Here is a 56,010-nt window from a genome sequence, read left to right on the forward strand (position 1 = left end):
TTGGTATAACCGGACTCGACTGCATTCGACGCTGGACTATGTCAGCCCGGTGCAGTTCGAGCAGAACTGGCTTGCGAATCAGCCCAAGCAAGCCAACTCATGAGCTCGGTTATGGGATACGGATTCCAGGGGCAAGGTCAGGTATCCCGTTGTGTATTCGTAAAGGGATGCACCAAAAACGTCGCACGAGGTCCTCCCTTTGGGGACGCCAGCGTGTGCTCGACGGCGATATCAGTTAACAGCATGTTGTTTTCCTTGTGATTCGATAACCCCCAGGTGGTCCTGCCACATGGGCCTCCATCACCCCCCGAAGTTCCCTACTCCGCCCCGTGCATCTGCCCGTCAATGTAGAACCAACGCCCGTCCTGCCGCACAAAGCGGCTGGTTTCGTGCATGCGCTGGGCTTTACCGCCGTCGCGGCAGCGGGCTACGAATTCGACGATGCCGGCATCGCCCGCCTCTACCGCGCTGCGCACTTCCAGGCCCAGCCATTTCACCGGCGGTAGCTCCAGGTCGCCCGGCGCGGTGGACGGGTGCCAGGTGAACAGCAGGTAGTCCAGCAGGCCCAGCACGTAGCCGCTGTAGCGCGAGCGCATCAGGGCTTCGGGCGTGGGGGCGTAGATGCCTGCATCCATACCCTTGTGCCACGGGCCGCAGCAGTCGGCGTAAGTCTGGCCGCTGTCACAGGGGCACGGGGCGTGGGCGGGGTGCAGGTTTTTCTTCATGCTCTGACTACTTGCTTATTTCTTTCGGGCAGCGATGGATTTTTCAGCGGTGGCGACCAGATCTGCACCAATCGTCTTCTTCCACTTTTCAAACACCGGGCGGGTGGCGGTGACGAACGCCGCGCGCTCTTCGGGCGTGAGCTTGGTGACGGTGGTGCCCAGGGCGGCCAGGTCTTTGAGCAGGGGCTGGTCGGCCTCGACCAGGCCTTTGCGGGAGATGGCGATTTGCTCGCGGGCGGCATCCAGGGCAGCCTGTTGGACGATGGCGCGGTCGGCCACGGTCCAGCTGGCCCAGATGTCTTTGTTGACCACAAACACCAGCGGGTCGGCCACGTAGCCCCACAGGGTGATGTGCTTTTGCGCCACGTTGTGCAGCTTGGCGGCGGTGTAGATGGAGAGCGGGTTTTCCTGCCCGTCTACCGCCCCGGTGGCCAGGGCGGGCTGGGCATCGGCCCAGCTCATTTGCGTGGGATTTGCGCCCAAGGCGGTGAAGGTGTCTTGGAACAGCGGCGAGCCGACGACGCGGATTTTCATGCCTTTGAGGTCGGCAGGCGTGTGGATGGCGCGCTTGGAGTTGCTGATTTCGCGGTAGCCGTTTTCACCGTACGCCAGGGGCTGCACACCGGCTTTGTCGATGATCTTGAAGATGTCTTTGCCCACCTGGCCCTGGGTGAGCGAGTCGATGGCGGCGTAGTCGGGCATCAGGAACGGCAGCGAAAACAGGTTCAGCTCTTTGACCTGCGGCGACCAGTTGATGGTGGAGCCGATGGCCAGGTCAATCACGCCCTGGCGCAGCGCCGAGAACTCGCGCGTCTGGTCGCCCTGGATCAGCGACACGCCCGGGTACAGCTTGATGTTGATGCGGCCCTGGGTGCGCTCGCGGACCATATTGGCCCAGATCTCGCCGCCCTTGCCCCAGGGGAAGGCGGTGCCCAGCACCAGCGACATCTTGTACTCGGGCTTGTAAGCGGCGGTCTGGGCGATGCTGCCGTTGGTGGCCAGCATGGCGGCAGTAGCAACAGCCAAAGCGAGGAAGGAACGAACTTTCATTTTTGTCTCCTGAAAAAATCAATAACCCAAATAGTGCGGCAGCCACAGAGCGAGTTGCGGGAACGCAATCACCAGCACCATCACCACGAACATCGAAAATAGCATCCAGCCGACCCAGGGCACGGTCTCTTCCATGCGCACCTTGGCGATGCGACACGACACCATCAAATTCACCGCCAGCGGTGGCGTGAACTGGCCCAAAGCCACCTTCAGGGTCAGGATCACACCGAACCACACCAGATCCCAGTGGTAGAAGGTGGCAATCGGCAGCAAGAGCGGTACGAAGATCAAAAATATCGACACGCCATCCAAGAACATGCCCACGGTGACCAGCATCACGATCAGCAGCGCCAGCACGCCGTACTCGCCCAGGCCGGAGTTGACGATGGCATTGGTGATTGGGTCGATCACGCCCAGCGTCGACAGCGAATAGTCAAAGATGCCCGCCAACGACACCACCAGCAGAATCACCGCCGACAATTCGCCCGACTCGCGCAGGATGGGAAACAGGTCACGCACGGTCATCGTGCGGTGGATAAACATGCCGACGAACAGGCCATAAAACACCGCCACCACGGCCGCCTCGGTAGGCGTAAACCAGCCAGCGCGCATGCCGCCCAAGATCAGCACCGGCGCGGCCAAGCCCCAAATGGCATCACGCAGACTGGCCCAGAACGGGGGCCTTGGCATGCTGGATTCCAGCGCACCCATCTTGTGTTTGCGCGACAGCCACACGGCGGGCACGATCAGCGCCAGCCCAGCCAGCACGCCAGGAATCATGCCCGCGGCAAACAGCGCGGGCACCGACGCGCCGGGCACCAGAATCGAATAGACGATGAATGCAATCGACGGCGGAATCAAAATATCGGTGGCCGCCGCAGCACCCACCACGCTGGCCGAAAACGCAGGCGGGTAGCCCGCCTTGTTCATGGCGCTGATCATCACCGCGCCCACGGCGGCGGCGCAGGCCGGGCCGGAACCCGAAATTCCGCCCAAGAACATGGCTACCGCAATGGCGACCAGCGGCAGCATGCCGGGGCCACGCCCCACCACGGCCACCGCAAAGTTCACCAGCCGCGCGGCCACACCAGAGCGGTCAAATATCGAGCCGACCAGCACAAACATGGGGATGGCCAGCAGCGGGTACTTGCCCAGCCCAGCGTAGAAGTTTTGCGGCACGGCCAGCAGGCCAAACCACTGGCTGCTGCTGTTGGCAATGGCAATCGCCGCAGCGCCCGCCAGGCCCAGGGCCACGCCAATCGGCACGCCCATCAGCATCATCACGATGAAGGTCAGAAACAGCAGGGTGGTGATCATGCTTCGCGCCCCCGGCGGATGAACAGACCCACGGCGCGCAGCGCAATACCCAGCGACAAAATCGGCAGCTATATCGAATACCACCAGGCCGGTACCCCAATACCGGACGTGGTCTCGTCAAAGCGAAAGTCGTCCCACACCATGCGGATGCTCAGCGTGCCAATCAGCGTGAACAAAATCGCCACCATCACCGCGCCAAAGCGCGACAAGCCCTTGCGTCGCGCCATGCTGCCGCTGTCCGAGAAGTATTCAATGCGGATGTGCCGATCCCGCGCCACGGCGGCCGACGCGGCCACCAGGGTCAGTGCGATCATCAAAAACACCGAGATTTCCTCCGTCCAGGCAAAGGACTCGTTGGTGAAATAGCGCGCCAGCACATTGGCAAAAGTGATCAGCGCCAGCGCGCCCATCACCAGTACGGTGAGCCAGTCTTCGATCTTCAGAGGGACGGTGGTGGCGGGGTCGGCTTCGGAAGCCTCTAACTCGGGCTGGGGATCGGTGGACATACAGGTAGGGTGTGAGGGAGCGGCCAAAGGCGGCCGACCGGGCGCGTACGAAAAGCACGGCACGGTAAAAACCAGCGGGCATCATAACCACGCGGCACCACCCCAACCCCAGAAAATCGGCCTCAGCCCGGCTGGGTACTTTCGCGCAGAATCAGGCTGAAACCCAGGTCTACCCGGTGCTCGACCAGCGGCTCCTGCAGGACCCGCTGCAGCAGCAATTGCGCCGCACGCTGGCCCACTTCCACACGCGGGGTTTTGACGGTGGTCAGCGAGGGCACCATGTAGGCGCTGGCAGGCAGGTCGTTGAAGCCACAAATGGCCAGCTGGCCTGGCACCCGCAGGCCGCTGCGCTGGGCGGCCAGCAAAGCCCCCTGGGCCAAGTCGTCGTTGCAAAAAAACACGGCTTGCACCGCATGCGGCGAGGCCAGAATTTGCGCCAGCAGCTGCCCGCCCACGCCGATGGACGAAGGTGCGGGGTCCAGCCACTCCAGATTGGCATCGTGCAAGCCTGCGTCCTGCATGGTTTTGCGCCAGCCCTGCAAGCGCTGCAGGGTGCGTGGGTCAAGCTGCGCCGCGGCGAAAGCGATGCGCTGGTGGCCACAGTCCAGCAAGTGGCGGGTCATTTGCCCGGCGGCGTCAAACTGCGAAAAGCCCACGCTCACCACATCGGCCGCATCGGAGTTCTCCATCATGTAGACCACCGGGACCCCACTGGCCGCCACCAGCGCCTGGGTGCGGGCGGTTTGCTGCAGCCCGGTAAGCAGCAAGCCTGCGGGGCGGTGCAGCAACTGCTCGCGCACCAGCTGCTCTTCTTCCAGCGGGTCGTAGTGCGTCACACCCACCAGCGTCTGGAAGCCCGCTGCCCGCAGCACGCTCTGCACGGCCTCCAGCAGGTCCACAAACAAGGTGTTGGTCAGTGACGGAATCATCACCGCGATGTGGCTGCTGCGCTGCGAGGCCAGGGCACGGGCCGCCGGGTCGGGCACATAGCCCAGCTTTTCTGAAGCATCGGCCACGCGTTGCGCCATCTCGGCATCGACCCGGCTGTTGCTGCGCAAGGCACGGGATGCCGTCATCTGGCTGACACCGGCCAACCGGGCCACATCGGCCAGCGTGGCACGCCCGGTAGAGCGGCTGGAACGGGTCGTGGTTTTGATCATGAAATGAGTGTAAACCCTGAAAAGATTTTTCCTGGAAACCCATAAGATAGCGCTATCTCAAAATAATAAAACACTGGTAGCAATAAAGCTAAAAAATTTTACCCAATTAAGTTAGCGCTATCTAAAAACCAAACCCGCACCATGACCGCCCCTACCCGCCCCGTCTCCGCCGAAATCCCCGCGCAGCACAGCCCCTTCCCAGCCCGCAAACTGGTGGTGATGGGCGTCTCTGGTTGCGGCAAAAGCAGCGTCGCCGAAGCCCTGTGCCAGCAACTGGGCTGGGCCATGTTGGAAGGTGACGCCTTCCACAGCCCGGCCAACAAAGCCAAGATGCACGACGGTGTGCCGCTGACCGACGAAGACCGTGCGGGCTGGCTGGATGCCGTCGGGCTGGCCCTGCAAACCCAGCATGGCGGCGCGGTGGCCAGCTGCTCCGCCCTGAAGCGCCTGTACCGCGAACGCCTGCGCGCCTGCGTGCCCGGCCTGCGCTTCGTGTTTTTAGCCATCGATCCGGCCAGCGCCGTGGCCCGCGTGGGCCAGCGCATGGGTAGCCACTTCTTTCCGTCCACCCTGGTGGACAACCAGTTCCAGACCCTGCAATCCCCCGAAGGCGAGCCCCTGGTGCTGTGCCTGGATGCCACCCGGCCGCTAGCCGAGTTGTGCGAAGCCACGGTCGCGTGGCTGGCCACGGCCGCCTGACCCCTTTTTTTCGCCCCCACTTTTAGGAGACATTTCCATGACCCCCCCCTCGGCATCCCGCATTCCCAAACTGCGATGGCGCATTGGCGGCCTGATCGGCGCAGGCGTACTGATCAACTACTTTGACCGCATCAGCCTGTCGGTGGCCGCGCCGCAACTGCAAGCCGAGTTCGGCCTCACCTCCGCCGATATGGGCATCCTGTTCAGCGCGTTCTTCTGGAGCTACGCCATGCTGCAGATCCCGGCCGGGCTGATCCTGGACCGGCTGGGCGTGACCCGCATTGGCCGCTGGGGCGCATTTTTGTGGGGCATTGCCACGGCGCTGACCGCCTGCGCGGGCGGGTTTGCAGGCATCTTCATGGCGCGGGTGCTGCTGGGTATTGCCGAAGCACCCAGCTTCCCGGCCAACTCCAAAGCCACGGGCTACTGGTTTCCGCGCACCGAGCGGGCCATGTCCACCGCTTTGTTCGATGCCGCCGCGAAGTTTTCCAATGTGATTGGCGTGCCGCTGGTGGCCTTTGCGGTGGTCACGCTGGGCTGGCGCTGGGGCTTTGCCATCGTCTCGGGCCTGAGCTTTGCGTACTTTGTGGCCTTCTACTTCATTTACCGCGACCCCAGCGCACACCCTGGGCTGAGCCAACAAGAGCACCAGTTCATCAAAGACAACGGTGCCACACCGGAAGGCCATTTGTCGGCCAATCCGGCTGGCATGCTGGCCTACCTGCTGGGCAACCGCAAGATCTGGGGCCTGTCGATTGGCTTCGCGGCCTACGGCTACTGCTTCTACCTGTTCCTGACCTGGCTGCCCGGCTACCTGGTGCAAACCATGCACATGAGCATTCTGAAATCGGCCGGGTACGCCGCCATTCCCTGGGCGTTTGCCACCCTGTCCGACCTGCTGGTGGGCGGCTGGCTGATCGACCACCTGATCGCCAAGGGCCACGACGAAACCCGGGTGCGCAAGTCCGTGCTGCTGGGCGGCATGTTCTGCGGGCTGGCGGTGTTCGGTGCCACCACCACCACCGACCCCACCATCGCCATCATCTGGATTTCCATCGCCCTGAGCGGGCTGGCCGCTGCCGCCCCCGTGGGCTGGTCCCTGCCCTCGCTGATTGCGCCCAAAGGCGGCGTGGGTGCCGTGGGCGGCATCATGAACTTTGCCAACAACATGATGGGGGCCGCCGCGCCCATCGTCACCGGCTACATCGTGGGCAGCACCAACTCCTTCAGCATGGCCTTCATGGTTGCCGGGGTGGTCTTACTGGTCGGCATGGCAGCGTTTGTGTTCTTGCTCGGGCCGATCAAGGCGATACCCGATCTGGCGGAATAAGCCGGAAGCTAATTGCTACATATTAAATAGCTACTAGCGCAGGAAGAACCTATGCTAGATGCCTATTTCTTATAAATTTTTAGCCGCACCGGCCCCCAGCGTACCCAGCATCTGCGCGTACATCGCATCCACCGCAGGCGACGGCTGGGAGCGCTTGCTGCGCAACACCGCCACGTCCATCGCACCGAGTGCGGGCAGCGCGTATTCGGGTGGCAGGTTCTGCAAAATCTGCAGGCTGGGTGGCACGCTGCAGCGCGTCAGTACCGCCACCGCCAGCCCGCTTTCCACCACCGCCAACTGGCCCGCCAAGCTAGAGCTGTGGTACACGATGCGGTAGGCCCGGCCCTTGGCGGCCAGGGCCGACAGCGTGGCAATCCGGGCCATGCTGCCCGCCTCGTACACCGCAATCGGCAAGGGGTCGCGCCGCCAGGCTTCAAATGCAGCGGCTCCCACCCACACCAGCGGCTCCTGGAACACAAACTGCCCGCGCAGTGGCTTGTCGCGCGAGACCAGGGCCAGGTCCAGCTCGCCGCGCAGCACGCGGGGGATCAGCGTGGTCGATTGCTCGCAGGTCAGTTCGATGTCCACCCCCAGGTAGCGGCTAGCGAAGCTGCGCAGCACAGGCGTCAGGTAAGTGGCGGCGTAGTCGTCGGGCACACCCAGCCGCACCCGCCCGGCCAGTTGCGGCCCTAGCAGCGCCGTGTGGGTTTCGGCCTGCAAGGCCAACATGCGGCGCGCAAAACCCAGCAGCTCGGTGCCCGCGGGCGTCAGCGCCATGTGCCGCGGGCCGCGCAGCAGTACGGCGCGGCCCAGGGCCGCCTCCAGCTTCTGTATCTGCATGCTGACCGCCGACTGCGAGCGGTGCACCAGCGGGGCCGCCGCCGACAGCGACCCGGCATCCACCACCGCCACAAAGGCGCGCAACCAGTCAATTTGAAAATCGGGGTAAGGCATAGGAACTCCACCATTCGTTTAACGCATAGTAATCTTTAGAACTATGCGCTTTACTAGCCACAGCCCGCCGCGCACCATGGCGGCATGCACACCTCCACCCTGCCCTCCCCACCCTTGCTACCCACCCCAGCCCAACGTGAAAAGCAGGGCAAGCTGCTGCTCATCGCTGGGGGCGTGCTGCTGGGCACCATCGGCGTGTTTGTGGAAGAAGCCGGGCAGCACCCGCTAGCCACGGTGTGGTTTCGCTGCGTGTTTGGCGCGCTGGCCTTAGGGCTGTGGGGCGCGGCCACCGGGCGGCTAGGCGAGCTGTGCCTGCGGGGCCGCAGCCTGGGGGTGGTGGGCCTGGCGGGTGGGCTGATGCTGCTGAACTGGGCGCTGTTTTTTGCGGCCATTCCCCGCACATCCATCGCCGTGGCCACGGTGGTGTTCCACATCCAGCCGATCTGGGTGATGGTGTGTGGCGCCTGGGTGCTCAAAGAAACCGTGGCCCCGCGCCAGTGGGCGGCCACGCTGGTGGCGCTGTGCGGGCTGGCGCTGACCACCGGACTGCTGGACGGGGGCTCCCACAGCCTGGGCGACGGCTATGGGCTGGGCCTGCTGATGTGCCTGGGCGGGTCGCTCAGCTATGCCGGGGTGACGCTGATCGCCAAAACCGAGCGCCGCGTCACACCCTTTGCCCTGGCCTGGTGGCAGTGCGCGGTGGGCGTGGTGCTGCTGGCCTGGGTGCCTTGGGTCTATGGCTGGCCCGCCGAAGCTGCCAGCTGGGCCTGGCTGGTTGGCCTGGGCGTGTTCCATACCGGCCTGGCCTACGCCATCCTGTTTACCGGTATGGCCCGGTTGGCCACCGGGCAGATTGCGGTGCTGCAATACGTCTACCCGCTGACCGCCATCGGGGTGGACCGCCTGGTCTATGGCCGCACGCTCAGCACGGTGCAGGTAGCGGGCGTGGTGCTGATGGCGCTAGCACTGTGGACGCTGCGCAGGCCGCAGCGTTGAACAGGCTTATTGCTATATTTTTGATGGCAGCTTACGCAGGTGGAATACGCGCTAGAGGCCAATTTTTTATAAATTTCAGGCCTAAGCCTTTGGTGCGCGCAAAGCCTGGCTCAGCTGGTCTACCGGTTCGGCCCAGTCGGAATCCTGCTGCAGGGCCTCGCGCAAAAACGTGGCCTGGGCGGGCGACCAGAAAGGCGCGTCCGGCAGCAGCACATTGCCCGGCAGCGGCGCGTTCATGGCCAGAAAACGGGCAATGGCTGGCGCGTCCGAGGGTAGGCCCAGCTGGACGAACAGGGCATGGAAGGAATGTGTAGGTGTGTCCATGCCTTACCTTACCGCATTTGCCGCGCCAAGGCGATGGCTGGCGGCTGCCTTCAAGACCTCAAACGCCGCCGTGCCGTGCCAGCAACTTGCCCTGCCGCACGGCGACCAGCTCGCCCTCGGCCAGCGGCCGCCAGGCCTCGTCGGTCAACGCCACGCTGGCGATCAGCAGGGCATCGTGCTCCTCGGCATCGGCCTCAATCGCCACGCCGTCCTGGTGCGCCGGTGGCGGTGCGGCCGACATGCACACCCGTTCCAGCAACCACAGCCCGGGCGGTTCGGCGGGTTCGCCATCGGCATGGATGCGCCGGTGGCCGTGGGCAAACAGGGTGTCACCGTCGGAATACAAAAAGTTGGCCGGGCCCAGCGCCCGCATGTCGGCCGCAAAAGCCACCAGCAGCGCCATGCGCGCCTCCAGCGGCGGCGGGCTGGAAGCACCGGCCCACAGCGTGTGCAGGCGGGCCAGCAATGCGCAAAACGCATGCTCCGAATCGGTCTGCCCCACCGGGCTGTACGCAGCCAGCGCCATGGTGGGGCTGGTCTGGAAGTTGACCAGGGTGCCGTTGTGGGCGAACACATGGGTGTGGCCGCCCAGCTCGCGCATGAAGGGCTGGGTGTTGACAAACTGCACCGTGCCCAGCGTGGCATGGCGGATGTGCGAGATGCCCAGGGTGGTGCTGGGGCCCTCGGTTTCCAGATAGCGCACCAGCGCACTGTCGCCCGCCGCCCGTGGCTCCCGGAACAGCGCCACGTCCACGCCCTGGTAAAAAGCCACGCCCCAGCCATCGTGCACCCCGCCCTGGGCGCTGCCGCGCGAGGCCAGGGTGTGCAGCGAAAAGGTCAGCTGCGCGGGCTCGGAGGTCGACAGGGCTAGAAGTTCACACATGATTTTTGAGGCTGGGTTTCCAAAGGAAGTTGGGTCTGCGCCGGGTGGTGCCAGAGCATTGTCCGGCAATGCCGCATGGGGCCAGCAGGCCCAACCCTTCGGCGCGCTAGGAATTCCGCCATGCCCTCGGCACCGCTTGCGTTACCGCTTTACGCTCTCCGTGCATAGTGCCCGAAAGCGCGCTTGAACCCGCTTTACGCCCCCGTTCTGAAGGAAACCCGTGATGCGCCTATTTGTTGCAACCCTTTTTTCATCGCTGCTGCTCGCGCTGGCGGGCTGCGCCACCGTCACGCCAGGCATGACCCGCGAAGAAGTGCTGTCGTCCTTGGGCCGCCCCACGGCCGAACTGGACCGTGACGGCATCCACCGGCTGCAGTATTCGCGCCAACCGATGGGGCAGTCGGTGGTGATGGTGGACCTGGATGCCAGCGGCCACGTCGTGCAGTCGCGTGAGGTGATGAATCCCGCCAACCTCTACAAGATCGATGTGTCGGGTACCACCACCCAGGCCGACATCCTCTGGGCCCTCGGCCCGCCCGCCACGGTGGACGGCGTGATGGCCTGGAATGGCAAGATCTGGGCCTACCGCTGGAGAGACATCGAGGACATGTGGTTCTGGGTGTACTTCGACCCTGCAGGCGTGGTGCGGCGCATCCAGCAAGGGCCGGATATACCGTTGTTTCGGGTGATGCGTTGAATATCTATTTTTATAAAAAAAGTAATTTTTCTATAGCGCCTTGTGTAGATTAAATCTACGCTACCTGCCAATTTGGCTGCTAGAAAATTGTCGTAAATCTATAGCACCCGCCATCGCAATGGCCGGGTACACCCGCAGGCAGCGTCTTCACCAGACTGCAGACGAACGGATGGCGAAACCCTATGTGCGGCTCGCCACGCTGGGCAGGCTTATGGTGCCAACAACCGGTCCTGGGCCAAGAGATCCGCCGCAGCGGCAGTGCGTGCGGTTACCCCAGCGGAACCACGCGCCTGATCGGACCGGGCGACACCAAGATGGGCCGCTCGGTATCGAACCTGGTAGCCATCGAGGTGTTCGCTGCGCCTTAGTCCGCCAGCTGTCCGCGGTCCGCAGACGGGGCACCGGCCGCGGCTTGCTCCGCAGCGGGTGTCCAGCAGGACCAGACCTCCAAGGGCGCGGCGTGGTCTCTGTCGGGCGGTGCTTTCACCACGCTGCCCAGGCTGATAAATCCGGCCAGGAATTCCCCAGGCTGGATACCCAACGCCTCCAACAACACAGGATCAAAGCAGCGTTCGCCACTGAGCACAATCGCGCCAAAGCCCAACTGGTGAGCCGCATTGAGCAGATTCCCCAAGGCCGCACCCGCGGACAGGGTTTGTTCGCGCATCGGCACCATGCTGCGCGCATTGGGAGACACCACAAAGGCCAGCAACACTGGTGCACGGGTGGCATGCTCGCGCGCACGGCGGATATCTTCCGGCGATGCCAAAGGGTCGCGGCGGCGTTTTTCCTGCTCGAACGTATCTGCCAATCCCGCCCGCTGCGCGGCGCGGAACTCGATGACGCGCCAGGGATGCAGATGGCCGTGGTCGGGCGCGTGCAAAGCGGCTTTCAAAATCCAATGGATGTCTTCGGCACTCGGCCCTGGGGTGCTGAGCCGCTTGGGCGAGACGGACCTTCTCTTTAAGAGTGGCGCGACGGCAGCTTCTTTTTTGGAAGTCTGCAAATTTCGGTGCAAGGCCTCCACTTCCAGCAACGCCGTTTCAGCCCAGGCCAGCACCTGCGCACCTTGGGACGTCAGGCCGCCAAGCCCCGTGCCTGGTTGCAGGATGGACGTTTGAAACTCGCTTTCGGCTGCCTGCAAGGCGCGGGCTAAATCCCCATCAGACGCAGGATCGATGCGTGCGGCGGGGTCGGATTGCGGATGCTTGCCGATAGCCACAAGTGAACGAAGTTGGTTGATTTCCACGTGCGGGGGCCTTTAGGGGGATAAAAACTTTGCGCCAGGCGCATCCGGTAGGCGCTACCGGACATGAAGAGGTTAATTGCAGAAGGTGGGTTGGCGCATCTAAATTCAGCATTTATCCAAAAATTCCCACAAATCCATAGCCCCCTAAAGCCGCCCAGCGCTGGCCAGCCGATGTTGCAGCCACGCACAGCGCCAGGCACCCCCCAGTCCCTACGACAAAGACCCTGCATCCCCCCGCATAAACCCGGCAAAAAACTCTGCCAGTTCCCGGTGTGCCCCCAGCGGCAGCACGTGGGCAATGTACTGGTCGGGGCGGACGACGACCAGAGCACCTTGGGCCCGGTCGATGCCGCGCAGAGAGAAGATGTCTTGGCCGCTTTTTACGTCGGCGCAGAAGACTTTTTCATAGTCGCGCAACTGGTAGCGCCCCTTGCGCGGCAGCAGGATGGGCGGCAGGGCTTCAAGATCCATGGCGCGATGGTCTTGCTGGAAGATGGCGCGCAGGTCGAAGACTGCATCGATATCCTGGCCTGCGGGGGTGAACTGGCGCACCGGTGAATCCGGAGATGTTTCCAGGAAGCGGCACAGCGCGCCCAGGCCGGTATCTGCATCGCTTGCTGTACCGGTGGCGGCCGCGAAGGCGTACAGGTGCCAGCGGCCGTCGGCCTGGGCCACGTGGCCGAGCTGCAGCGGCTTGGCATCGAAGGCGCGCAGCACCGGCGCGGAATGGAAGCGCGTGCCGACCACGAAGCCGGTGGCCAGGTGCTGGTGGGTGGCCTGCCCGCAAATAGCGGACGGGCGGTAGTGCGTGCCCATGCCGGCGGTAAAGCGGCCATGCTGCTCGAAGTACTTTTGGAACTCTTTCGGGTCCACGCCCTGGATGGTACCGCTGGCAGCTTGCTGCGGGCGGTCGCTGAACATCTGGGCCCATTCGCGGTCGAAGTCGATCAGTTCTTGGGCCACCACCTGGCGCTCTTGCGAGTAGGTGTGCAGCAGCTCGGGCCCGCATTGGCCGGACAGCACCGCCGCCAGCTTCCAGCCCAGGTTGAAGCTGTCCTGCATAGAGAAGTTCATGCCCTGCCCGGCCTTGGGGCTGTGGGTGTGGCAGGCGTCTCCGGCGATAAACACGTGGGGCTGCGCGGTACCGATGTCTAGGGTCGCCACATCGTCGTATTGGTCGCAAATGCGCTGGCCGATTTCGTACACCGACCACCAGGGCACCTCTTTCACCTCCAGCGTGTAGGGGTGCAGGATGCGCTGCGCGGCGGCGATGAGGTGGTCCACGGTGATACCGCGGTGGGCCACCCGCTCGTCTTCGCCCAGCTTGTCCATCTCAACGTAGAAGCGCACCAGGTAGCCGCCCTCGCGCGGGATCACCAGCAGGTTGCCATGGGCGGACTGCACGGCCACTTTGTTGCGGATGTCGGGGAAATCGGTCACGGCCAGCATGTCCATCACGCCCCAGGCGTGGTTGGCCGAGTCACCCACCAGCTTGCGGCCAATGGATGTGCGCACGCCGCTGCGCGCACCGTCACAGCCGACCACGTAGCGGGCTTTGATGGTTTCGATCTGCCCGTGGTGGGTGGCATCGGTGCGCTCCAGTTGCACGGTGACGGGGTAGTCGGCTGCGCTGCGGTCTACTTTGAGGCCTACGAAGTTGCGGGCGTAGTGCGGCTCCAGCCGGGTGGGGGCGTTGCGCATGTGCTCCAAATAAAAGTCATGCACCCGCGCCTGGTTCAGGATCACGTGGGGAAACTCGGACAGGCCGTCTTCGGTGTCCTGCACCCGGCCATGGCGCACGATGCCGCCCTGCTGCGGGTCGGCAGGTTTCCAGAAGGTCACTTCGTTGACCCAGCAGGCCTCTTTGAGCACCCGGTCGCTGAAGTTGAAGGCCTGGAACATCTCCATGGTGCGGCAGGCAATGCCATCGGCCTGGCCCCGCTCCATGGGGCCGTCTTTCTGCTCCACGATGCAGGTGCGGATGTGGGGAAACGCGGCCAGTTGGGCGGCCAGCGTGAGGCCTGCAGGGCCGCAACCGACGATGAGCACGTCGACCTCTTGGGGCAGCGCATCGGTGTGGGGAATGGCGTGGGCCGACGCGTTCAAAACTTCGGGGGCGCCAGGCTGGAAGCCGTTCAGATGGAATTGCATTTTTAACTCTCTTTGTGGGGATAACGTGAAACAACTGGTCTGGCTCGGGGTGCTCTACCCCTGAGTCCATAAAAGTCAGGTGTGTCACAGGGTGGGGGTGGACGGCGTGTGAGCCTTGGGCACCACCAGCGTCAAGACCGCGCCGAAGAGGGCTAGTGCCGCCAGCACGTAGAAGATGGCGTTAAGCGCAAAGCCGCCGCCGATCAAAAAGCCGCCCAGTAGCGGTCCGCCCACGCCGCCCAGTCGGCCGAAGCCCGCACACCAGGCCACGCCAGCACCGCGCACATGGGTGCGGTAGTAGTTGGCGACAAAGCCGTAGATCAGGGTTTGGGTGCCGCTGGTGCCCATACCCACCACGGCGACGGCGGCCAGCTGCACGGCCAGCGGCAGATCCAGCGTGAGCACCGCAATCGCCACCGCGCCGATGGCAAAGCTGGCGGCCACCACGCGCTTAGGGCCAAAGCGATCAGCAACCCTCGAGCCCAGCAGCGCGCCAATCACCGCGCCGCCATTCAACACCAGCAGAAACGACAGCGAGCCCTTGGCGTTGAAGCCCGCACGCAGCATCAGCTCAGGCAGCCAGGTATTGAGCGAATACACCAGCAGCAGGCCGGTGGCGCTCATGCAGCCCAGCACCAGCGTGGGGAACAGGTAGCTGGAGCCGAAGAGCCCGGAAAATCCGGGTTTTTCCGTGGCCGCAGCCTGGGCCAGCACCACGGGTTCGTCAGCAGGCATCTCCACCCCGGTGCGCAACGAGATCGCACGGGCCTCTTCCAACCTGCCGCGCGACACCAGCCAGGCCACCGACTCCGGCATCTTGCAATACGCTAGCGGCAGCAGCGTGACCAGCGGTAATGCGCCCAGCCAAAACATGCCGCGCCAGCCGATGACGGGCAACAGCACCATCGCCAGACCCGCCGCCAGCAGGCTGCCTAGCGGGATACCCGAGTAGACGATGGCGATGAACAGGTTCTTTTTGCCCTTGGGCGCGTACTCGGCAATCAGCGCGCCGGTGGTGGCCACCAGCGCGCCCACCCCCAGGCCGGTGGTAAAGCGCAGCAGGCCAAACAGCGTGGCGCTGGTGGTCAGCGCCGTGAGGCCCATGCCGATAGAAAACCAGGCATAGGCGAACAACATCACCTTACGGCGGCCCAGGGTGTCGCCCACGCTGCCCGCCAGCAAGGCCCCCACCAGCGCATAGCTACCCAGCGCACCGGCGATGCTGGGCGTAACCAGGCCGATATGCGACGGATCGCGCAGAAATGTCGACACTACCGTGCCATAAACCACCAGGTCATAGCCGTCAAAAACCAAGCCCACCGCGGCCAGTGTCACGATCCAGGCCACCGTGCGGAGGTGGCGGGTGTCGGGTGGGTTGTGCCTGCGTACAGCGGCAATGGAAGGGGGCGCAGAGGATGGGTGCATGGTGGTTAGATCTTCGGTTTTAAATACGTACACTTATCATCAGTGTACTTAATATAAGTGTAGGGTTAAACTTTGGACGAGTGCCTAGTACAAACCCTTGACCGACATTCCCTATGACGACTCCGCTGCCCACCCCTGCCCTTCCGGGCCTGGACGACTTTCCCGGCCACACCATTCGGCGGCTGCAACAAATTGCCGTGGGTATCTTCCTAGACGAGACGGGAGACTTGGGCATCACCCCGGTGCAGTTCGCCCTGCTCTTCGCCGCGGCCCAGCAGACCGGGCTGGACCAGCGCACGCTGGCAGGCAAGATCGGCCTGGACACCTCGACCATCGGTGCCGTGGTGGACCGCCTGGAGGGCCGTGAACTCATAGCGCGCCAAGTCTCACCCGACGACAAACGCGTGCGCCTGCTCAGCGTCACCCCCGCCGGCAGGGACCTGCTAGACACCGCGATGCCCGCCATGCAGCGCGCCCAAGAGCGCATGCTCGCCCCCCTCCCCCCCGCCGACCGCCCCGTCTTCATGGCCATGGTCCAACGCATCGTGGAGCAGAACGGGGCTTGGAGCCGGGGGGCGAAGGAGGCTAGCTGAAGGGGACCAGAAGCAATACCGAGGTGCGCCAAAGCCCGTCGGCACCCCCCCGCACAAACCACATATGCATAGAAAAATTCCGCGCTTCGCGGGCGGAACTCCAGGGCTAGACTGCGCCTCCCTCCACTGCCAGGCTCTTCTTCCATGCCGCACCCGTCACCCGCCCGTAGCCACCGTCTTCACCGGACTGCAGCCGCCCTCGTCGCCATGAGCTTTGTGCCCCAGGGCTGCGGCGGTAGCGATGCGGCACCCTTCAAGCTCACCAAGAAGCCCAACATCGTCTTCATCATGGCCGACGACCTGGGCTATTCCGACATCGGGGCCTTCGGCAGCGATATCGACACGCCCAACCTGAACGCACTGGCCGCCAGCGGCCGGTTGCTGACCAACCACCACACCGGCACCGTCTGCGCCATCACGCGCTCGATGCTGATCTCGGGCACCGACCACCACCTGGTGGGCGAAGGCACCATGGGCGCGCCCAACGACGAGCGCAAAGGCCTGCCGGGCTACGAGGGCTACCTCAACGACCGGTCGCTGTCGGTGGCCCAGCTTTTGAAGGATGCGGGCTACCACACCTACATGGCGGGCAAGTGGCACCTGGGCTCCAACATCGCCACGCCCGCCACACCGGTGGCGCTGGGCAGCACCGGCCAAACACCCGACCAGTGGGGCTTCGAGAAAAGCTACGCACTGATGGGCGGCGCGGCCAGCAACCACTTCGCGCACGAAGCCGCAGGCTCCAAGAACTACACCGAAAACGGTGCCTACGTGCAACCCGGCCAGCCAGGGCAACCCGGTGGTACCGGCGGCGGTGCGTTTTACTCCACCGACTTCTACACCCAGCGCCTGATCAACTACATCGATACCAACAAGGGCGATGGCAAACCCTTCTTCGCCTACGCGGCCTACACCTCGCCGCACTGGCCGCTGCAGGTGCCCGAGCCCTACCTGAGCAAGTACAAGGGCCGCTTCGATGCGGGCTACGACGCCGTGCGCGCCGCGCGTGTGGCCAAGCAAAAGCAGCTGGGCATCCTGCCGCAGGACTTCACCGCCTATGCCGGTGACCCGGAGGCGCTGACATCGTCGCCCGCCAGTGCCAACAACGGCACAACCCGCGCCAAGTACACCAGTGCCGTCAACAGTCCGGCCGACGGCTATGTGGATTACGCCGCGGGCCGCGTGTCGAAAAAATGGACCAGCCTGACCCCGCTGGAGCGCAAGGCCCAGGCGCGCTACATGGAAATCTACGCCGGTATGGTGGACAACCTTGACCACAACATCGGCCTGTTGATCCAGCACCTGAAAGACATCGGCGAATACGACAACACCCTGATCGTGTTCCAGTCGGACAACGGTGCCGAAGGCTGGCCGATTGCCGCTGCCAGCGCCGACCCCAAGGCCACCGACGAGGCCAATGCCACCGAGCCGGTGTACTCCACCCTGGGCACCGACAACGGCCTGGCTTCCGCCAAGCGCCTGCAGTACGGCCTGCGCTGGGCCGAGGTGAGCGCCGCGCCATTCCGCCAGACCAAGGGCCACTTTGGCGAAGGCGGTGTGAGCACGCCGCTGATCGTGCGCATGCCGGGCCAGACCACCGCGCAGCCCACCTTCGTGCCGTTCACCCACATCATCGACCTGACCGCCACCTTCCTCGACGCGGGCCAGGCCAAGCTGCCCACGCAGGCCGCGCCGCCGCTGGTCAGCACGCTGACCGGCGAGGACCAGAACAAGGGCAAGGTGGTGTACGACAACCGCTACGTCTACCCGGTCACCGGCCAGTCCATCCTGCAGGTGCTGCTGGGCAACAGCGATACCTCGGTGCGCAAGGCCCCGTTTGGCGACGAGTCCTATGGCCGCGCCTACCTGACCAGCACCGACGGCAAGTGGAAGGCCCTGTGGACCGAACCACCCATCGGCCCCGCAGACGGCCATTGGCAGCTGTACGACCTGGCCAAAGACCGGGGCGAAAACAACGACCTGGCCGCCAGCAACCCCAGCGTCATCAGCGGCCTGGTCGCCGACTGGAAGGCCTACCTGAAGTCGGTGGGCGGTGTCGAGCCGCTGCGGCCCGCCGGTTACTACTGAGGCCAGCGTGAACCGTTTGCGTTTTCTGACCCGGCCCGCCGCCGGGGTCGCCGCTCTGCTGGCGCTAGTCGGCGCGGGCCTGGCCTTTTATGCCACCGCCGCACGGTCGCCGGTAGCCGCATCAGGTCCGCCACTGGCGGCGCTGGGCTCACCACCGCAATGCGCTGCCTACAGAGGCCTGCCACTGCAATGGCAGGTGGACGCGAAGGCTGGCTTGGTGCCGGTGCCCGGTGGCGACTTCACGTTTGGCAGCACCAAGGGCTACCCGGACGAGCGGCCCGCCGCTGCCGCACCAGTGCATGTTGCACCGTTCTGGATCGACCAGACCGAGGTAACCGTGGCGCAATTCGCCTCGTTCGTCAAAGCCACGGCGTACGTCACCGAGGCCGAACACCAGGGCGGCGCGGTGGTGTTCCATACACCCACCGCGGCCGAGATGGATGCCCGGCCCTACGCCTGGTGGAGCTGCGTCAAAGGGGCCGACTGGCGCCACCCGGGTGGGCCGGGCAGCTCGATCGACGGCATGGACCACCTGCCCGTGACCTTTGTGACTAAAGCCGACGCCCTGGCCTACGCCCACTGGCTGGGCCGCGACCTGCCTACGGAGGTCGAGTGGGAATACGCTGGCAAGGCCGGGCGCAGCGGCGACGACCTCGACACCGCACCCAAGGATGCCACAGGCCAACCCACCGCCAACTACTGGCAGGGCATTTTCCCGGCGTTCAACGCCAAGCAGGACGGCTACGCGGGCCTGGCCCCCGTGGGCTGCTTTGCCGCCAGTCCGTTTGGCCTGCACGACATGATCGGCAACGTGTGGGAATGGACCCGCGACCGCTACACCGGCCCGCACCAGCCCCACATGAACGGCGACACGGCGGCAGTGGCCGCCCCGTTCCATAAACCCAACGAATCCACCGTGATCAAGGGCGGCTCGTTCCTGTGTTCACCCGACTTTTGCGTCCGCTACCGCGCATCGGCCCGCGAATCGCAAGAGGCCGACCTGGCCACCGCGCACATCGGCTTTCGCACCGTGCTGCGGGAGGTGCTGTGAAGCGCCGGGCGCTGCTGGCCTTGGGCTTGGGCACCACCGCCTTTGCGGTAAGGGCGCAGCCCTGCAGCGTGTCGGTCGGCGTAATGCCCGGCCCGCATGCCGAAATCATGACCGTAGTGCAGCAGGTGGCGGCCGATGCGGGGCTGAACCTGCGCCTGCTGGAGCAGGACGCGGGCCGGGGTGTCAACGCCGAGGTGCTGGCAGGCAGGCTGGATGCGGCCTGCTTCCAGGATGCTGTGGCCTTCAACACCGAGGCCGTCCGCCACCCCGGTGCGCTGGCTATCGCCACACCCACGGTGACGCTGCCGTTCGCGCTCTATTCCCGGCGTGTGGCCCACCCACGCCAGTTGGCACATGGCAGCACGCTGGCCATTCCGCGCGAGCGGGCGGCGGCATCGCGCGCCCTGGTGCTATTGCACAACTTTGGCCTGGTCGCGCTGCGCGATGGCTCGGGGCTCACGGCCACCCCACGCGACGTGGTGGGCAACCGCTACGGGTTCAAGCTGCTGTCGCTGCCGCAAGACCAGTTGGCCGGTGCGCTCCCGCGTGTCGATGCCGCCGTGATCGACCGGCCCCACGCAGGGCGCGCCGGGCTGCAACCGGGTCGCGACTCCATCGGCCTGGAAGATGCCCGCAGCCCCTGGACCGATGTGCTGGCGGTGCGTGGTGCAGACCGTAGTGCAGCCTGGGTCAACACCCTGGTCGCGTCGTACCGGTCCGAGCCGGTGAAGCGTTTCATCCTGGAGCACTTCCAGGACTCGGTGCGTCGGCCGTGGTGAGCGGTACCGTGTCGTTTGCCTGCAGCGCTTGCGGCAAGTGCTGCAACTCACCGCCGATGATGACGGTGCCCGAGCTGTTCCACCACGAGGACCTGTTTGTGGGCACCCTGGGCGTGCGGCCGGGTGCCGCCGGAGCCTTCGACCTGGTCACCCAGGGCCTGGACTACCCGGCCAACGGGGTCTGCCCAGCCCGCGGGCCGCAGGGTCTGTGTGGCATCCACAACCAGCACAAACCGGCCATGTGCCGCACCGTGCCGCTCGACCCGTTCCAACCCGATGCCATGCAGCATCGGGTGCTGCTGCACCGCAACACCGGTGCGGGCTATATCGGTGCCGAATGCATCGTGCCCGGCGAGCGCGAGGGTATGGATGTGCTGGTGGCAGACGGTGTGGTGGCAGACCCCGGCTACCGCCAGCAGTTGCATACGCACCGGCAATTGCTGGCCGAGGAACGTGAACTTTGGGGCGCTGCCGTCACGCAGATGCTGCGCGGCCAGATGCCACCTGCCCCGCGGGGTGGTGGTGGCGGGATGCTGACGCTGCCGCTGGTGCCGATTTTGTCGGTGCTGGCCGCGTGGTCCGAGGCCTGCCGCCTGCGCTGCCTGCGCTACATGCAGCAGCAGTGCGCATTGCTAGACCGGCAGATCGGCCTGGCCCTGCAGCGCAAGCGCGAACAAGACCGCACGGTGACGGCGGAGTTCCGCACCTACGCCGCGGCGTACCGGCGCCTGGCCGACGCACTGGCCCGCGGCGGTGTGCCCCCGGCGGGCTCTGCTAGCGAAGCGGCCCGGGCCGAGGCCTACCTAGGTGTATCGACACGGGCCTGAGGCCCTGGGGTTGCGCTACTGGCCGGGCATCCACAGACATGGGCTAAGGGCTCCATTGCACAGTATTTTTACAAAATTACTATCTTTTAAATAGCATCTAGCGTAGTTAGCAACTACGCTATTGGCCAATTTTTCTTATAAAAACTCACCACAAATCTATAGCAACATCACACCAGCGCAGGCTGGCCCAGCGCTGCCGCCGAGCGCAACTGCACGCCGCGGTTCACCCGCCAGGCCATCATTGCTGCCACCACCGTGGACGCAGCCACCACATAGCCCACCACGGGAAAGTGCTGTAGTTTGCCATCGGCCCCGAACGACACGATGTGGCCCGCCACCAGCGAAGCGATGCCGCCCGACAGCTGCTGGGTGGCGGCGCTGATGGCGTTGAACGAGCCACGTTGCGTGGGGTCGGGCACCGAGGTCACCAGCGCCTGGAACGGGATCATGCGGGCGAAGATGCCGACAAACATCACCACGTTGACCACCACCACGGTGGCAAACGGCACGGTGTCCAGGTGCGTATAGACCATTACCATGACGATGGTGAGCGCGCTGCCCGCCATAAACACCGGCAGCTTGCCCCAGGCATCGGCTGCCTTGCCCACCAGCGGGCCGACAAAGATGGTGCACAGGCCGGTGATCAGGTAGATGGTGGGCAGCCGCTCTAGCGCCACACCCAGGTTGTGCACGGTGAAGGCGCTGCCAAAAGGCATCAGCATGAAGCCGCCGGTGGTCAGCAAGGCCGTGGTGGCAAAAGCCGTGAGATAGCGCGGCTCGGTCACGGTGTGCAGCAGGTGCATGAAGGCGCTTTTTTCCTGCTTGATCCGCAGATGGTCGGCCACGGGCTGCATGCGCCAGGCAATCACCAGCCCGCCCACCGCCCCAAAGATGGTCATGGCGATAAACGGGGCGTGCCAGTTCCAGTGGTTCGACAAATACAGGCCCATGGGCAAGCCCAGCACCTGGCTGGCGGCAAAGGCGGTCTGGATCACGCCCATCACCCGCCCGCGCAGCTGGGGCGCAAACAGATCGGTGGCAATGGCCAGCACCACCGAGCCAATCACCCCGCCAAAAATGCCGGTGACCACGCGCGCCAGCAGCAGCATCTCAAAGGTGGGCGCCAGACCGCACCACAGCGTGGCCAGTACAAAGCCGGTGTAGAAAAACAGCAGCAGTTTCTTGCGGTCAAAACGGTCGGCAAAGCCCGCCGTGAGCAGGCCAGACAGGCCCGCGCTGAAGGCGTAGGCCGACACGATCAAGCCGAACTGGCGCGGCGTGATCTGCAGCGCAGGCATGATCAGCGCGCCCAGCGGCGACATGATCATGAAGTCGAGGATGACGGCAAACTGCAAAAACGCCAGCAGCCCGGCCACAAAGGTCTGGTAGCGGGTGAACTTGGCCGGTGCGGTGACGGCGCTGGGAGGAGTGGCTTGCATGGTGCGGAGGTAAAAAAGTAAAAGCAGTGGGGATGCCAGAATTAAGCATAGGCCCCTATTGATATTAATATAGCATCCTATGTATAGTCAAGCCCTATGCACGATCCCCACCTGCCCCCCCACCCCATGAAACTTATGGGCCGCGCCATGCGGGGTTTTAGTCGCATCGCCGACGCGGCCTTGCGTGACCTCGGTTTTGCCACCGGCCAGTTGCCGGTATTGGTGAGCCTGAAACATAGCCAAGCGCTTTCACAGGCCGAGTTGGCCCGCATCGCCCAGGTGGAGCAGCCCAGCATGGCGCAGTTGCTGAACCGCATGGAGCGCGACGGCCTGGTCCAGCGCGTGGCCGACCCGGCCGACAAGCGCAGCCGCCTGATCTCACTCACCCCTGACGCGGGCCAGCGCATGCCCCAGGCGCGGGCGGTGATGCAGTCGCTGACAGAACAAGCGCTGGCGGGTTTTACGCCCAAAGAAGTGGCGCAGCTGACCCAGCTGATGGGCCGCCTGAACGAGAACATCGACCGCATGGGCGATGCGGCAGAGAGCCCTTGATTTTCAACGGCGGCCCACCTGCGGCAACATCGACGCGAGAACGCCGTCTTTCAGCACCACATGGTGGAAGATGGCCGCGGCCGCGTGCACACCGGCAAGCCACATGATCACATCTCCCAGCAGCTGGTGTACGTCGCCCCAGTCGGCCAGCGACGCGATGGCGGAGTTGGCGATGAAAGGCATCTGGTCTACGCGCACACCGCCCAGCAAGGTCAGCGGGTGGCCTTCGCTGCCCAGGGCCAAGAGCCCGGTGGTGGGGAGCGCCAACAGGAGGACCCACAGCACGCCGTGCGCCAGCTTGGATGCCAAGTGCATCCAACCCGCCATGGCAATTTGGGGCGCAGCCGGGCGAAATGCCAGCCAAACCAGGCGCAACACGGTCAACACAAAAACCAAGATGCCCAAAGACTCGTGCCACACGATGTCGCTATGGGTCGCCGGGTCCACGCCCTGCTGCATCAGCCGACCAAAGCCCCCTGGGCCAAGAATGAAAGCGACGGTGACGGCGATGGCGGTCAGCCAATGGAAGGCCCGGCTGAGGACATCGTAGTGGGAGGTGGAATGCGGGTTCATCGGATGTCCTGAAAAAAGAAATGGATTCTGCAAGCCCGCGATGAACGGAACATTAAGACACCACGCCAGCCCTCACACAAACCGCACCACTGCCACCGGCGGCAAATCGTTCGACAAGCCCACCCAACGCTCCCCCGCATCGCTGCTGACCCACAGCCCGCCAGTGGTGGAGGCCATGGCCAGCGTCTGGCCGTCGGCGCTGATGTCCAGACCGTGGCGGTAGACCAGGTGGTAGGCGTGGGCGCTGGGCAGGCCGTGGCCGAAGCTGTGGAAGGTCTGGCCGCCGTCGTCGGTGCGATTGACCAGCATCTGGCCGCCTACCGGGATGCGGCAGCCGTCGCTGTGCGCGGGCACGAACCAGGCGCGCAGCGGGTTGTGCGGGTCGCAGGCCACGGGAAAGCCGAAGTCACTGGGTGTGGGCGCTTGGATGCTCTGCCACTGCTGGCCGCCGTCATTAGAGCGGTACATGCCACCGTGGTGCTGCACCCACAGCGCGTCGGGCTGGGCGGCGCACTGCACCAGGCAATGCGGGTCTTGCACATTGCCGTCTTCCTGTAGACCCTCGGGCATATAGCGGGCCAGCATGCCGCGCGAGGTGAGGCTCCAGCTCTCGCCCCCGTCCCGGCTTTGCCACACGCCGCCGCTGGACACCGCCAGCGTGATGTGCTGCGCATCCCGCGGATCGACCAAGATGGAGTGGATGCCCGCGTAGTCGTAACCGCCGCCGCCCCAGCCCTTGCGCGGCGGCTGGTTCCACAGCGCAGTGTTCAGCGCCCAGCTCTGGCCGCCGTCGTCCGAACGGAACAGGCCCGCAGGCAGGCAGCCCGCCCACAGCGTGCTGGGCTGGTCGGGGCCGCCCGCCGTCAGGCACCACACCATGTCCACGCTCCAGGGCGTAGGGTCGTCGGCATCTGGGCCTGATGTGGGTTTGGGGGGGAATGCAGGAGAAGCGATTTCGGTCCAGCTCGCCCCCTGGTCGCTGCTTTTGCGCAGCTTAGCCCCGAAATGTCCCATGCGCAGCGCCGCCAGCCAGCTGCCATCGCGCGGATCAACCAGCACCTGGGTGACGGGCTCGCCCGCGAAATGGTGGGCGGTGATGTGCCAGTTAGAGGGGGTATCACCCTGCCCTTGCACGGTGAACAGGCTCTTGCGGGTGCCGACGAGGAGTGTGTTCATAACGCGCTTTCTTAAGGAAGTTAGCCGCCTGATACGGCCTGAACCACCAGCACCTTGTCCCCCGCCGCCACCGCCCGGTCCAGCCGCACGCGGTCATGCACCAGGGTCTGGTTGACGAACACCGCCACATGCTTGCGCACCGCGTGCTAGTCGTCAAACACGTAATGCGCCAGGGCCGGGTCGGCCAGCAAAGCCGCCTCCAGCACCTGCCGCAGCGGCCCGGCCGGGACTTGCTGGATGGGCACGTCGATGTGGCGGCGCAGGGCGGGGGCGAATTCGACGGTGACCATGGGGGGCATTGTGCGAAGCAGACAAGGGCTGCGTCAATGGAGGGGAATCCCAGAGGTGTGGGGATTCAATTTTGATGAGTGAACCCCGCGTGCAGAGCACGCCGTTTGCGCAAAAGAAAACCCGCGTCGCGGGTTTCTGTAAAAAATACTGCGCCGCCGGGCGCAACTCCCGGCCGACGATGCTGGCGGGCACCCAGAAAACGTCAACGTCAACCCGCCAATAGGGGTCGGAGCCCAAATGCGGGATACGCCGTGCTCGACCCGCCAGCTTTGATCGCGCAATTGGGATCCGCCCCCCAATGTCTCCACCCGTAGTCGTGCCCCCTTCAATACGTCTTGTACGGCAAAAATTTCCCCGACAACACTACCTTGACTCGGTCGCCTTTCGGGTCCGGCTGGCGCTCGATGTCCATGCTGAAGTCGATGGCGCTCATGATACCGTCGCCGAACTCTTCGTGGATCAACTCCTTGATCGTCGTGCCGTAGACGCTGACGATTTCGTACCAGCGGTAGATCAGCGGATCGGTGGGTACAGGGGTGGGCAGCGAGCCTTTGTAGGGGACCACCTGGAGCCACTTTTGCTCGTCACTGGTCAGGCCGAAGATCTTGCCAATGGCCTTGGCCTGCGCGGCATCACAGGTCATCTGGCCCAGACAGGCTGCTGTGGTCCATTCTTTGGACTGGCCGACCTTCTTGGCCACGTCGGCCCACTGGATGCCTTTGGAGACTTTGACGGTGATGATTTTTTCGGTGATCTCTAAGCGGTTCATACAGACTCCAGGTTTTGAAAAAACGGTATCTTTTTGATAGCCTCTAGCGTAGGTAGTATCTACGCCAGAAGCATAAAAAGTGCTTGAAATTTATCTATAAATCCATAGCACTCAGCGATGCGTGGTCATCTGGGCGGCGACCCAGTGGCCAGTGGAATTTGCGCTCGGCTTCGGTGATCGCCAGGTCGTTGATGCTGGCAAAGCGCCAGGCCATCAGGCCGTGTTCGGTGAACTCCCAGTTCTCGTTGCCGTAGCTGCGAAACCACTGGCCGGCCGCGTCGTGCCATTCGTAAGCAAAGCGCACGGCGATGCGGTTCCCGGTAAAGGCCCAGAGCTCTTTGACCAGGCGGTAGTCCAGCTCCTTGGCCCATTTGCGGGTCAGGAACTGGTGCACTTCGGCGCGGCCCGTGGGGAATTCGGCGCGGTTGCGCCAGCGGGTGTCTTCGGTGTAAACCTGCACCACGCGGTCGGGGTCGCGGCTGTTCCAGGCATCTTCGGCCATACGGGTTTTTTGGGTGGCCGACTCAAACGTGAACGGGGGCAGTGGGGGCTTGGTTTCCATGGTGTTGTCTCCTCGGGTTAAAGATTGGTGGCGTGGTGGTGAACAGGGTGCAAAAGCGTATCGGCCACCAGGTGCATGCCGCGCTTGCATTCTTCCAGCGTGGTGGGGCCGCCCAGGCAGATGCGCACGGCATCGGGCGGGTCGCCATCGGTAGAAAACGCGGCGCTGGCCACCACGCCCACGCCCTGGCTGCGCAGGTGGGCGGCCAGTTCCACGGGGCTCCAGCCCTCGGCCACGGGCAGCCACAGGTGGAAGGCCTCGGGGTGGCCCAGCATGCCGTACGGCGCGAGATAGCGCTCAGCAATCGCCTGGCGGGCGGCGCATTCGCTGCGGATGGCCTGCAGCATGGCATCGGCCGTGCCGTCTTCCACCCAGAAGGTGGCGAGTGCATTGGTGAACGGCGAGGCCATCACTGTGGTGGCGCGCATGGCCCCGGCCAGCCGCTGCGACTGGCGGTCGCCGGGCGAGCACACGTAGGCGTTGCGCAGGCCCGCACCAAAACATTTGGAGAAGCCGGTGATGTAGTAGGTCAGGCCCGGCGCTAGCGTGGCCATGGCGGGCGGCATCTCCTTGGGCAACATCGCATAGGCATCGTCTTCGATGATCGGAATGGCGTAGCGCAAAGCCACGTCGGCCAGGGCTTCGCGGCGCGAGCGGCTGACGGTGGCGGTGGTGGGGTTGAGCAGCGTGGGGTTGCAGTACAGCGCCTTGGGGTGCAGGGTTTTGCAGGCGTGCTCGAAAGCTTCGGCGCTGAGGCCGTCGTCGTCCAGCGGCAGGGCGTGCAGCTGGATGCCGAACTGGGCGGCAATGGCTTTCACGCCGGGGTAGGTCAGCGCCTCTACACACACCAGCTCGCCAGGGCGGGCCAGTTGCGAAAACAAGGCCGTCAGCACGCTGTGGATGCCGGGGCAGACCAGCACCTGCTCCACCCGGCAGGTGGGCACGCGGCGGCGCAGCCACTGGGCGGCCACCTCGCGGTCGTGCAGGGTGCCGCCAAAGTCCTGGTAGCGCAGCAAGGCGTACAGGTCGGCGCTGGCCATCACACCGGCTGCTGTGTCGTGCATGTGGGCCAGCAGTGACGGGTCTTGCGGCTCGGGCGGCAGGTTCATGGTCATCTCGGCCGCGCTGCCGCCGCGCAGGGGCAGGCTGGGGCTGGAGCCGCGGATGTAGGTGCCCATGCCCGCATGGCTATCGATCAGGCCGCGTTTGCGGGCTTCGCTGTAGCCGCGCGCCACGGTGGTGTAGTTGAGCTCCAGATCCAGCGCCAGCTCGCGCAGCGTGGGCAGGCGGTCGCGGGCCACCAATCGGCCGGTGCGCACGTCGTCGGCAATCAGGTCGGCCATCAAGAGGTAGGCCGGTTTGTCGCTTTTTTGCAGCTTCTTGATCCAGTGGGCGGGGGTTTTGTTCATAGGATGACCGGGTCGTTCAACTTGATCGTATGACTTGATTGCATTTGCATCCAATTATTGATGCAAGTTCCAAGCCCGCTGCACACGCAGATTGTGCATCCTGCTGGTGCACAAAAACGGTTTATCGGGTGCATTGATCGCATGGGAAATGCATTAAACCAGTGCGGATAAACCACCGTCGCCGGGTGGTTTTAGGGCCTGAAAAAAAGTTTTTAAACCGCCGGGGCACATCCAGTGGGTTTGATGGCGACTTGATCGCATGCTGGGGCTGTTTCCGTGGCACGGAGCGTGCGAAATGTGGAGGGCGTTTCCCTTCATTTATCAACCTCTACCGGAGATTCCCCATGCCCAAAGTCACTAAGCCCGCCAACGTCAAAGGCGACTACCTTGTCGATTACGAAGAAAAAGTCTTTGAAGACGTGAAGGCCGCACCGGGCGAGAAAGCTCTGGTCACCTTCCACACGGTGGCATTTGAAGGCTCCATCGGCTTCGTCAACCTGCTGCAGGCCACCCGTCTGCTGCGCAAGGGGTTTGAGACCTCGGTGCTGCTGTACGGCCCCGGTGTCACGCTGGGCGTGCAGCGCGGCTTTCCCAGGCTGGGCGACGAGGCCTTTCCTGGCCACCAGAACTTCAACAACCAGATCACCAAGTTCATGGCCGAGGGCGGCAAGGTCTACGCCTGCCGCTTTGCGCTACAGGCACTGTACGGCCAAGGCGAAGGCGCGTTGATCGAAGGCATCCGCCCGATCAGCCCGCTGGACGTGCTGGACATTGTGCTGATCCACAAAAAGGTCGGTGCCGTCATCCTCGACACCTGGACCCTGTAAATGGCCGCCACACCCACAACCGTACGTGCGGCAGCGGTGCAGATCGCCCCGGACTTTGAACGCCCCGAGGGCACGCTGGAGCGGGTGTGCGCAGCCATCGACGAAGCGGCCGCCAAGGGCGTGCAAATCATGGTCTTCCCCGAGACCTTCATGCCCTACTACCCCTACTTCTCGTTCGTGCTGCCGCCGGTGCTGCAGGGCGCGCCGCACCTGAAACTGTACGAGCGCGCCGTAGTGGTGCCCGGCCCGGTAACGGCCGCGGTGGCCGAGCGGGCCCGGGCCCACGGCATCGTGGTGGTGCTAGGCGTGAACGAGCGCGACCACGGCAGCCTGTACAACACCCAGCTGGTGATCGATGCCGACGGCAGCCTGGCGCTGAAGCGCCGCAAGATCACCCCCACCTACCACGAGCGCATGGTCTGGGGCATGGGCGATGGGGCCGGGCTGAAGGTGGTGGATACGGCGGTGGGCCGCGTGGGCGCGCTGGCCTGCTGGGAGCACTACAACCCGCTGGCCCGCTACAGCCTGATGGCGCAGCATGAAGAAATCCACTGCGCGCAGTTCCCCGGCTCGCTGGTCGGGCCGATCTTTGCCGAGCAGATGGAAGTCACCATCCGCCACCACGCGCTGGAGTCCGGCTGCTTTGTGGTCAACGCCACCGGCTGGCTGACAGATGCGCAAATCATGGCCATCACCCCCGATGCCAGCCTGCAAAAAGCCCTGCGCGGCGGCTGCCACACGGCCATTATTTCGCCCGAAGGCAAGCACCTGGTACCGCCGCTGACCGAGGGCGAAGGGATGGTGATTGCCGACCTGGACATGGCCTTGATCACCAAGCGCAAACGCATGATGGATTCGGTGGGCCACTACGCCCGCCCTGAGCTGCTGGGCCTGGTGCTCAACGACCGCCCCGCCGTGCCCATGCAGCGCATGGCAGCAACACCTTCCACCTCTGAAAGCCTGTATGAACCCCAGCCTCCAGCCCATGAACCGTGAGTTGATGACCGAGCTGCAGTCCTTCGGGCTGCGGCTGGTGGACCCCAGCGCGGGCGTGGCCAGCCGCAAGGGCGGCGCAGGCCCCAGCGACCACAAGGCGGTCACGGTAGACGGCCATACCATCATGGTGCCGGTGCACACCTCCACCGCCTGGAACTCGCCGTTCACCGCGCTGGCCCCCGATGCACAGGGCCGCAGCGTGGTCACACGCGGCAGCATCCCCATTGCCAGCATCAGCTTCCCCAAGCAGCCGCGCTTTTACGCCCTGCAAACGATGGACGGCGTGCCCTACTCGCACATTGCCACGCTGCACGGCGCGGACGTGCTGGCCACCACAGTGCTGCAAACCTGCATACGCTACGAGAGCCGCAAAAAGACCTGCAAGTTCTGCGCAATCGGCCAGTCGCTCGCCGCCGGCCGCACCATTGCCCACAAGACCCCACAGCAGCTGGCCGAAGTGGCCCGCGCCGCCGTGCTGCTGGACGGCATCAAACACATGGTGATGACCACCGGCACACCCAACGCCACCGACCGTGGTGCGCAGGTGCTGTGCGACAGCGCGTTTGCCATCAAGGCCGCCGTCAACATCCCCATCCAGGGCCAGTGCGAGCCGCCAGACAAGAATGTGTGGTTTGAGCGCATGCGGGCCTCGGGCATCGACACGCTGGGCATGCACCTGGAAGTAGTGACGCCAGAGCTGCGCGAAAAGATCATGCCCGGCAAGGCCCAGGTGCCGATCAGCCGCTATATGGAGGCGTTTGAAGCTGCCGTGCGCGTGTTTGGTCGGGGCCAGGTCAGCACCTACATCCTCGCCGGGCTGGGCGATACGTCTGAGGCGATTCTGCAAATCTGCGACCAGCTGCTGGCGCTGGGCGTGTACCCGTTTGTAGTGCCGTTTGTGCCCATCAGCGGCACGCCGCTGGAAGACCACGCCGCGCCGTCGCCCGAGTTCATGCGCTCCATCCTGCAGCCGCTAGGCCGTAGCGTGGCCGAGGCGAATTTGCGCTCCAGCGACATCAAGGCCGGGTGTGGCAAGTGCGGCGCGTGCTCATCGCTTTCCGTCTACGAAACGTAAGGGGAACACCATGCTCTGCATCGACAACATCCTGGAAGCCCCTCCCGTCTGGGCCCCGGTCGAATTCCTGGTGCGCGCCGCCTGCCAGGACTGGGAGCGGCGCGAGGCCCATGCGCTGCGCCGGGCGGTGTTCTGCATTGAGCAAGGCATCTTCACAGGGGACGACCGGGATGCCATCGATGACCACGCACAGCTGCTGGTGGCGATGTCCTGTCGCGGAGGCATGCCCGACCAGGTGGTGGGCACGGTGCGCATCCATGAAAAATCGCCCGGCCTGTGGTGGGGTTCGCGGCTGGCGGTGCATCCGTCTTTTCGCAGCCAGGGCCATCTGGGGGCCACGCTGATCCGGCTGGCGGTCAGCCGTGCCAACGCGCTGGGCTGCCACACCTTTCTGGCCCATGTGCAGGCGCAGAACGCCCCGCTGTTTCGGCGGCTGAAATGGCAGCAGCTGGGCGAGCTCAGCATCCATGGCCGTCCGCACTGCGAGATGCAGGCCGACCTAGCCGCCTACCCGCCCTGCTTCGACCCAGTCAGCGGCTATGTGACCCGCGCACGGGGTTCGCTATGAGCGCCGAGCAGCTTTGCAACTTCCTGCGCGACAGCCGGGGCTTTGCCCACAAGCGCGACATCAGCGACATCGTCACCGCGCTGGGAGCCGCCCTGCCCGGCGGCAGCGCCGCACTGGCCCAGGCCGTGCCGCTGGGCGACGACTGCGCCGCCATCCCCGACGGCCAGGGCGGCTACCTGCTGTTCGCCATCGAGGGCCTGGTGGAAGACTTCATCACCCGCATGCCCTGGTTTGCAGGCTACTGCAGCGTGATGGTGAATGTGAGCGACATCTACGCCATGGGCGGCCGTCCCACGGCGGTGGTCAACGCGCTGTGGAGCCCAGGCATGGACCCGGCGGGCGCGATGCTGCAAGGCATGGCCCGCGCCTCCCAAACCTACGGCGTGCCCATCGTCGGCGGCCACAGCAACAACCGCAGCGAACGGCCTCAGCTGGCCGTGGCCATCCTCGGCCAAGCCCAGGCGCTGCTGACCAGCTTCAACGCCTACCCCGGCGACAAGCTGGTGATGGCGATGGACTTGCGCGGCGCGTTTGAGGAGCCGTTTCCGTACTGGAACGCGTCTACCACCGCCCCGGCGGCCCGGCTGCGCGGCGACCTGGAGCTGCTGCCGCGCCTGGCGGAAGACCGCCTCTGCGATGCCGCCAAAGACATCAGCATGGCAGGCGCAGTAGGCACGGCCATGATGCTGCTGGAGTGCTCGCAGGTGGGTGCCGTCATCGACGTAGATGCCGTCCCCAGGCCCGATGGCGTGCCGCTGCAGCGCTGGCTCACCGCCTTCCCCAGCTACGGCTTTGTGCTGAGCGTGCGGCCCCAGCACCTTGGCGAGGTTCTCACGCGCTTTGCCGTGCGCGACATCGCCTGTGGCGTGGTGGGCGACGTCACCGCCCGCCGCCAGGTACACCTGCGCCACAGTGGTGGCCAGGCCTTGCTGTGGGACTTTGCGGAACAGACTTTCATTGGCGAAGCGGTAGGGGTACCTGCGTGAAAATCGGCCTGCTCACCCATTCGGTGAACCCGCGTGGCGGCGTAGTGCACACGATTGAACTAGCCCATGCCCTGCAGGATGCCGGGCACGATGTGACGGTGATGGCCCCGGCCACGCCCGGCCAGCAGTTCTTCCGCCCGGTGCGCTGCGCTACCCAACTGGTGCCGGTTAGCAGTACACCCACAGACATGGTGGCCATGGTAGGCAGCCGTATCGATGCCTATGTGGCCCACCTCACGCCGCTACTGGAACGCGAACCTTTTGACGTGCTGCACTGCCACGACGGCATTGGCGGCAATGCCCTGGCCACCCTGCAAGAGCGGGGCCTGGTCGACGGCTTTGTGCGCACCGTGCACCACCTGGACAACTTCACCCAGCCGCAGCTCATGGCCTGGCAGCACCGCTCGGTCCACCAGGCCCGCCAGGTGCTGTGCGTCAGCAGGGTGTGGCAGGCCACGCTGGCCGGGCAAGGCATTGCCGCGCTGGAAGTGCCCAACGGCGTGGATGCCGCCCGCTACAGCCCGGTGGCACAAAGCACCGATGCGGCGCTGGCGCAGCGCCTGGGCATCCGCACCGAAGGGCTGGTGCTGCTGTGCGTGGGCGGGGTGGAAGAACGCAAGAACACCGTGCGCGTGCTGCAGGCCTTTGTGCAACTGCGCGCGCAGATGCCGCAATTGCAATTGGTCATAGCCGGTGGTGCCAGCCTGCTGGACCACAGCGGTTATGCCCGTGAATTCCACGCCCTGCTACAGACCAGCGGCGCCAGCCAAGACGTGCTGCTGACCGGTCCGTTGGCCGATACCGATATGCCCGGCCTATTCCGCCTGGCAGATGTGGTCGCCATGCCGTCGCTGAGCGAAGGCTTTGGTCTGGTGGTGCTGGAGGCGCTGTGCAGCGGCGTGCCGGTGGTCGCCTCACACATCGCGCCGTTTACCGAATACCTGCAGGACCAGGATGCCCGTTGGGCCGACCCGCTGGATGCCACCTCCATCGCCCGCGCCATCCAGCAGGCCCTGCTGGGGCGCGACGCACAGCGCATCCAAGCGTCCGCCACCCGGCTGGCGGCGCAGTTCAGTTGGCAACGCAGCGCCGGGCTGCACGCCGAGATTTATTTAAAAATGAGAGCAATAACCCTATGCCCGTAATGCACTTCCACGTCATTTGGCCTGATAAAACGCAAACGCACTGCTACTCCCCATCGCTGGTGGTGCAGGAGTATTTGCAGGTCGGCCAGAGTTACCCGCTCAACGACTTTGTGCAGCGCTGCCGCGAGGCGCTGCATATCGCCTCCGAACGCGTGCGGGCCAAGTACAGCTTTGCCTGTTCACAGGCCCTGGACCAACTGGCAGAGATCGAACACCTGGCCGCCCCCTTTCAAACCCAGGCCGACGCGCAGGTGTTGGTCACCGCCTTCAGCTAACCACCGAGAACCCACCATGCCTACCATTGCCCCCCACACCACCCACTATGCCGTTGCCATCGTCGGCGGCGGCCAGGCCAGTCTGTCATTGAGCTACCACCTGCAGCAGCGCGGCATCAGCCACCTGGTGCTGGAGAAAAACAAGCTGGTCCATAGCTGGCACAGCCAGCGCTGGGACTCGTTTTGCCTGGTCACCCCCAACTGGCAATGCAACCTACCCGGCTGGAGCTATGCGGGCGACGACCCGCACGGCTTCATGGTGAAGGACCAGATCAACGCCTGGCTGGAGGGCTTTGTGGCCCACGTGGATGCGCCCGCGCTGGAGGGGGTGACGGTGCACAAGATCGCCCGGCCCCACGCCCACAAGCCCTTCGCGGTGACCACCAGCCAGGGCGATTTCACGGCCGACCAGGTCGTGGTGGCCTCGGGCGGCTACCACAAGCCCATCGTGCCGCGCCTGGCCGAACGCCTGCCCGCACACATTACGCAGATGCACTCGGCCGAATACCGCAACCCGCAGGCCCTGCCCGAGGGCGCAGTGCTGGTGGTGGGCTGCGGGCAGTCGGGCTCCCAAATTGCCGAAGACCTGCACCTGGCAGGTCGCAAGGTGTTTGTGGCCACCGGCGATGCCCCGCGCTGCGCCCGCTTCTACCGCGGCAAAGACGTGGTGGACTGGCTGGCCGACATGGACTATTACAACCTGCCGGTCACCCAGCACCCGCTGCGCGAAGGCGTGCGCGACAACACCAACCACTACGTGACGGGCCGCGACGGCGGGCGCGACATCGACCTGCGCCGCTTTGCATTGGAGGGCATGGAGCTGTACGGCCTGCTGACCGACCTTCAGGGCGACAAGCTGCAGTTCCAGCCCAATCTGCAGGCCCACCTGGACCACGCCGACGGCATCTACAACGGCATCAACGCCAGCATCGACAAGTACATTGCCGCCCACGGCATTGACGCACCGCCCGGCGGCCCGTATGTGCCCGTGTGGCAGCCCACTGAAGAGCGCACCACCCTGGACCTGGCCGCCAGCGGCATCACCACAGTGGTGTGGTGCATCGGCTTTTTGCCCGACTTCGCCTGGGTGGATGCCCCCGTGTTCAATGGCCGCGGCGAGCCGGTACATGTGCGCGGCGTGACCCATCAGCCCGGCCTGTATTTTCTGGGTCTGCCCTGGCTGCACACCTGGGGTTCGGGCCGCTTCTCGGGGGTGGCGCGCGATGCCCTGTACCTGGCCGAGCAGATCGAGGGATACATCGGCAACCAGGACGCAAGCGCAGAGACCGCCGAGACGGAGCTGTTGCTGTCGTGAGCACCCACCGGCTGCCCACGGCCTTGGTCGGGCACTACACCGCAGGCATGCCGCAGCTGAGCAGTAGCGGCCTGTCGGAAAACTGGCTGCTGAAGGAGTGCGGGCACCGGCACTGGCTGGCCATTGCCCAGCGCCAAGGGCAGGCCGTGCCCGAGTTCCGCGATGCGCAGGGCCGCAAGGTGTACGCCGCCTTCACCCTGGTGCGCATCAGCCAGGCACAACTGGAGCGGGTAGACGAGCACGACGCCTTCGCCATCGCCACCCAGTGCCATCTCGCCGGGCGCACCCAGTACTACAGCCAGCACACGGTGCAACTGCAGAGCCAAAGTGTGGCGCGGGTCGAAATGCTGTCGGTGTTTGTGCTGCGGGCGCAGGCGGGCAACAACCGCAGCATCGTGCGCGCGGTGATGGCCACGCCGCAGGCAACGGCGGCCCCATCGGGTTTGGCCACGGCCGCCGAAGCCTTTGTACTGCGCGGACGCGCATGCCGTGCACAGGCAGGGTCCGGGCAGGCCGAGGCGCACGCCAGCGTCTTCACGCCCTGCCCGCACAACGACTTCAACGGTGCGGACCTGCTGTACTTCAGCAGCTTCCAGTCCATGGTGGACCGCGCCGAATGGGCTTGGATGCGCAGCGCCGATGCCACCAGCCGCCCCGCCGCGCTGCGGGAGCGCAAAATGGTGTTTTACGGCAACCTGGACATGGGTGACGCGGTACACACCGGCTTGCACGGCGAGTTGCTGAACCACCACAGCACGCTCTGCCGCGGCTCGGACGGACTGCGGATTGCCGAGGTGTTCACCCGCAAGCAAGCAGCCCACACGGGCGCAATAGCGCTGGCAGCCTAGCCCCGCGGGTGGTGCGCCGCGTGCAGGTCGTGCAGGCGCTGGCGGGCCACGTGGGTGTAGATGGTGGTGGTGGAAATGTCGGCGTGCCCCAGCAGCATCTGCACGGCGCGCAGGTCGGCCCCGTGGTTGAGCAAATGGGTGGCAAAGGCGTGGCGCAGGGTGTGCGGCGACAGGGCGACGTGGATGTCGGCGGCCAGCGCGTATTTGCGCACCAGCATCCAGAACATCACCCGCGACATCGCACGCCCGGCTTTTTCGCCGCGCGAAGTAATGAACAAATCATCGGTCTGCTTGCCGTCCAGAATGTCCGGGCGGGCCTCGGCCAAGTAGCGCTCCAGCCAGATGCGGGCCACCTCACCAAATGGCACCAGCCGCTCCCTGCTGCCCTTGCCCATGACCCGCAGTACGCCGTCGTTCAGGCTGAGCTGGAAGGTTTTGAGCAGCACCAGCTCGCTGACCCGCAGGCCGCTGGCGTACATCAGCTCCAGCATGGCGCGGTCGCGCAGGCCCAAGGGAGTGTCCACGTCGGGCGCGGTCAGCAGGGCTTCGACCTGGGCTTCGGTCAGGGTCTTGATGGCGCGGGGCTGCTGGCGGGCGGCTTGCAGCTTGAGCGTGGGGTCGGCGTGCACCACCCGCTCGCGCAGGGCCCAGCGGAAGTAGCGCTTGAACACCGTCAGCCGCCGGTTCGCCGAGGTGGCCTTGGTCTGGGCATGGCGGGCGGCAAAGTAGGCCTGGATGTCATGCTCTTGCGTGGCATCCAACACCTTGGACTGCTCGGCCAGCCAGGCACTGAACAGGCTCAGGTCGCGCCGGTAAGCTGCCAGGGTGTTTTTGGACAGGCCTTGTTCCAGCCACAGGGCGTCGATGAAGGCGTCGATTCGGTCGATGGTCACAGGAGAGGATGGGGAAAAAATGGGAGGTAAGCGGCTGGTATTCTCGAACGCATGAACTATGTGCAGCTCTTGTTTCCGGATTTTTCGCTGATTTTGTGCGGCTATCTGGTGTGCCGTTATACCGGGCTGAACCGCACGGTGTGGGAACAGGTGGAGAGTCTGACCTACTATTTTTTGCTGCCGGTGCTGCTGTTCCAATCGATTGTGAAAAACCCGCTGGACCTGCTGGCCGCCTCCAGCCTGATCTTTGCCGGGCTGGGCTTGAGCCTGTGTGCCATCGGCCTGGCTTACGCCCTGCCCTATCTTCCGTGGTTCCGCACCCATATTGACACACGCGAACACGCGGCCAACGCGCAAATCGCCTTCCGCTTCAACTCCTTCATCGCCCTGGCGCTGGCCGAGCGCCTGGCCGGACCGCAGGGGCCGCAGTTGATTGCGGTGCTGATCGGCGTCTGCGTACCGCTAATGAACGTGGCCGCCGTATGGCCCATGGTGCGGCACGCGCAGGGCGGGTTTGGCGCGGCGCTGGTGCGCAACCCGCTGATTTTGGCCATCGCCGCCGGGCTGGCCGCGAACCTGCTGGGCTTGGCGATTCCGCCCTGGCTGGAGCCCACCACCAGCCGCATCGGTGCGTCTTCCATTACCCTGGGTCTGCTGGCTGCGGGTGCTGGCATGCGGTTTGGCCCACTGGCCCGGGCCAAGGTGCTGGCGGTGTCGGTGCTGGGGATTCGGCATTTTGTACTGCCGGTGGTGGCCTTGGGCTTGGCCTGGATACTGGGCCTGAGCCCGATCCACACCACTGTACTGCTGGCGTTTTCGGCCCTGCCCACGGCATCCAGCGCTTACGTGCTGGCGGCCAAGATGGGCTACAACGGCGCACTGACCGCCAGCCTGGTCAGTCTGTCCACGCTGTTGGGCATGGCGAGTTTGCCGTTTGCCCTGGGCGTGCTACGGTAAATATAGCTACTAGCGTAGCAATAGTCTGCGCTAAAGCCCAAAAACATCTATAGATTTCGCAGCCCTGCGCTCTGCTGCACAGGCTTGCCACGCATCCCCAAATCGGCTGCCGGACCTATTGCGCTGCGCGGCAGTACCTTGGGATAGCAGATTCAACCCAAACTGCAGCACGTGGTTTAACAACTGCTGAAAGCTCGCCCTCTCGCGGGGCACACATCCTGCACTTGTCTAATGCGGACTTTTTTGGCTGTCGGTAAAAATTACATTTTAATTGTATGCAATCATTTAAATTTGTATAATATCATGATTTGAATACGATTTTTAATATTTTCACTTTGCATGCAATCCATTAAATAATAGATTGAAGATTACAAACTATAGCGCATCGGCTGTGTACATATAGACGCAAATAATGCAGACCATCCACCTAGAAAAGCTCATATTCACCATGCAAGTCAAGCACACCAAACTCTTTTTCTCCGCCATCGCTGCGGCCCTCACCTGTGCAGCGGCGCGGCATTTGCCAACCCTGTTGTGACCGACTGGAGCTACAACGTCAATACCGTGTTTGATACCGCCACCGTGCAGTACACCGTTAACGGCGGCTGCCAGACCACGACGGGAACGGCACTGACCTGGGGTGGATGCGGTGGTACCACACCAGTGAATACCGGTGATGTCGCCACCAGCCGCAGCGGCCTCACCATTACCAGCAGCCCGGCCATCGGCACCGTCCAAACCAACGGTGCAGCCGTAGCGACCAACACCTTTACCCACTACAACAACCCCATCTCGTCCAGCCTGGCCACCTTGAAATCGGCAACAGTGCAGTCCACTCTGACGCTTAACTCGCTGGCACCGATGACCAGCGTGAACTACCAGGCCACGCTGCCCTTCTTCGTCAATTTTGTGGAAACCCTTAACACTGAGGGCACCTGCGTTGCGGTCAGCCCCGCCCCTTGCAACGACATCTTTGTCATCGCAGGCCTGCTGAACAACAGTTTTGTGCTGGACAACAACACCTACTACGTGAGCCTGTTTGAATCCGCCCAGTCTTTGACCGCCTTGCCTTCCGCCGTGTGCAATGCGGCCAATGCCGATGCAGGCTGCATGGGCTTCACCACGGTGGAAGGCCAGGCCAATGCGTTCAGCTTCAACCTTCTGATCACCAGCAAACCCGTTGCCTTGAACGACGTGCCCGAACCATCCAGCCTGGCCTTGCTGGGCCTGGGCCTGGTCGCTGTCGTGGGAACACGTCGCCGGGTGAAAAAATCCGCCTAACAGGTTCGCGTTAGAGCCATCCGCCGCCCACGATCAGCCCACATGGCTGGTCGTGGGCGGCGGATTTTTTTATGGTCAGGCCACAATCTGTGCCGCCAGCGCCCAGACCACGTGCTCGCGCACCAATACACTCGGATGCCCGGCCTGTAACTGCAGCGCCTGGCGTATCACCCCGTCTTCCTGGGCCGCCAGCGCATTGCCCATCGCTACCGCCACATTGCGCAGCCAACGTTCATGGCCGATGCGGCGGATGGGGCCACCTTCGGTGTAGCGCAAAAACTCGTCCTCGGTCCAGCCCAAAAGTGTGACCAACTGCTGGCCACTGAGGCCCCGGCGCTCGTCGAAGTCGGGCAACGCGCTGCGCTGGGCAAATTTATTCCAGGGGCAGGCCAGTTGGCAGTCGTCGCAGCCGTAAATGCGGTTACCGATCAGCGGACGGAATTCCAACGGAATCGGCCCTGCATGTTCGATGGTCAGGTACGAGATGCAACGGCGTGCATCCAGCCGGTGCGGGGCCACGATGGCCTGGGTAGGGCACACGTCAATGCAGGCGCTGCAACTACCGCAGTGGCCCGTGGTCGGTGCCGTGGGTGGCAAAGCCCGGTCCACATAGATTTCACCCAAGAAGAACATCGACCCCGCCTCGCGGTTCAGCACCAGGGTGTGCTTGCCACGCCAGCCCTGGCCGCTGCGGTGGGCCAGTTCGGCCTCCAGCACCGGGGCTGAGTCGGTAAACACGCGGTAGCCCAGCGGGCCTAGCTCTTGGGCGATGCGGTCGCTGAGCTTTTGCAGCCGCGCGCGCAGCACCTTGTGGTAGTCCCGCCCCCGGGCGTAGACCGACACAATGCCCTCGCCGGGACGGCTCAGCCGGTCAAATTCCAGTGCCTGCCAGCCCTCGGGCGTGCTGCGGGGCAGATAATCCATACGGGTGGTGATGACGCTGACGGTGCCCGGCACCAGCTCTGCCGGGCGGGCCCGTTTGAGGCCATGGCTTTCCATATAAGCCATGCTGCCATGGAACCCTTGGGCCAACCAGGCAGTCAAACCCGCTTCGGCGGAGCTTAAATCCACCGGGGCCACGCCAATTTGGGAAAATCCCAGTTTGCGCGCCCATTCCTGTATCCGCGACACCTGTTGGAGACTTTCGTTCTGAGCACTGTTACACACCATGCACCGATTGTGCCGACTGTAGAAACCCGCCTACTGTGGAAGGATGAGGCTGCCACCGAGGCCTTCGCCCAATCGCTGGCGGCCCAGCCGGACATTCGCCACGCCTTCATCACCCTGCACGGCGACCTGGGCGCGGGCAAAACCACGCTGGTACGCCACCTGCTGCGCGCCTTAGGCGTGCAGGGCCGCATCAAAAGCCCGACCTACGCCGTGGTCGAACCCTATGAACTGCCCGCGCTGAATCCACCGCTGAATATTTGGCACTTTGACTTCTACCGCTTCAGCGACCCGCGCGAATGGGAAGACGCGGGCTTTCGCGACATCTTCGCCGGCCCCGGCCTGAAACTGGCCGAATGGCCCCAAAACGCTGGGGCCCTGCTGCCCACACCTGACATTGCCATTTTTATTGACACCATGCCCGACATCCATTCCAGTGAAAGCCGCACCGCCACCCTCACCGCCGCCACCGCCACCGGCCAGGCCCTGCTGCGCGGGCTGCCCGCATGAAGCGCCGCAGCGTATTGCAAAGCGGCGCAGTGGTGCTACTGCTCGGCATCAACGAGCTAGCCCGTGGTGCCAGCATCGTGGCCGTACGGGTCTGGCCCGCACCCGAATACTCCCGCGTCACCATCGAATCCGATACCGCGTTGGCGGTGAAGCACAGCTTTGTGGCCAGCCCGCCGCGCCTGGCCGTGGACATCGAGGGCATCGACCTGAACCCGGCGCTGCGCGAACTGGTGGGCCGGGTGCAGGCCGACGACCCCAATATCGCGGGCATCCGCGTGGGCCAGAACGCGCCCGGCGTGGTGCGGCTGGTGATTGACCTGAAACGTGCCGCCCGGCCCCAGGTGTTCACCCTGAACCCGGTGGCCGCCTACCAGCACCGGCTGGTGTTCGACCTGTACCCGGCGCAAGAAGAGGACCCGTTGGAGGCGCTGATTGCCGAGCGGCTAACCGACCCTGCCCCCACCGCACTACCATCAACGGCCCCCCCTGCACCACCGGCCGTGGCGATGGACGCGCCCGACCCGCTGGCCGAGCTGATTGCCAAGCAAAACACCAAGCCGGCTCCCCGTCCCTACGGTGCACCCAGCCCGGCCCCCGCCCCCACCGCTGCGCCCAAAGACTATGCTATTGTTTCAATAGCACCTCCCGCACGTTCTGCCAGCGCTAGCAGCCAAAATGATGCAAAAAATACAGCCCAGCGCACCGACCGCCTGATCATCATCGCCCTGGACCCCGGCCACGGCGGCGAGGACCCCGGTGCCATCGGCCCCGGCGGCACGCGCGAAAAAGACATCGTGCTGATGGTCGCCCACCTGCTGCGCGAGCGCATCAATGCCACCACCGTCAACGGCAACCCGATGCGCGCCTTCCTGACCCGCGACGCAGATTTCTTCGTGCCACTGCAAGTGCGGGTACAAAAGGCCCGGCGGGTGCAGGCCGACTTGTTCGTCAGCATCCACGCCGACGCGTTTTTGACCCCGGCCGCGCGCGGGGCCAGCGTGTTTGCTCTCAGCCAGGGCGGGGCTTCCAGCAGCGCCGCCCGCTGGATGGCCAACAAGGAAAATGCCGCCGACGTCATTGGCGGCATCAACGTGCAGGCCAAAGACGTGCAGGTGCAAAAAGCCCTGCTCGACATGAGCACCACCGCCCAGATCAACGACAGCCTGAAACTGGGCAGCGCGGTGCTGGGCGAGGTGGGCCGGGTCGGACGGCTGCACAAGGGCAACGTGGAGCAGGCCGGTTTTGCCGTGCTCAAAGCCCCAGACATCCCCAGCGTGCTGATCGAAACCGCCTTCATCAGCAACCCCGAAGAGGAGGCCAAGCTCAACAGCAGCGACTACCGCGAGCAACTGGCCGATGCCATCCTGCGCGGCATCCGTGGCTACTTCGCCAAGAATCCGCCGCTGGCGCGCAACCGCGAGGTTTAGACACTTACCACCTGGTTGCGGCCCTGCGCCTTGGCGGCATACAGCGCCAAATCGGCGCGGTCGATGGTTTGCTCGATCGAATCGCCCGTCTGGTACTGGGTCACGCCGATCGACACGGTGATGCGGATTTCGATCTCCCCCATAGCCACCACGGCCTGTTCCACCTGGGCCCGTACCCGCTCCAGGCAGGCCAGGGCCAACGCAAAATTGGTGTCGCCCAGCAGGATCAAAAACTCCTCCCCGCCCCAGCGGGCCAGGCGGTCAGTGGTGCGGATGCTGGACTGCACCACTCTGGCAAAGGCCTGCAGGCAGCGGTCACCTGCCTGGTGGCCATAGCTGTCGTTGACGCGTTTGAAGTAGTCGATATCCAGAATCGCCACCATCAGCGTTGCACCGCTGCGGTCAGCCCGCTGGATTTCTTCGCGCATCAACTCCAGCATGAAGCGGCGGTTGGCCGTGCCGGTGAGTTCGTCGCGGGTGGCGATCAGCTGGATTTTCTTCAGCGCCAGGGCCAGTTGGACTTTTTGCTTGCGGGTGTGGGCGCGCATCAAGCCCAGGCGGCGGGTCAAAATCGTGCTGCTGGTCAGCACGATCAGCAACATGAAAAAGTAGGCTGCGTACAGTACGGCGGGTTCGTCGGTGAGCGCCTGCTCCATGGCCACCAGCATGGCCACGCCAAACAACAGCATGGCGTACAGCGCCACCATCACCACCTGGCGCATCGACATGCCAAACATGCCGAACATCAGAATCACCGCCATCAGCGCCAGGCTGATGCCCCGGCCATGCCCAGCCAGCACAAAGGCCACCGCGTTGCAGGCAATGGCGTAGAGCATCTGCCCAAACGCCAGCGAAGGATCGGACCAGCGCAGCGAAAAACCACTGCGGATCAGGCCAAACACCAGCACCAGCCCCAGGGTACAAAAAACCGACCATAGCACCACGTGGCGGATGTCGGCCAAACCGTGCCAGGCCAGCAGATACAGATCGGCCATGCTGGCGAACATCAGCACCGAGGCCAGTGCCGCCTGGCTGGTACGGATGCGCATGGGACGATCGGTGCCCAACAGCGCATCGCGCAGGCGGTTCAACCGGCTTATCCAGAAATCGAAGGCTTGCATGCAGTTCCTGCGCAGAGCTAGCACACCACCAAAGAGCCAGTGGCAAGAAAATGTTACTGGCAATACCAGAATAAGCAACCCGAGCAGCCTGCCCATCGCCTTGCCACGTACGCACATTGACGTACTTTTATGGCCGTTAGTTAGGCTGGGCAGCACGGTAACCAGGAACAACCCCACAAGATGTGTGCAGTTGTTACACTAATTAACCATATTATCTGCCCGGTTTTCACCCCATTTAGTGTAGCCATGCCCATCCACATGCCCCGTCTTCGCCGCCTTCACACCGGCCTTGTTGGTCTGGTTTTGTGGAGCACGCCCTGGTTCGCCATGGCTGCCGACCTCATCTACACCGTGCAACCCGGCGACCACCCTTGGAACCTGGCCGAGCGTTATTTGAAGAGTCCGTCACTGGCCCTGGCCTTGCGCCAACGCAACCAGATTGCCGATGATCACCGCATCCCGCCCGGCACGCAGTTGCGCATCCCCAAAGAATGGCTGAAGCTGGAGTCCACCCAGGTGCTGCTGCTGGCCGTGGTGGGCGATACCACGCTGCGCCGGGGCAATGCCCCGGCCCGTGCCGCAGTCGCAGGCGAACTGCTGCAAGCTCCGTCGGGCCTGCGCACCGGGCCAGACGGCAGCGCCACCCTGCAGTTTGCCGACGGCAGCCGTGTGCTGGTGCGACGCGACAGCGAACTCTTGCTACAAGCCACCCAAAAAGCCCTGCTGGGCCAAGCCAGCATCGTGGGCTTGTCGCTGCTGCAGGGCAGTGTGGAAAACCAGGTCACGCCAGTGGGCGATAGCGGTGGGCGGTTTGAAATCCGCACCCCGGCCGCCATTGCCGCCGTGCGCGGCACTCAGTACCGCGTCACCACAGACGGCCACAGCATGCACACCGAGGTGGTGACGGGTGCCGTCAATGTCGCCAACCCCACCGGCCAGGTGACCGCCCAAGCCACCTAGGGCACTGTGGCCCAAAGTGGTCGCAGCCCTGCCGCCCCGATGCCGCTATTGCCCCCGCCCAGCCTGGACGGCCTGCCCAACACCATCGAGCGCCTGCCCATCGCCTGGCCGATGGCGGCACTGGCTGGGGCCAGCCGCTACCGCACCCAGTTGGCCGCCTCATTCGAATTCAGCGCCATGCTGTCCGATGAAGTCACCGATGCCGCCCGCATCCGGGTGCGTGACATCGAAGACGGCAGCTACACCCTGCGGGTGCGCGGCATCGACGCGCAAGGCCTGGAAGGCCTGTCGGCCGAACGCACCCTGGTCATCCACACCCAGCCCGAACCGCCGCTGCTGATCGACCCGGCACCGAATGCCGCCACCACCACCGCCCGCCCCAACCTACGTTGGACCCAGGGCGATGCCAACCTGCAATACCGGGTACAGCTCAGCAGCGATGGCAAGGCGGTGGACGAGCAAGTCGTCAGCAGCGCCAGCGCCCAGCCGCCACAAGACCTGGCCCCCGGCATGTACCAATGGCGGGTGGCTGCCATCCACCCGACCAAAGGCCAAGGCCCTTGGGGCGATGCCCAGCCGTTTCGCCGCGTGCTGCCCGGCCCCGGTGTCGACATTCCCCAGCCCCAGGACGGCAACCTGACCCTGCGCTGGACGGCCCAGCCCCAAACCGCGCACTACCACCTGCAGGTCGCGCGCGACGACAGCTTCACCAACCCCTTGGCCGATACGGACACCGACAGCACCCAGTTCAGCCTGACAGATCTGCAGCCCGGCCCGCACCACGTGCGCGTACAGGCCACCGGCACCGATGGCTACACCGGCCCCTGGGGTAGCACGCAAACCTTTGTCGTCCCCAACCCCCCTCCCAGCCGCTGGGGGGCCTTGATTCTGCTGATCATCCCTGCCATGGCAATTTTCTGACCCCGCTGCCCGCGCCCACCGGAGGTCCCACCTCCCCGCGACTCCCGTCCGGCTGGGAGCGGGCCATTCTGCGCGCCCACTGGTGGCTGGCAGGCATCGCGACCGTGGTGCTACTGGCCTGGCTGGACCCATCGGCCATCCAGCGGCTGAACCTGCTGGTCTACGACCTGTTGCTACCCAGCTATACCGCCAGCGCCCAGCCACCGGTGGTGGTGGCGATTGACGATGCCAGCCTGGCCACGCTGGGCCGCTGGCCTTGGCCACGCGAGGTGCATGCGCAGATGATCGACCGCCTGCGCGAAGCCGGGGCCAGCGCCATCGGCATAGCGGTACTATTTTCTGAACCCGACACCCGCAACCCCGCCAGCGATGCAGCCCTGGCCACCGCCATCGCCCGCCAAGGCCATGTGGTACTGGCCGTGGCCCCGGCGCAGCAGCCCGATGGCCGCATTGCCGCCGCACCCCTGTTGCCCACGCTGGTGGCGGCCAATGCCACACCCCTGCACGGGCCCACTTTGGGCCATGTCGATGTGGAAGTGGACGTGGATGGCCAGTCGCGCAGCATCCACCTGATGGCCGGCAACGGCCAGGCCGACACGCCCGCGCTGGCGCTGGCGGTATTGCAGCAGGCCGCACCGAATCCGGCGTGGGACCGGCTGGTGCCGGTAGACAGCATCAGCCGTCCCCCCACCTGGGTCCGCGCGCACGCAGTCATGCTGCCCCGGGTGCACGGCCTGCCCACACTGTCGTTTGCCAGCGCGCTGCAGTTGCCCCAGGTATTGAACGTGGTGCGTGGCCGGGCGGTGTTTATCGGCATCACCGCCAGCGGACTGGGTGGTGAACTGGCCACGCCGCTGGCGGGCGGCCATACCACCCTGCCGTCGGTGATGTTCCACGCCCAGGCGCTGGAGGCACTGCGCAGCCAGGTCTGGATAAGCCACACGCCCGCGCCACTGGCGCTGCTGTTTGCGCTATTGGCCGTCAGCAGCTTGGCGCTGGTGCCGGTGTGGCAAAGCCGCCTGCCGTTAAAAGCCGGGCTGCTGGCCCTGGGGCTGCTGCCACTGCCGCTACTGGTCAGTGCCGGGCTGCTGCTGGCTACCCACAACTGGCTCCCGCCCGCCACCGCCACTCTGGCGCTGGCCGTGGCACTGGGCTTTTGGCTGGCGGGCAAGCTGCGCGCCTTGAACCGCCAGCTGCTGCGCACCCGCCAGCACGCCCAGGCCACCCTGCAAGCCATTGACGACGCCGTCATCACCATCGATGCGCAGCGGCACACCATCCGCTTTGCCAACCCCACCGCCCAATTGCATGCCCCCGGCCAGACGCTGCTGGGCCAGTCCCTGCACACCGCCTACCCCTTGAGCGAAGACAGCATGGAACGCCTGGTGGCCGCGGTATTTGAATGCCTGGGCCGGGGCAGCCGGGTCTATGTGCGCGAACTGCTCAACCTGCCCGGCCCAGACGGCCTGCGCGTGTTGCGGGCCACCGCCAGCCCCTTGCGCAGCCCCGAGGGCGCGCTGGACGGTGCCGTACTGGTGTTTGCCGACGTGACCGACCGTGGCCGCCGCCCGCGCGCTGGACTATGCCGCCAACCACGAGGCCCTCACCGGCCTGCCCAACCGGGTGCTGTTGCACGAGCAGCTGAACCTGGCCCTGTCGCGGGTGCAACGGCGCGGCGGCAGCGTGGCGGTGCTATTTCTGGACCTGAACCGCTTCAAGCACATCAACGACAGCCTGGGCCACCGCGCCGGTGACGAGGTGCTGCGCATCATCGCCCAGCGCCTGCGGGCCCTGTGCCGCGACACCGACACCGTGGCCCGCTGGGGCGGCGATGAATTTGTACTGCTGCTGGAGGACGTGGGCGGCCAGGACGGTGCCGCCACCGCCGCCACCAAGGTGGTCGATGCACTGACCCAGGACATCGTGCTAGACGAAAGCTTTGGCCACATCGTGCTGCCCTGCGCAGGCAGCGTAGGCGTGGTGATGGCCCCGCAGGACGGCACCGACCTGGATGCCCTGCTGTCCAAGGCCAACATGGCCATGTACCGCGCCAAGGCCCAGCCCCAGGCCTGCTTCCAATTCTGGTCGAACGACATCAACACCCGCCTGCACGAGCGCCTGGCACTGGAGATGGACCTGCGCCAGGCCCTGCGCGAAAACCTGTTTGTGCTGCACTACCAACCGCAGTTTTCACTGTACGGGCAGCAGATGGTTGGCCTGGAAGCCCTGATGCGCTGGCAGCGCACGCCGGACCAGCTGGTGATGCCCCACGGCTTCATCCAGGTGGCCGAAGAATGCGGGCTGATCGTCGACATGGGTGCCTGGGCCGTGCTACACGCCGCCCGCCAGGTGGCACTGTGGCTGCGCGCCGGGCTCAAACCCGTACCGATTGCCGTCAATATCTCGGCCCGCCAGTGCCTGAACCGTGACCTGGTGCAGGTGGTGCGCCTGGCCCTGCAAGAGACCGGCATCCCCCCGCACCTGCTGCGCCTGGAAATCACCGAAACCACCGCCATGTCCGACGCCGACCAGGTGATCGGCCTGCTGCACGAGATCCGCGCCCTGGGGGTGCGGCTGGCCGTGGACGACTTCGGCACCGGCTACTCGTCGCTGGCCTACCTGAAGCGTTTTCCCATCGATGAGCTCAAGATCGACCGCTCCTTCGTCAGCGACATCGCCACCGACAAAGACAACGCAGCCATCGTGCGCGCCACCATCGCCCTGGCCCACGGACTGGGCCTGCAGGTGGTGGCCGAGGGGGTGGAAACCGAGGCCCAAAGCCGCTTCCTGGCCGACCAGCACTGCGACACCGTGCAAGGCTACCTTTTCGGCCGCCCCCAACCGGTGGACATCGTGACGCAGTGGTTGTAGGCCACCACTACATTTTTAATAGCTACTTGTGTAGGTTAAATATACGCTAGAAGCCTTTTTTATATATAAAAAGGGCTGTGCGGCAAGCGGCCCACACCAGCACCGACAATACCGAACATGCATACCCTTTCCCAACTCCGCTCTGGGCAATTGCAGGGCATCCGGCGGCTGGATTTATCGGGTGGTTTGACCACCTTTCCCCACGAGATTTTTGACCTGGCCGACACGCTGGAGGTGCTGAACCTCTCTGGCAATGCCCTGAGTGCCCTGCCCGACGACCTGCCCCGGCTGCACCGCTTACGGGTGGTTTTTTGCTCCGGCAACCCCTTCACCGAACTGCCTGCCGTGCTGGGCCAGTGCGCGCAGTTGGAAATGGTGGGCTTCAAGTCCTGCCAGATCCGCCATGTGCCCGCCGCCGCCCTGCCGCCGCGGCTGCGCTGGCTGATATTGACCGACAACCACATCACCACCCTGCCCGCCGAAATCGGCCAGTGCCAGCAGATGCAAAAGCTGATGCTGGCGGGCAACCAGTTGCAGCAGCTGCCCCCCGAACTGGCGCAATGCCAGCAGCTGGAGCTGCTGCGCATCTCGGCCAACCCCATGGCAGACGCAGGCACCCTGCCCGACTGGCTGCTGCAACTGCCCCTGTTGGCCTGGCTGGCGCGGGCAGGCACACCGCACATTGCCCCGTCTACCACGCCCATCCGCTGGACGGACTTGGCGGTACAACAGCCCTTGGGCGAAGGCGCGTCCGGCGTGATCCACCAGGCCCAGTGGCGAGGCAAGACGGTGGCCGTCAAGCTATTCAAAGGTGAGGTCACCAGCGACGGCTGGCCGCAGAGCGAGCTGGCCGCCTGCCTGGCGGTGGGTGCGCACCCGCACCTGATCGGCACCCTGGGCCCGCTGGTAGACCACCCGCAGGGCACGACCGGGCTGGTGATGCCCTGCATCCCGCCGCATTTCACCACCCTGGCCGGGCCGCCCAGCCTGGACAGCTGCACCCGCGACATCTACCCGGCGGGCACCGTTTTTTCGCTCGCCACTGTGCTGCGCACTGCCCAAGGCGTGGCCTCGGCCGCGGCCCATCTGCACGCCGGCGGCCTGCTGCACGGCGACCTGTACGCGCACAACCTGCAGTGCAGTGCGGACGGCCACTGCCTGCTGGGCGACATGGGCGCGGCCTCCTTTCTGCCCGCCGATGCGGTGCAGGCACAGGCTTTGCAACGACTCGAGGTGCGGGCGTTTGGCTGCCTGCTGGAGGAATTACTGGCCCACTGCCCAGAAAATACCGCCAAACTCACTCTGCTGCGGAACGATTGCCTGCAAACCGCAGTCGCATTACGGCCCCTGTTTGCGCAGATCGTGCAGCGTTTACATTCAATCGAACTTCAAAAAGATCTGGCCGATGCTGCATAGCACCCCTCTCATCACCACCATCGCCACCGCACTCGGGCTGGCGCTGGTATTTGGTTTTCTTGCCGTGCGGTTCAAGCTACCGGCACTGGTGGGCTACCTGTTGGCTGGGGTGTTGATTGGCCCGTTCACCCCCGGCTTTGTGGCCGACGGCCAGATCGCGGCCGAGCTGGCCGAGATCGGCGTGATGCTGCTGATGTTTGGCGTGGGCATGCATTTCTCGATGGACGACCTGATGTCGGTGCGCAAGATCGCCGTGCCGGGCGCGGTGCTGCAAATCGCCGTGGCCACCGCCATGGGCGCAGGCGTGGCCCACCTCTGGGGCTGGCCTCTGGGTGAAGGCCTGGTGTTTGGTCTGGCCTTGTCGGTGGCCAGCACCGTGGTGCTGCTGCGGGCGCTGGAGGCACGTGGTGCCCTGGACTCCATGAACGGCAAGATCGCCGTGGGCTGGCTGGTGATGGAAGACCTGGCCATGGTGCTGGTGCTGGTGCTGCTGCCCCCGCTGGCGGGCTGGCTGGGCGGCAAGGTACCGGGTGAAGAACAAGGCGGTGGCGGCAATTTGTGGCTGACGCTGGGGATCACTCTGCTCAAGGTGTCGGCCTTTGTGGCGCTGATGCTGGTGGTGGGCCGCCGCGTGTTTCCCAAGCTGCTGTGGCTGGTGGCGCGCACCGGCTCGCGCGAGCTGTTCACCCTGTGCGTGATCGCCGCCGCGGTCAGCATCGCCTACGGGGCGGCCATGCTGTTTGGCGTGTCGTTTGCGCTGGGCGCGTTCTTTGCGGGCATGGTGATGCGCGAATCCGAGTTCAGCCACCGCGCCGCCGAAGATTCGCTGCCGCTGCGCGAAGCCTTTGCGGTGCTGTTCTTTGTGTCGGTCGGCATGCTGTTTGACCCGATGGTTATCGTCAACCAACCGCTGCAGGTGCTGGCCGTGCTGGCCATCATCATCGTCGGCAAGTCCATCGCCGCTGCCGCGCTGGTGCTGGTGTTTCGCTACCCGCTGAACACCGCGCTGAATGTGTCGGCCAGCCTGGGGCAGATTGGCGAGTTCTCGTTCATCCTGGCCGGGCTGGGTGCCAGCCTGGGCCTGCTGCGGCCCGAGGGGCAAAGCCTGATTTTGGCCGGTGCATTATTGTCGATCGCGGTGAACCCGCTGGTCTTCAAAGCCGCCGACTGGTTGGAGCAGTGGCTGGAATCCCACCCCACCCTGGTCGCCAAATTCGCCCGCGGCACCGACCCGCTGTCCGAGCTGCCCATGGCCACTGACGAAAAATACCTCTCCAAGCAGGTGGTGCTGGTGGGCTATGGCCGCGTCGGCAAGCGCCTGGCCGTAGAGATGGACGCGCAAGACATTCCCTTCGTGGTCGTCGAAAAAAACCGCGAACGCGTCGAGCAGCTGCGTGCCAACGGCATCACCGCCGTGTCGGGCGATGCCGCCGATGCCGGGGTGCTGATCCAGGCCCACATCGCCCGCGCCAGCATGCTACTGATCGCCACGCCCGATGCCTTCAACGTGCGCCAAATGGTGGCCAACGCCCGCATGCTGAACCCGCACATCGAAACCGTGGTGCGCACCCACAACGAAGCAGAAGCAGCCCTGCTCGCGCAGGAAAACATCGGCCGCGTGTTTCTGGGCGAGGACGAGCTGGCCCACAACATGGGCCGGCATGTGCTGGAGCGCTTTGGCAAGGCGGCTTGAGGCCCAGATCAAAAAGAAGCGCCTCTAGAAATTTAAGAAAAATCGGCTACTTGTGCATGCGGGATAAGCACAAGTAGCTACTTATTTCATAGCACACCTCGACACCCACCCAAACATTTTGTTGCTCCGACAGAAGCGGTAAAACCAGCGTCCTTTGCAGAATCACCTGCAAAATAGTGGCCTACCCACATCCACGGAGACAAAACATGAAATACCAAGGAAGTTGCCATTGCGGTCAGATTGCCTTTGAGGTGGAAGGCGAGATTCCCGAAGTCATGTCCTGCAATTGTTCGCTATGCCAGCGCAAAGGGGCATTGATGTGGTTCGTGCCGAGGCCCGCAGTGGTCTTGCACACACCCGCGGACAAGATGGGCACCTATCTATTCAACAAGCACGTCATACAACATCATTTTTGCCCCACCTGCGGCATCCACCCGTTTGGCGAAGCGATGTCCCCGTCCGGGCAGGCCATGGCAGCAATCAATGTGCGCTGCCTTGACGGGGTAGATGTGTCGGCGTTGAAGGTCCAGCACTACAACGGGCGTGGGTCGTAAACGCGCCTAAATTCAGCATGAAATAAGCCTCTAGCGTTTATCCCGCCTGCACAAGCAGTTATATTAAATATAGAAGTTGGATGCCGGAGGATCTTGGCCATTGACCACATAGCCGCCGGTGGAATGGGCATCGGACACGCTGAGCCATTGCACCATATTGCGGCCACCGTGTTTGGCTGCGTACAGGGCTTTGTCCACGGTATCGAGTAAGCGCGTTTCGGTGCACACCACGCCACCCAGGCAGGTGGCAACCCCCAGGCTGACGGTGATGTGTTTGGCCACCTGCGAACGGGCATGGTCCAGCTGCAGAGCCAGTACGGCCTGGCGTACTTTTTCGGCAATCTGGGTGGCCCCGGACTGGTCAGACGACGGCAGGATGATGATGAATTCTTCGCCCCCGTAGCGCGCAAACACGTCAGTGAGCCGGTTCAGCTGGGATTGCACCGAGCCCACCACGGCCTGCAGCACCCGGTCGCCCGCCGGGTGGCCGTAGGTGTCGTTGTATTTTTTGAAGTAATCCACATCCAGCATCACCAGCGACAGCGGGTTCTTTTGGCGCTGCGCCCGGCTCACTTCGACGGCCAGCTTTTGGTCAAAATACTTGCGGTTGTAGATGCCGGTCAGGCCGTCGATCACCGCCTCGCGCGAGAGCTTTTCGGTGCGCGACTGCAGCACCCGTTCGCGCTTCACAAAGCTACTGGTATCGGCGATCTGCAGCATCACCAAAAAGCCGTCGGCATTGGCGCTGTCGTACCGCACTGGCACCAGGGTCAGCGACTGCGGCATGCGCTGCTGCGGGCCTTTGGCCGCATCTTCGGGCCGCTGGTACAGCGGCAGCGGCGTGCGGTGCAGCACGTTGGACAACACCACGGGCAGCTTGTAGGTCAGTACGTTTTTCAGGGCGCTGATAAAGGACAGCGACAGGCCGTTGGCAAATACCGATTCGAGCGTGCGGCCCAGCACCGTCTGCGCTTCAATGCCGCTGTGGCGCACCACCCATGCGTTCCACAACAGCACCTCGCCGCGCGGGTTGAGCACGATCAGGCCCGTGTTGAGCGCGTCCACCATCAGGGACCAGGGCAGCAACGACTCAATAGGGCGAGCGGGCATAGAGGCCGGAGGCAGGCTCAAATGCGCGACAAGAATGCGTCCAGGGCAGCGATCAGCCCTTCGAGCGAATTGGAACTGAGCAAGAACACCAGATAGCCCTGGGTGTCCCGTTTTTCGATGGTCAGGTCGATATGCAGTACCAGCACCACCGGTTGGCTCTCATCGGACATGAGCTTGCCGATCACGGTGTCGGCGCCGTCCACCGAGTATTCGGGCAAGGTGCTGGTGAGCCCAACACTCAGCATGTCGGCAATAGCCGACAGGCAGGAGTTCAAAATCACGTTGCCCAGCTCGCACATGGCCTCGTGCTCGAAGTCCACCAGGTCTTCTACGCTGACCTGCGAACCCAGCATTTCTTGCACGATTTCCAAGGCTTTTTCTTCGCGAAACAACAGCGTGGCATCCAGACTGAACGGGCCGCCAAACTTTTGCCGTACCGCGCCCAGTCGCCCGCCTTGCAAGGACAGCATTTCGGCGTTGACATCGGTGCGGTCGAAAAACTGGATGCGCGGCACCGACAGCAGCACCTCGTCGCCCACGATCTCACTCAGGCTGGCAGCGGCCTGGCCTGCACCCACGTTAAACACCTCGGTCAAGGCATCCAGTTGCAGGTCAGACAGAGTCATCACATGGGACTTTCAAAAAAAGTGAGTGCTTCGGTTACGCTTTTGTCGCTCACGGGTTTGGCTACAAACTTCACCCCCAACTCGGCCGCGCGGGTCTTCTGGCTTTCCTGGATGTTGGCCGAAAACAGCGCCAGGCGCAGCGCGGGATAGTCGCGCTTGAGGTGCTCGGCCGCATCGGTCCCCAGCATGCCGGGCATATTGATGTCCATAGTGCAGTAGGTGAAAGGCTGGGTGGCGGCCAAGGCCAGCGCCTCGTCACCATTGGTGGCCTCGACCAGGGTCCAGGTAGGGCGCTTGGCCAGTACCAGGGTGCGGATCATCATGCGCGAAACCCGGCTGTCGTCTACGATCAAAAGGGCAACTGCAGGGGTGGTGGTGGTCATGGTTGGGTGGCCATTTAAGGCGTAGAAATGATTGTCGCTATAAGTAGCGTCTCTGTGTCAGGATGTTACCAATCGATTGCACGCGGCACGCGCCAGACGTGTAAAAATTAATTTCATTTCTACCTCCTTCTACCCAGCCGTCACAAGGCTCTTCCTATGCTTGATCTCCTGGTTACCCACGCCACTTTGCCCGACGGACGCACCGGCATGTCGATTGCCGTACAAAACGGCCGCATCACTGAAGTCACGGCCGGTCTGCACGCACCCGCACAGCAAACCATCGATGCGCAGGGCCTGCTGGTGAGCCCGCCGTTTGTAGATGCGCACTTTCACATGGATGCCACGCTGAGCTACGGTCTGCCGCGCGTCAACCAGAGCGGCACCCTGCTCGAAGGCATTGCACTATGGGGTGAGCTCAAGCCCGACCTGACCCAGGAAGCCCTGGTGCAGCGCGCCCTGGCCTATTGCGACTGGGCGGTGGGCAAAGGCCTGCTGGCCATCCGCAGCCACGTCGACATCTGCGACCCGCGCCTGCTGGCCGTGGAGGCACTGCTGGAAGTGAAGCACCAGGTCGCTCCCTACCTGGACCTGCAGCTGGTCGCCTTTCCGCAAGACGGCGCCCTGCGCGACCCGCTGGCCATGGACAAGCTCAAGCGCGCGCTGGACATGGGCGTGGACGTGGTGGGCGGAATCCCCCACTTCGAGCGCACCATGGCCGATGGGGCGCTGAGCGTCAAACTGCTGTGCGAGCTGGCCGCCGAGCAAGGCAAGCTGGTGGACATGCACTGCGACGAGTCCGACGACCCGATGTCGCGCCACATCGAAACCCTGACCTATGAGACCCAGCGTCTGGGCCTGCAGGGCCGCGTCACCGGCTCGCACCTCACCTCCATGCACAGCATGGACAACTACTATGTGAGCAAGCTGCTGCCGCTGATGGCCGAGGCGCAGATCAACGTGGTCAGCAACCCGCTGATCAACATCACCCTGCAGGGACGGGGTGACACCTATCCCAAGCGCCGGGGCATGACCCGCGTACCCGAAATGATGGCCCACGGCCTGACCGTGGCCCTGGGCCAGGACTGTGTGATGGACCCCTGGTACAGCCTGGGTAGCGGCGACATGCTGGAAGTGGCCAGCATGGGCTTGCACGTGGCCCAGATGACCAGCCAGGCAGCAATGCGCCAGTGTTTTGATGCGGTCACTGTCAACCCGGCGAAGATTTTGCAGCTGGACGGCTACGGCCTGAAGGCCGGTTGCTGGGCCGACTTTGTGTTGCTACAAGCCCAGGATCCGGTGGAAGCCATACGCCTGCGCGCCACCCGGCTGCAGGTCTACAAGCGCGGCAAGCTGCTGGCCCAGACCCCCGCCGCCACCGCCAGCCTGCAACTGCCAGGACGGCCCGCGCAGACGGACTGGCTGCTGCGCAAGGCGGAATGAGGTTTGCTATATTTTAAATAGCTTCTAGCGTAGGTAGAACTTACGCTAAAAGCACTTTTTATCCAAAATATTGCAGGATAAAAAATGTAATGCACCGCAGGCTGGGTGCGCTGCTACGGCGTGCCCTGCCATTCAATCTCCACCCGGCGGTTGGGTTGCAGGCACGCGGTGTAGGCCAGCCATCCTGCGGCACCCCCAGCACGTTGGCACTGGGTCACTACCGGCTGGGTGTCGCCCAAGGAGCGCACGTCCATCTTGCTGGCATCGACACCGCGCATGACCAGCAGATTGCGCACGGTGTCGGCCCGCGCCAGGGCCAGGCGATGGTTGTAGCCCGGCGTACCGGTGCTATCGGCGTGGCCGGACACCACCACGTGTTCCAACCCAGCTTTAGCGCGCAACTCTTGGGCCAGTACGTTGATGGCCCGCAGGCCCGCGGGCAGCATATCGGCCAATGCAGATCTGTCGTGCCGGAACAGGGCTTGGGCGTTGAGCACGACCTTTTCTGACACCAGCGGTTTCTGCACTACCTGCGGAGCAGGTGGTGGCTCGGGCACAGGCGGAGCCGGTGCCCGCTGCGCTTCGGCGCACAGGTCCTCGGCAATACGGATGTAGGGTGCCGTGTGCTTCCAGCCGCCACGGGTGGTTTCATAGCCGGACCAGGCCAGTTGCACCTCGCAAAAAGCGGTCAGACGCTGCACGTCGGCAGACGCGCACAACCGGGTGCTGCTGCGCAGTGCCTCGGCTTGCTGCCATAGGTCGGCACGTACCTGCGTCGCAGCGCGCAGCGCTGGTGTGTCCCACGCTGGATTGCTGCCCTGCTCCAAGCGGTCTACCAGGGACGTGGCCTGCGCCAGGCTCTCGTTCACCGCAGCCGGTTCGCCGCTGTCGTGCCATTTGTCGCGTGCCACGTTCAGCCAGGCTTGACTTTTGAAGCGGTGGTAGGTAGCCGGGCAAGCCTCCGGCTGTGTCGCCAGTTGGTTCAGCCGCTGTTGCACAGCGGTAAAGGCTGCAGGTTCGGCCACGCGCGACGCGCCCGGTGCGCCAGGCATGGGCATTGGCATGGACTC

56 protein-coding genes and 2 pseudogenes (1 of these 58 only partly in view) are annotated in these 56,010 nt (G+C 64.3%); 32 read left to right on the forward strand and 26 right to left on the reverse strand.

The annotated features are described in order from the left end of the window. Positions 1-103, forward strand: a 103-nt coding sequence (locus Q0T48_RS22070; RefSeq protein WP_366887934.1) for an IS3 family transposase, incomplete at its 5' end; no start/stop codon positions are given. A 214-nt stretch (positions 104-317) separates the two neighbouring features. On the opposite strand, the gene Q0T48_RS17235 is transcribed toward Q0T48_RS22070, so the two are convergent. The 5 genes and pseudogenes from Q0T48_RS17235 to Q0T48_RS17255 all read right to left on the reverse strand — a co-directional run bounded on the left by Q0T48_RS17235 (position 318) and on the right by Q0T48_RS17255 (position 4,758). After that, on the reverse strand, positions 318-725 hold the full coding sequence (locus tag Q0T48_RS17235; protein ID WP_295958721.1) for a YchJ family protein: 408 nt from the start codon (positions 723-725) through the stop codon (positions 318-320). A gap of 15 nt (positions 726-740) precedes the next feature. After that, positions 741-1,775 (reverse strand): DctP family TRAP transporter solute-binding subunit, encoded by a 1,035-nt coding sequence (locus Q0T48_RS17240; protein ID WP_295958723.1) that lies wholly within the window; start codon positions 1,773-1,775, stop codon positions 741-743. Positions 1,776-1,793: 18 nt separating this feature from the next. Further along, positions 1,794-3,092, reverse strand: a complete 1,299-nt coding sequence (locus Q0T48_RS17245) for a TRAP transporter large permease (protein ID WP_295958725.1) — start codon at positions 3,090-3,092, stop codon at positions 1,794-1,796. Continuing rightward, positions 3,089-3,598 (reverse strand): annotated as a pseudogene (locus Q0T48_RS17250) (TRAP transporter small permease). Before Q0T48_RS17250 ends, Q0T48_RS17245 begins: the two are co-directional and overlap by 4 nt. A 122-nt stretch (positions 3,599-3,720) precedes the next feature. After that, complete coding sequence (locus Q0T48_RS17255) at positions 3,721-4,758, reverse strand: LacI family DNA-binding transcriptional regulator (protein WP_295958727.1); 1,038 nt, start codon at positions 4,756-4,758, stop codon at positions 3,721-3,723. A gap of 219 nt (positions 4,759-4,977) precedes the next feature. On the opposite strand from Q0T48_RS17255, the gene Q0T48_RS17260 reads away from it, so the two are divergent. Then, positions 4,978-5,457, forward strand: coding sequence for a gluconokinase (locus Q0T48_RS17260; protein WP_295958860.1), 480 nt, complete (start codon positions 4,978-4,980; stop codon positions 5,455-5,457). A gap of 37 nt (positions 5,458-5,494) precedes the next feature. Further along, complete coding sequence (locus Q0T48_RS17265; protein ID WP_295958729.1) at positions 5,495-6,787, forward strand: MFS transporter; 1,293 nt, start codon at positions 5,495-5,497, stop codon at positions 6,785-6,787. Between the two features lie 69 nt (positions 6,788-6,856). Here the strand turns inward: Q0T48_RS17265 and Q0T48_RS17270 are convergent, their stop codons facing one another. Then, entirely contained in the window at positions 6,857-7,741 is an 885-nt protein-coding gene (locus Q0T48_RS17270) for a LysR family transcriptional regulator (protein WP_295958731.1), read from the reverse strand. Positions 7,742-7,825: 84 nt separating this feature from the next. Between Q0T48_RS17270 and Q0T48_RS17275 the strand changes: the two genes are divergently transcribed. Continuing rightward, positions 7,826-8,737: a DMT family transporter gene (locus Q0T48_RS17275; protein WP_295958734.1), complete on the forward strand. Its 912-nt coding sequence runs from the start codon at positions 7,826-7,828 to the stop codon at positions 8,735-8,737. A gap of 81 nt (positions 8,738-8,818) precedes the next feature. On the opposite strand, the gene Q0T48_RS17280 is transcribed toward Q0T48_RS17275, so the two are convergent. Further along, entirely contained in the window at positions 8,819-9,061 is a 243-nt protein-coding gene (locus tag Q0T48_RS17280; RefSeq protein ID WP_295958737.1) for a DUF2789 domain-containing protein, read from the reverse strand. A 58-nt stretch (positions 9,062-9,119) separates the two neighbouring features. After that, positions 9,120-9,944, reverse strand: coding sequence for a class II glutamine amidotransferase (locus tag Q0T48_RS17285; protein WP_295958741.1), 825 nt, complete (start codon positions 9,942-9,944; stop codon positions 9,120-9,122). A 223-nt stretch (positions 9,945-10,167) separates the two neighbouring features. On the opposite strand from Q0T48_RS17285, the gene Q0T48_RS17290 reads away from it, so the two are divergent. Continuing rightward, positions 10,168-10,641 carry a hypothetical protein gene (locus tag Q0T48_RS17290; RefSeq protein ID WP_295958744.1) on the forward strand — a complete coding sequence of 158 codons (474 nt, stop codon included), beginning with the start codon at positions 10,168-10,170 and terminating at the stop codon, positions 10,639-10,641. A 364-nt stretch (positions 10,642-11,005) separates the two neighbouring features. Here Q0T48_RS17290 and Q0T48_RS17295 read toward each other — a convergent pair whose 3' ends face one another. The 3 genes from Q0T48_RS17295 to Q0T48_RS17305 form a co-directional block, all read right to left on the reverse strand. Beyond that, positions 11,006-11,863 (reverse strand): nitroreductase, encoded by an 858-nt coding sequence (locus tag Q0T48_RS17295; RefSeq protein ID WP_295958746.1) that lies wholly within the window; start codon positions 11,861-11,863, stop codon positions 11,006-11,008. 237 nt (positions 11,864-12,100) lie between these two features. After that, positions 12,101-14,041 carry an FAD-binding monooxygenase gene (locus Q0T48_RS17300; RefSeq protein WP_295958749.1) on the reverse strand — a complete coding sequence of 647 codons (1,941 nt, stop codon included), beginning with the start codon at positions 14,039-14,041 and terminating at the stop codon, positions 12,101-12,103. 84 nt (positions 14,042-14,125) lie between these two features. Beyond that, complete coding sequence (locus tag Q0T48_RS17305; RefSeq protein ID WP_295958750.1) at positions 14,126-15,466, reverse strand: MFS transporter; 1,341 nt, start codon at positions 15,464-15,466, stop codon at positions 14,126-14,128. A 113-nt stretch (positions 15,467-15,579) separates the two neighbouring features. Between Q0T48_RS17305 and Q0T48_RS17310 the strand changes: the two genes are divergently transcribed. The 5 genes from Q0T48_RS17310 to Q0T48_RS17330 all read left to right on the forward strand — a co-directional run bounded on the left by Q0T48_RS17310 (position 15,580) and on the right by Q0T48_RS17330 (position 20,804). Then, the gene (locus tag Q0T48_RS17310; RefSeq protein ID WP_295958752.1) at positions 15,580-16,059 is read left to right on the forward strand and encodes a MarR family transcriptional regulator; all 480 of its coding nucleotides are present in this window, start codon (positions 15,580-15,582) and stop codon (positions 16,057-16,059) included. Between the two features lie 207 nt (positions 16,060-16,266). Further along, positions 16,267-18,147 (forward strand): arylsulfatase, encoded by a 1,881-nt coding sequence (locus Q0T48_RS17315; RefSeq protein WP_295958864.1) that lies wholly within the window; start codon positions 16,267-16,269, stop codon positions 18,145-18,147. Between the two features lie 16 nt (positions 18,148-18,163). After that, a complete protein-coding gene (locus Q0T48_RS17320) occupies positions 18,164-19,198 on the forward strand; it encodes a formylglycine-generating enzyme family protein (protein ID WP_295958867.1) in 1,035 nt (344 codons plus the stop codon). After that, on the forward strand, positions 19,195-19,977 hold the full coding sequence (locus Q0T48_RS17325) for a MetQ/NlpA family ABC transporter substrate-binding protein (RefSeq protein WP_295958754.1): 783 nt from the start codon (positions 19,195-19,197) through the stop codon (positions 19,975-19,977). The genes Q0T48_RS17320 and Q0T48_RS17325 overlap by 4 nt, the downstream gene beginning before the upstream one ends. Then, a complete protein-coding gene (locus Q0T48_RS17330) occupies positions 19,971-20,804 on the forward strand; it encodes a YkgJ family cysteine cluster protein (RefSeq protein WP_295958756.1) in 834 nt (277 codons plus the stop codon). Before Q0T48_RS17325 ends, Q0T48_RS17330 begins: the two co-directional genes overlap by 7 nt. Positions 20,805-20,971: 167 nt before the next feature. Here Q0T48_RS17330 and Q0T48_RS17335 read toward each other — a convergent pair whose 3' ends face one another. After that, positions 20,972-22,243: an MFS transporter gene (locus Q0T48_RS17335; RefSeq protein ID WP_295958759.1), complete on the reverse strand. Its 1,272-nt coding sequence runs from the start codon at positions 22,241-22,243 to the stop codon at positions 20,972-20,974. 126 nt (positions 22,244-22,369) lie between these two features. On the opposite strand from Q0T48_RS17335, the gene Q0T48_RS17340 reads away from it, so the two are divergent. Further along, entirely contained in the window at positions 22,370-22,795 is a 426-nt protein-coding gene (locus tag Q0T48_RS17340) for a MarR family transcriptional regulator (RefSeq protein WP_295958762.1), read from the forward strand. Positions 22,796-22,798: 3 nt separating this feature from the next. On the opposite strand, the gene Q0T48_RS17345 is transcribed toward Q0T48_RS17340, so the two are convergent. The 7 genes from Q0T48_RS17345 to Q0T48_RS17375 form a co-directional block, all read right to left on the reverse strand. Beyond that, the gene (locus Q0T48_RS17345; protein WP_295958765.1) at positions 22,799-23,368 is read right to left on the reverse strand and encodes a cytochrome b; all 570 of its coding nucleotides are present in this window, start codon (positions 23,366-23,368) and stop codon (positions 22,799-22,801) included. Positions 23,369-23,440: 72 nt separating this feature from the next. Next, positions 23,441-24,544, reverse strand: coding sequence for a sialidase family protein (locus Q0T48_RS17350; RefSeq protein WP_295958768.1), 1,104 nt, complete (start codon positions 24,542-24,544; stop codon positions 23,441-23,443). A 20-nt stretch (positions 24,545-24,564) separates the two neighbouring features. Then, positions 24,565-24,684, reverse strand: coding sequence for a MoaD/ThiS family protein (locus tag Q0T48_RS17355; RefSeq protein WP_295958771.1), 120 nt, complete (start codon positions 24,682-24,684; stop codon positions 24,565-24,567). A gap of 6 nt (positions 24,685-24,690) precedes the next feature. Next, the gene (locus Q0T48_RS17360) at positions 24,691-24,834 is read right to left on the reverse strand and encodes a hypothetical protein (protein ID WP_295958774.1); all 144 of its coding nucleotides are present in this window, start codon (positions 24,832-24,834) and stop codon (positions 24,691-24,693) included. A gap of 326 nt (positions 24,835-25,160) precedes the next feature. Continuing rightward, positions 25,161-25,604 carry a cyanase gene (gene cynS / locus Q0T48_RS17365; protein WP_295958777.1) on the reverse strand — a complete coding sequence of 148 codons (444 nt, stop codon included), beginning with the start codon at positions 25,602-25,604 and terminating at the stop codon, positions 25,161-25,163. A 94-nt stretch (positions 25,605-25,698) separates the two neighbouring features. Continuing rightward, positions 25,699-26,166 carry a nuclear transport factor 2 family protein gene (locus tag Q0T48_RS17370; RefSeq protein WP_295958780.1) on the reverse strand — a complete coding sequence of 156 codons (468 nt, stop codon included), beginning with the start codon at positions 26,164-26,166 and terminating at the stop codon, positions 25,699-25,701. 17 nt (positions 26,167-26,183) lie between these two features. Next, positions 26,184-27,575, reverse strand: coding sequence for a PLP-dependent aminotransferase family protein (locus tag Q0T48_RS17375; protein ID WP_295958784.1), 1,392 nt, complete (start codon positions 27,573-27,575; stop codon positions 26,184-26,186). Positions 27,576-27,919: 344 nt separating this feature from the next. Between Q0T48_RS17375 and Q0T48_RS17380 the strand changes: the two genes are divergently transcribed. From Q0T48_RS17380 to Q0T48_RS17420, 9 genes are read left to right on the forward strand one after another with little or no spacing between them, the layout of a single operon-like run. Beyond that, positions 27,920-28,402: an MSMEG_0572/Sll0783 family nitrogen starvation response protein gene (locus tag Q0T48_RS17380; RefSeq protein ID WP_295958786.1), complete on the forward strand. Its 483-nt coding sequence runs from the start codon at positions 27,920-27,922 to the stop codon at positions 28,400-28,402. Then, positions 28,403-29,398 (forward strand): Nit6803 family nitrilase, encoded by a 996-nt coding sequence (locus Q0T48_RS17385; protein WP_295958788.1) that lies wholly within the window; start codon positions 28,403-28,405, stop codon positions 29,396-29,398. A gap of 4 nt (positions 29,399-29,402) precedes the next feature. Further along, positions 29,403-30,473 carry an MSMEG_0568 family radical SAM protein gene (locus Q0T48_RS17390; protein ID WP_295958869.1) on the forward strand — a complete coding sequence of 357 codons (1,071 nt, stop codon included), beginning with the start codon at positions 29,403-29,405 and terminating at the stop codon, positions 30,471-30,473. Positions 30,474-30,483: 10 nt separating this feature from the next. Further along, complete coding sequence (locus Q0T48_RS17395) at positions 30,484-31,041, forward strand: MSMEG_0567/Sll0786 family nitrogen starvation N-acetyltransferase (RefSeq protein ID WP_295958791.1); 558 nt, start codon at positions 30,484-30,486, stop codon at positions 31,039-31,041. Beyond that, entirely contained in the window at positions 31,038-32,027 is a 990-nt protein-coding gene (locus tag Q0T48_RS17400) for a sll0787 family AIR synthase-like protein (RefSeq protein ID WP_295958795.1), read from the forward strand. Before Q0T48_RS17395 ends, Q0T48_RS17400 begins: the two co-directional genes overlap by 4 nt. Continuing rightward, entirely contained in the window at positions 32,024-33,172 is a 1,149-nt protein-coding gene (locus Q0T48_RS17405; RefSeq protein WP_295958798.1) for an MSMEG_0565 family glycosyltransferase, read from the forward strand. Before Q0T48_RS17400 ends, Q0T48_RS17405 begins: the two co-directional genes overlap by 4 nt. Then, positions 33,163-33,447 carry an MSMEG_0570 family nitrogen starvation response protein gene (locus Q0T48_RS17410; RefSeq protein ID WP_295958799.1) on the forward strand — a complete coding sequence of 95 codons (285 nt, stop codon included), beginning with the start codon at positions 33,163-33,165 and terminating at the stop codon, positions 33,445-33,447. Before Q0T48_RS17405 ends, Q0T48_RS17410 begins: the two co-directional genes overlap by 10 nt. Positions 33,448-33,463: 16 nt before the next feature. Then, positions 33,464-34,762, forward strand: coding sequence for an MSMEG_0569 family flavin-dependent oxidoreductase (locus tag Q0T48_RS17415; RefSeq protein ID WP_295958801.1), 1,299 nt, complete (start codon positions 33,464-33,466; stop codon positions 34,760-34,762). After that, on the forward strand, positions 34,759-35,610 hold the full coding sequence (locus tag Q0T48_RS17420; protein WP_295958803.1) for a Pnap_2097 family protein: 852 nt from the start codon (positions 34,759-34,761) through the stop codon (positions 35,608-35,610). Before Q0T48_RS17415 ends, Q0T48_RS17420 begins: the two co-directional genes overlap by 4 nt. On the opposite strand, the gene xerD is transcribed toward Q0T48_RS17420, so the two are convergent. Continuing rightward, entirely contained in the window at positions 35,607-36,503 is an 897-nt protein-coding gene (gene xerD / locus Q0T48_RS17425; RefSeq protein ID WP_295958806.1) for a site-specific tyrosine recombinase XerD, read from the reverse strand. The genes Q0T48_RS17420 and xerD overlap by 4 nt on opposite strands. 51 nt (positions 36,504-36,554) lie before the next feature. Here xerD and Q0T48_RS17430 point away from each other — a divergent pair, with 51 nt between their 5' ends. Both Q0T48_RS17430 and Q0T48_RS17435 read left to right on the forward strand, forming a co-directional pair. After that, positions 36,555-37,460, forward strand: coding sequence for an AEC family transporter (locus tag Q0T48_RS17430; protein ID WP_295958809.1), 906 nt, complete (start codon positions 36,555-36,557; stop codon positions 37,458-37,460). Between the two features lie 501 nt (positions 37,461-37,961). Then, positions 37,962-38,741: a THxN family PEP-CTERM protein gene (locus Q0T48_RS17435; protein WP_295958872.1), complete on the forward strand. Its 780-nt coding sequence runs from the start codon at positions 37,962-37,964 to the stop codon at positions 38,739-38,741. Between the two features lie 75 nt (positions 38,742-38,816). Here Q0T48_RS17435 and queG read toward each other — a convergent pair whose 3' ends face one another. Then, the gene (gene queG, locus Q0T48_RS17440) at positions 38,817-39,911 is read right to left on the reverse strand and encodes a tRNA epoxyqueuosine(34) reductase QueG (protein ID WP_295958812.1); all 1,095 of its coding nucleotides are present in this window, start codon (positions 39,909-39,911) and stop codon (positions 38,817-38,819) included. A gap of 9 nt (positions 39,912-39,920) precedes the next feature. On the opposite strand from queG, the gene tsaE reads away from it, so the two are divergent. Together tsaE and Q0T48_RS17450 are read left to right on the forward strand one after the other, a co-directional pair. Next, positions 39,921-40,418, forward strand: a complete 498-nt coding sequence (gene tsaE, locus Q0T48_RS17445) for a tRNA (adenosine(37)-N6)-threonylcarbamoyltransferase complex ATPase subunit type 1 TsaE (protein ID WP_295958815.1) — start codon at positions 39,921-39,923, stop codon at positions 40,416-40,418. After that, complete coding sequence (locus Q0T48_RS17450) at positions 40,415-41,845, forward strand: N-acetylmuramoyl-L-alanine amidase (protein WP_295958817.1); 1,431 nt, start codon at positions 40,415-40,417, stop codon at positions 41,843-41,845. The genes tsaE and Q0T48_RS17450 overlap by 4 nt, the downstream gene beginning before the upstream one ends. On the opposite strand, the gene Q0T48_RS17455 is transcribed toward Q0T48_RS17450, so the two are convergent. Next, a complete protein-coding gene (locus tag Q0T48_RS17455) occupies positions 41,842-42,966 on the reverse strand; it encodes a GGDEF domain-containing protein (protein ID WP_295958819.1) in 1,125 nt (374 codons plus the stop codon). The two genes, Q0T48_RS17450 and Q0T48_RS17455, sit on opposite strands and share 4 nt — an antisense overlap. 327 nt (positions 42,967-43,293) lie before the next feature. Here Q0T48_RS17455 and Q0T48_RS17460 point away from each other — a divergent pair, with 327 nt between their 5' ends. The 7 genes and pseudogenes from Q0T48_RS17460 to Q0T48_RS17490 all read left to right on the forward strand — a co-directional run bounded on the left by Q0T48_RS17460 (position 43,294) and on the right by Q0T48_RS17490 (position 51,381). Then, positions 43,294-43,926 (forward strand): FecR domain-containing protein, encoded by a 633-nt coding sequence (locus tag Q0T48_RS17460; RefSeq protein ID WP_295958822.1) that lies wholly within the window; start codon positions 43,294-43,296, stop codon positions 43,924-43,926. A gap of 39 nt (positions 43,927-43,965) precedes the next feature. After that, a complete protein-coding gene (locus tag Q0T48_RS17465) occupies positions 43,966-44,847 on the forward strand; it encodes a fibronectin type III domain-containing protein (protein WP_295958825.1) in 882 nt (293 codons plus the stop codon). A gap of 107 nt (positions 44,848-44,954) precedes the next feature. Continuing rightward, positions 44,955-46,385: pseudogene (locus Q0T48_RS17470) on the forward strand (CHASE2 domain-containing protein); the annotation flags it as partial. A gap of 19 nt (positions 46,386-46,404) precedes the next feature. Then, the gene (locus Q0T48_RS17475) at positions 46,405-47,718 is read left to right on the forward strand and encodes an EAL domain-containing protein (RefSeq protein ID WP_295958828.1); all 1,314 of its coding nucleotides are present in this window, start codon (positions 46,405-46,407) and stop codon (positions 47,716-47,718) included. Positions 47,719-47,835: 117 nt separating this feature from the next. Continuing rightward, entirely contained in the window at positions 47,836-49,134 is a 1,299-nt protein-coding gene (locus Q0T48_RS17480; protein WP_295958830.1) for a leucine-rich repeat-containing protein kinase family protein, read from the forward strand. Next, entirely contained in the window at positions 49,124-50,827 is a 1,704-nt protein-coding gene (gene ybaL, locus Q0T48_RS17485; RefSeq protein ID WP_295958832.1) for a YbaL family putative K(+) efflux transporter, read from the forward strand. Before Q0T48_RS17480 ends, ybaL begins: the two co-directional genes overlap by 11 nt. A 206-nt stretch (positions 50,828-51,033) precedes the next feature. Further along, complete coding sequence (locus Q0T48_RS17490) at positions 51,034-51,381, forward strand: GFA family protein (protein ID WP_295958836.1); 348 nt, start codon at positions 51,034-51,036, stop codon at positions 51,379-51,381. A gap of 63 nt (positions 51,382-51,444) precedes the next feature. On the opposite strand, the gene Q0T48_RS17495 is transcribed toward Q0T48_RS17490, so the two are convergent. Genes Q0T48_RS17495 through Q0T48_RS17505 form a run of 3 tightly spaced genes read right to left on the reverse strand, consistent with a single transcriptional unit; the run spans position 51,445 to position 53,500 of the window. Then, positions 51,445-52,491 (reverse strand): GGDEF domain-containing protein, encoded by a 1,047-nt coding sequence (locus tag Q0T48_RS17495; protein WP_295958839.1) that lies wholly within the window; start codon positions 52,489-52,491, stop codon positions 51,445-51,447. A gap of 17 nt (positions 52,492-52,508) precedes the next feature. Further along, positions 52,509-53,117 (reverse strand): chemotaxis protein CheC, encoded by a 609-nt coding sequence (locus tag Q0T48_RS17500; protein ID WP_295958842.1) that lies wholly within the window; start codon positions 53,115-53,117, stop codon positions 52,509-52,511. Then, positions 53,117-53,500 carry a response regulator gene (locus Q0T48_RS17505; protein WP_295958845.1) on the reverse strand — a complete coding sequence of 128 codons (384 nt, stop codon included), beginning with the start codon at positions 53,498-53,500 and terminating at the stop codon, positions 53,117-53,119. Before Q0T48_RS17505 ends, Q0T48_RS17500 begins: the two co-directional genes overlap by 1 nt. Positions 53,501-53,656: 156 nt before the next feature. On the opposite strand from Q0T48_RS17505, the gene Q0T48_RS17510 reads away from it, so the two are divergent. Further along, positions 53,657-54,940: an amidohydrolase family protein gene (locus tag Q0T48_RS17510; RefSeq protein ID WP_295958849.1), complete on the forward strand. Its 1,284-nt coding sequence runs from the start codon at positions 53,657-53,659 to the stop codon at positions 54,938-54,940. Positions 54,941-55,053: 113 nt separating this feature from the next. On the opposite strand, the gene Q0T48_RS17515 is transcribed toward Q0T48_RS17510, so the two are convergent. Continuing rightward, positions 55,054-56,010, reverse strand: partial view of an OmpA family protein gene (locus Q0T48_RS17515; protein ID WP_295958852.1) — the 3' portion only. Its footprint extends 66 nt past the window's final position; only the last 957 of its 1,023 coding nucleotides appear in the window; the start codon falls outside the window, past its right edge; it ends in the stop codon at positions 55,054-55,056.

Origin of the sequence: Rhodoferax sp., from assembly GCF_025354435.1 — a bacterium.
Taxonomy (GTDB): Bacteria; Pseudomonadota; Gammaproteobacteria; order Burkholderiales; family Burkholderiaceae_C; genus Rhodoferax_B.

Excerpts from the sequence above, each read along its gene's own strand:
- Q0T48_RS17235 (WP_295958721.1), bottom strand. The coding sequence starts at position 725 with ATGAAGAAAAACCTGCACCCCGCCCACGCCCCGTGCCCCTGTGACAGC.
- Q0T48_RS17240 (WP_295958723.1), bottom strand. The coding sequence starts at position 1,775 with ATGAAAGTTCGTTCCTTCCTCGCTTTGGCTGTTGCTACTGCCGCCATG.
- Q0T48_RS17245 (WP_295958725.1), bottom strand. The coding sequence starts at position 3,092 with ATGATCACCACCCTGCTGTTTCTGACCTTCATCGTGATGATGCTGATG.
- Q0T48_RS17255 (WP_295958727.1), bottom strand. The coding sequence starts at position 4,758 with ATGATCAAAACCACGACCCGTTCCAGCCGCTCTACCGGGCGTGCCACG.
- Q0T48_RS17260 (WP_295958860.1), top strand. The coding sequence starts at position 4,978 with ATGGGCGTCTCTGGTTGCGGCAAAAGCAGCGTCGCCGAAGCCCTGTGC.
- Q0T48_RS17265 (WP_295958729.1), top strand. The coding sequence starts at position 5,495 with ATGACCCCCCCCTCGGCATCCCGCATTCCCAAACTGCGATGGCGCATT.
- Q0T48_RS17270 (WP_295958731.1), bottom strand. The coding sequence starts at position 7,741 with ATGCCTTACCCCGATTTTCAAATTGACTGGTTGCGCGCCTTTGTGGCG.
- Q0T48_RS17275 (WP_295958734.1), top strand. The coding sequence starts at position 7,826 with ATGCACACCTCCACCCTGCCCTCCCCACCCTTGCTACCCACCCCAGCC.
- Q0T48_RS17280 (WP_295958737.1), bottom strand. The coding sequence starts at position 9,061 with ATGGACACACCTACACATTCCTTCCATGCCCTGTTCGTCCAGCTGGGC.
- Q0T48_RS17285 (WP_295958741.1), bottom strand. The coding sequence starts at position 9,944 with ATGTGTGAACTTCTAGCCCTGTCGACCTCCGAGCCCGCGCAGCTGACC.
- Q0T48_RS17290 (WP_295958744.1), top strand. The coding sequence starts at position 10,168 with ATGCGCCTATTTGTTGCAACCCTTTTTTCATCGCTGCTGCTCGCGCTG.
- Q0T48_RS17300 (WP_295958749.1), bottom strand. The coding sequence starts at position 14,041 with ATGCAATTCCATCTGAACGGCTTCCAGCCTGGCGCCCCCGAAGTTTTG.
- Q0T48_RS17305 (WP_295958750.1), bottom strand. The coding sequence starts at position 15,466 with ATGCACCCATCCTCTGCGCCCCCTTCCATTGCCGCTGTACGCAGGCAC.
- Q0T48_RS17310 (WP_295958752.1), top strand. The coding sequence starts at position 15,580 with ATGACGACTCCGCTGCCCACCCCTGCCCTTCCGGGCCTGGACGACTTT.
- Q0T48_RS17315 (WP_295958864.1), top strand. The coding sequence starts at position 16,267 with ATGAGCTTTGTGCCCCAGGGCTGCGGCGGTAGCGATGCGGCACCCTTC.
- Q0T48_RS17335 (WP_295958759.1), bottom strand. The coding sequence starts at position 22,243 with ATGCAAGCCACTCCTCCCAGCGCCGTCACCGCACCGGCCAAGTTCACC.
- Q0T48_RS17340 (WP_295958762.1), top strand. The coding sequence starts at position 22,370 with ATGAAACTTATGGGCCGCGCCATGCGGGGTTTTAGTCGCATCGCCGAC.
- Q0T48_RS17345 (WP_295958765.1), bottom strand. The coding sequence starts at position 23,368 with ATGAACCCGCATTCCACCTCCCACTACGATGTCCTCAGCCGGGCCTTC.
- Q0T48_RS17350 (WP_295958768.1), bottom strand. The coding sequence starts at position 24,544 with ATGAACACACTCCTCGTCGGCACCCGCAAGAGCCTGTTCACCGTGCAA.
- Q0T48_RS17360 (WP_295958774.1), bottom strand. The coding sequence starts at position 24,834 with ATGGTCACCGTCGAATTCGCCCCCGCCCTGCGCCGCCACATCGACGTG.
- cynS (WP_295958777.1), bottom strand. The coding sequence starts at position 25,604 with ATGAACCGCTTAGAGATCACCGAAAAAATCATCACCGTCAAAGTCTCC.
- Q0T48_RS17370 (WP_295958780.1), bottom strand. The coding sequence starts at position 26,166 with ATGGAAACCAAGCCCCCACTGCCCCCGTTCACGTTTGAGTCGGCCACC.
- Q0T48_RS17375 (WP_295958784.1), bottom strand. The coding sequence starts at position 27,575 with ATGAACAAAACCCCCGCCCACTGGATCAAGAAGCTGCAAAAAAGCGAC.
- Q0T48_RS17380 (WP_295958786.1), top strand. The coding sequence starts at position 27,920 with ATGCCCAAAGTCACTAAGCCCGCCAACGTCAAAGGCGACTACCTTGTC.
- Q0T48_RS17385 (WP_295958788.1), top strand. The coding sequence starts at position 28,403 with ATGGCCGCCACACCCACAACCGTACGTGCGGCAGCGGTGCAGATCGCC.
- Q0T48_RS17390 (WP_295958869.1), top strand. The coding sequence starts at position 29,403 with ATGACCGAGCTGCAGTCCTTCGGGCTGCGGCTGGTGGACCCCAGCGCG.
- Q0T48_RS17395 (WP_295958791.1), top strand. The coding sequence starts at position 30,484 with ATGCTCTGCATCGACAACATCCTGGAAGCCCCTCCCGTCTGGGCCCCG.
- Q0T48_RS17400 (WP_295958795.1), top strand. The coding sequence starts at position 31,038 with ATGAGCGCCGAGCAGCTTTGCAACTTCCTGCGCGACAGCCGGGGCTTT.
- Q0T48_RS17410 (WP_295958799.1), top strand. The coding sequence starts at position 33,163 with ATGCCCGTAATGCACTTCCACGTCATTTGGCCTGATAAAACGCAAACG.
- Q0T48_RS17415 (WP_295958801.1), top strand. The coding sequence starts at position 33,464 with ATGCCTACCATTGCCCCCCACACCACCCACTATGCCGTTGCCATCGTC.
- Q0T48_RS17430 (WP_295958809.1), top strand. The coding sequence starts at position 36,555 with ATGAACTATGTGCAGCTCTTGTTTCCGGATTTTTCGCTGATTTTGTGC.
- queG (WP_295958812.1), bottom strand. The coding sequence starts at position 39,911 with ATGGTGTGTAACAGTGCTCAGAACGAAAGTCTCCAACAGGTGTCGCGG.
- Q0T48_RS17450 (WP_295958817.1), top strand. The coding sequence starts at position 40,415 with ATGAAGCGCCGCAGCGTATTGCAAAGCGGCGCAGTGGTGCTACTGCTC.
- Q0T48_RS17455 (WP_295958819.1), bottom strand. The coding sequence starts at position 42,966 with ATGCAAGCCTTCGATTTCTGGATAAGCCGGTTGAACCGCCTGCGCGAT.
- Q0T48_RS17460 (WP_295958822.1), top strand. The coding sequence starts at position 43,294 with ATGGCTGCCGACCTCATCTACACCGTGCAACCCGGCGACCACCCTTGG.
- Q0T48_RS17465 (WP_295958825.1), top strand. The coding sequence starts at position 43,966 with ATGCCGCTATTGCCCCCGCCCAGCCTGGACGGCCTGCCCAACACCATC.
- Q0T48_RS17480 (WP_295958830.1), top strand. The coding sequence starts at position 47,836 with ATGCATACCCTTTCCCAACTCCGCTCTGGGCAATTGCAGGGCATCCGG.
- ybaL (WP_295958832.1), top strand. The coding sequence starts at position 49,124 with ATGCTGCATAGCACCCCTCTCATCACCACCATCGCCACCGCACTCGGG.
- Q0T48_RS17490 (WP_295958836.1), top strand. The coding sequence starts at position 51,034 with ATGAAATACCAAGGAAGTTGCCATTGCGGTCAGATTGCCTTTGAGGTG.
- Q0T48_RS17495 (WP_295958839.1), bottom strand. The coding sequence starts at position 52,491 with ATGCCCGCTCGCCCTATTGAGTCGTTGCTGCCCTGGTCCCTGATGGTG.
- Q0T48_RS17500 (WP_295958842.1), bottom strand. The coding sequence starts at position 53,117 with ATGACTCTGTCTGACCTGCAACTGGATGCCTTGACCGAGGTGTTTAAC.
- Q0T48_RS17505 (WP_295958845.1), bottom strand. The coding sequence starts at position 53,500 with ATGACCACCACCACCCCTGCAGTTGCCCTTTTGATCGTAGACGACAGC.
- Q0T48_RS17510 (WP_295958849.1), top strand. The coding sequence starts at position 53,657 with ATGCTTGATCTCCTGGTTACCCACGCCACTTTGCCCGACGGACGCACC.